General features: G+C 58.9%; 36 protein-coding genes and 2 pseudogenes. 11 read left to right on the top strand and 27 right to left on the bottom strand.

Going from position 1 to position 42,537, the window contains the following annotated elements; all coding sequences use genetic code 11:
- Nucleotides 1–420: 420 nt before the first annotated feature.
- Nucleotides 421–855, bottom strand: a pseudogene (locus tag Q1V60_RS06595) (ABC transporter permease); the annotation flags it as partial.
- A gap of 314 nt (nucleotides 856–1,169) precedes the next feature.
- Here Q1V60_RS06595 and Q1V60_RS06590 point away from each other — a divergent pair.
- Nucleotides 1,170–1,901: a TetR/AcrR family transcriptional regulator gene (locus tag Q1V60_RS06590; protein WP_300628550.1), complete on the top strand. Its 732-nt coding sequence runs from the start codon at nucleotides 1,170–1,172 to the stop codon at nucleotides 1,899–1,901.
- Nucleotides 1,902–2,330: 429 nt separating this feature from the next.
- Entirely contained in the window at nucleotides 2,331–6,047 is a 3,717-nt protein-coding gene (locus tag Q1V60_RS06585; protein ID WP_300628549.1) for a hypothetical protein, read from the top strand.
- A 101-nt stretch (nucleotides 6,048–6,148) separates the two neighbouring features.
- On the opposite strand, the gene Q1V60_RS06580 is transcribed toward Q1V60_RS06585, so the two are convergent.
- Together Q1V60_RS06580 and Q1V60_RS06575 are read right to left on the bottom strand one after the other, a co-directional pair.
- Nucleotides 6,149–7,210 carry an FUSC family protein gene (locus tag Q1V60_RS06580; protein ID WP_300628548.1) on the bottom strand — a complete coding sequence of 354 codons (1,062 nt, stop codon included), beginning with the start codon at nucleotides 7,208–7,210 and terminating at the stop codon, nucleotides 6,149–6,151.
- Between the two features lie 150 nt (nucleotides 7,211–7,360).
- Nucleotides 7,361–8,977, bottom strand: a complete 1,617-nt coding sequence (locus tag Q1V60_RS06575; protein WP_300628546.1) for an NADP-dependent glyceraldehyde-3-phosphate dehydrogenase — start codon at nucleotides 8,975–8,977, stop codon at nucleotides 7,361–7,363.
- Nucleotides 8,978–9,115: 138 nt separating this feature from the next.
- Here Q1V60_RS06575 and Q1V60_RS06570 point away from each other — a divergent pair, with 138 nt between their 5' ends.
- Nucleotides 9,116–9,991, top strand: a complete 876-nt coding sequence (locus Q1V60_RS06570; protein WP_300628543.1) for a Dyp-type peroxidase — start codon at nucleotides 9,116–9,118, stop codon at nucleotides 9,989–9,991.
- Nucleotides 9,992–10,277: 286 nt separating this feature from the next.
- Nucleotides 10,278–11,642, top strand: coding sequence for an MFS transporter (locus tag Q1V60_RS06565; RefSeq protein ID WP_300628539.1), 1,365 nt, complete (start codon nucleotides 10,278–10,280; stop codon nucleotides 11,640–11,642).
- Nucleotides 11,643–11,687: 45 nt separating this feature from the next.
- Here Q1V60_RS06565 and Q1V60_RS06560 read toward each other — a convergent pair whose 3' ends face one another.
- On the bottom strand, nucleotides 11,688–12,209 hold the full coding sequence (locus tag Q1V60_RS06560) for a DUF3087 family protein (RefSeq protein ID WP_300628537.1): 522 nt from the start codon (nucleotides 12,207–12,209) through the stop codon (nucleotides 11,688–11,690).
- 113 nt (nucleotides 12,210–12,322) lie between these two features.
- On the opposite strand from Q1V60_RS06560, the gene Q1V60_RS06555 reads away from it, so the two are divergent.
- Both Q1V60_RS06555 and Q1V60_RS06550 read left to right on the top strand, forming a co-directional pair.
- Complete coding sequence (locus Q1V60_RS06555) at nucleotides 12,323–12,508, top strand: hypothetical protein (RefSeq protein ID WP_300628534.1); 186 nt, start codon at nucleotides 12,323–12,325, stop codon at nucleotides 12,506–12,508.
- Between the two features lie 15 nt (nucleotides 12,509–12,523).
- Nucleotides 12,524–12,733, top strand: a complete 210-nt coding sequence (locus Q1V60_RS06550) for a DUF6021 family protein (protein WP_300628533.1) — start codon at nucleotides 12,524–12,526, stop codon at nucleotides 12,731–12,733.
- Nucleotides 12,734–12,763: 30 nt separating this feature from the next.
- Here Q1V60_RS06550 and Q1V60_RS06545 read toward each other — a convergent pair whose 3' ends face one another.
- On the bottom strand, nucleotides 12,764–13,000 hold the full coding sequence (locus tag Q1V60_RS06545) for a DUF6555 family protein (protein ID WP_300628532.1): 237 nt from the start codon (nucleotides 12,998–13,000) through the stop codon (nucleotides 12,764–12,766).
- Nucleotides 13,001–13,281: 281 nt separating this feature from the next.
- On the opposite strand from Q1V60_RS06545, the gene Q1V60_RS06540 reads away from it, so the two are divergent.
- Complete coding sequence (locus Q1V60_RS06540; protein WP_300628531.1) at nucleotides 13,282–14,034, top strand: outer membrane beta-barrel protein; 753 nt, start codon at nucleotides 13,282–13,284, stop codon at nucleotides 14,032–14,034.
- 213 nt (nucleotides 14,035–14,247) lie between these two features.
- Here the strand turns inward: Q1V60_RS06540 and Q1V60_RS06535 are convergent.
- From Q1V60_RS06535 to Q1V60_RS06430, 22 genes and pseudogenes are all read right to left on the bottom strand, one after another.
- Nucleotides 14,248–14,439: pseudogene (locus Q1V60_RS06535) on the bottom strand (hypothetical protein); the annotation flags it as partial.
- A gap of 54 nt (nucleotides 14,440–14,493) precedes the next feature.
- Nucleotides 14,494–15,957, bottom strand: coding sequence for an NADH-quinone oxidoreductase subunit NuoN (gene nuoN, locus Q1V60_RS06530; protein WP_300628529.1), 1,464 nt, complete (start codon nucleotides 15,955–15,957; stop codon nucleotides 14,494–14,496).
- Nucleotides 15,958–15,964: 7 nt separating this feature from the next.
- Nucleotides 15,965–17,497, bottom strand: a complete 1,533-nt coding sequence (gene nuoM / locus Q1V60_RS06525) for an NADH-quinone oxidoreductase subunit M (protein ID WP_010209575.1) — start codon at nucleotides 17,495–17,497, stop codon at nucleotides 15,965–15,967.
- Nucleotides 17,498–17,552: 55 nt separating this feature from the next.
- On the bottom strand, nucleotides 17,553–19,406 hold the full coding sequence (nuoL, locus tag Q1V60_RS06520) for an NADH-quinone oxidoreductase subunit L (RefSeq protein ID WP_073526613.1): 1,854 nt from the start codon (nucleotides 19,404–19,406) through the stop codon (nucleotides 17,553–17,555).
- Entirely contained in the window at nucleotides 19,403–19,711 is a 309-nt protein-coding gene (gene nuoK, locus Q1V60_RS06515) for an NADH-quinone oxidoreductase subunit NuoK (protein ID WP_003174727.1), read from the bottom strand. The genes nuoL and nuoK overlap by 4 nt, the downstream gene beginning before the upstream one ends.
- Nucleotides 19,712–19,713: 2 nt before the next feature.
- Nucleotides 19,714–20,217, bottom strand: a complete 504-nt coding sequence (gene nuoJ, locus Q1V60_RS06510; protein ID WP_300628521.1) for an NADH-quinone oxidoreductase subunit J — start codon at nucleotides 20,215–20,217, stop codon at nucleotides 19,714–19,716.
- A gap of 9 nt (nucleotides 20,218–20,226) precedes the next feature.
- Nucleotides 20,227–20,775, bottom strand: a complete 549-nt coding sequence (gene nuoI, locus Q1V60_RS06505) for an NADH-quinone oxidoreductase subunit NuoI (protein WP_003174725.1) — start codon at nucleotides 20,773–20,775, stop codon at nucleotides 20,227–20,229.
- An 11-nt stretch (nucleotides 20,776–20,786) separates the two neighbouring features.
- Entirely contained in the window at nucleotides 20,787–21,794 is a 1,008-nt protein-coding gene (nuoH, locus tag Q1V60_RS06500) for an NADH-quinone oxidoreductase subunit NuoH (protein WP_300628518.1), read from the bottom strand.
- Nucleotides 21,791–24,505, bottom strand: coding sequence for an NADH-quinone oxidoreductase subunit NuoG (gene nuoG, locus Q1V60_RS06495; protein WP_300628516.1), 2,715 nt, complete (start codon nucleotides 24,503–24,505; stop codon nucleotides 21,791–21,793). Before nuoG ends, nuoH begins: the two co-directional genes overlap by 4 nt.
- A gap of 135 nt (nucleotides 24,506–24,640) precedes the next feature.
- The gene (nuoF, locus tag Q1V60_RS06490; protein ID WP_186750990.1) at nucleotides 24,641–25,999 is read right to left on the bottom strand and encodes an NADH-quinone oxidoreductase subunit NuoF; all 1,359 of its coding nucleotides are present in this window, start codon (nucleotides 25,997–25,999) and stop codon (nucleotides 24,641–24,643) included.
- Nucleotides 25,996–26,493, bottom strand: a complete 498-nt coding sequence (nuoE, locus tag Q1V60_RS06485) for an NADH-quinone oxidoreductase subunit NuoE (protein WP_003232080.1) — start codon at nucleotides 26,491–26,493, stop codon at nucleotides 25,996–25,998. Before nuoE ends, nuoF begins: the two co-directional genes overlap by 4 nt.
- Before the next feature lie 2 nt (nucleotides 26,494–26,495).
- The gene (gene nuoC / locus Q1V60_RS06480; RefSeq protein ID WP_300628515.1) at nucleotides 26,496–28,280 is read right to left on the bottom strand and encodes an NADH-quinone oxidoreductase subunit C/D; all 1,785 of its coding nucleotides are present in this window, start codon (nucleotides 28,278–28,280) and stop codon (nucleotides 26,496–26,498) included.
- A gap of 71 nt (nucleotides 28,281–28,351) precedes the next feature.
- On the bottom strand, nucleotides 28,352–29,026 hold the full coding sequence (locus Q1V60_RS06475) for an NADH-quinone oxidoreductase subunit B (protein WP_003174719.1): 675 nt from the start codon (nucleotides 29,024–29,026) through the stop codon (nucleotides 28,352–28,354).
- A 10-nt stretch (nucleotides 29,027–29,036) separates the two neighbouring features.
- On the bottom strand, nucleotides 29,037–29,450 hold the full coding sequence (locus Q1V60_RS06470) for an NADH-quinone oxidoreductase subunit A (RefSeq protein ID WP_003192109.1): 414 nt from the start codon (nucleotides 29,448–29,450) through the stop codon (nucleotides 29,037–29,039).
- Nucleotides 29,451–30,106: 656 nt separating this feature from the next.
- Nucleotides 30,107–31,432: an isocitrate lyase gene (gene aceA / locus Q1V60_RS06465; protein WP_010458877.1), complete on the bottom strand. Its 1,326-nt coding sequence runs from the start codon at nucleotides 31,430–31,432 to the stop codon at nucleotides 30,107–30,109.
- A 493-nt stretch (nucleotides 31,433–31,925) separates the two neighbouring features.
- A complete protein-coding gene (locus Q1V60_RS06460; protein WP_300628513.1) occupies nucleotides 31,926–32,663 on the bottom strand; it encodes a secretin N-terminal domain-containing protein in 738 nt (245 codons plus the stop codon).
- Between the two features lie 229 nt (nucleotides 32,664–32,892).
- The gene (locus Q1V60_RS06455; RefSeq protein WP_300628511.1) at nucleotides 32,893–33,315 is read right to left on the bottom strand and encodes a GNAT family N-acetyltransferase; all 423 of its coding nucleotides are present in this window, start codon (nucleotides 33,313–33,315) and stop codon (nucleotides 32,893–32,895) included.
- Complete coding sequence (locus tag Q1V60_RS06450; RefSeq protein ID WP_300628509.1) at nucleotides 33,308–34,474, bottom strand: cupin domain-containing protein; 1,167 nt, start codon at nucleotides 34,472–34,474, stop codon at nucleotides 33,308–33,310. Before Q1V60_RS06450 ends, Q1V60_RS06455 begins: the two co-directional genes overlap by 8 nt.
- 84 nt (nucleotides 34,475–34,558) lie before the next feature.
- Nucleotides 34,559–35,929 carry an adenylosuccinate lyase gene (purB, locus tag Q1V60_RS06445; protein WP_300628508.1) on the bottom strand — a complete coding sequence of 457 codons (1,371 nt, stop codon included), beginning with the start codon at nucleotides 35,927–35,929 and terminating at the stop codon, nucleotides 34,559–34,561.
- Between the two features lie 125 nt (nucleotides 35,930–36,054).
- The gene (hflD, locus tag Q1V60_RS06440; protein WP_046068637.1) at nucleotides 36,055–36,678 is read right to left on the bottom strand and encodes a high frequency lysogenization protein HflD; all 624 of its coding nucleotides are present in this window, start codon (nucleotides 36,676–36,678) and stop codon (nucleotides 36,055–36,057) included.
- The gene (gene mnmA, locus Q1V60_RS06435; protein ID WP_300628506.1) at nucleotides 36,675–37,799 is read right to left on the bottom strand and encodes a tRNA 2-thiouridine(34) synthase MnmA; all 1,125 of its coding nucleotides are present in this window, start codon (nucleotides 37,797–37,799) and stop codon (nucleotides 36,675–36,677) included. The genes hflD and mnmA overlap by 4 nt, the downstream gene beginning before the upstream one ends.
- Before the next feature lie 59 nt (nucleotides 37,800–37,858).
- Complete coding sequence (locus Q1V60_RS06430; protein WP_300628505.1) at nucleotides 37,859–38,305, bottom strand: NUDIX hydrolase; 447 nt, start codon at nucleotides 38,303–38,305, stop codon at nucleotides 37,859–37,861.
- Between the two features lie 208 nt (nucleotides 38,306–38,513).
- Between Q1V60_RS06430 and Q1V60_RS06425 the strand changes: the two genes are divergently transcribed.
- From Q1V60_RS06425 to Q1V60_RS06410, 4 genes are all read left to right on the top strand, one after another.
- Entirely contained in the window at nucleotides 38,514–39,410 is an 897-nt protein-coding gene (locus Q1V60_RS06425; RefSeq protein ID WP_300628504.1) for a DMT family transporter, read from the top strand.
- 6 nt (nucleotides 39,411–39,416) lie between these two features.
- Nucleotides 39,417–39,875, top strand: a complete 459-nt coding sequence (locus Q1V60_RS06420) for a cupin domain-containing protein (protein WP_300628502.1) — start codon at nucleotides 39,417–39,419, stop codon at nucleotides 39,873–39,875.
- Nucleotides 39,872–41,395 carry a CoA-transferase gene (locus Q1V60_RS06415; RefSeq protein WP_300628501.1) on the top strand — a complete coding sequence of 508 codons (1,524 nt, stop codon included), beginning with the start codon at nucleotides 39,872–39,874 and terminating at the stop codon, nucleotides 41,393–41,395. Before Q1V60_RS06420 ends, Q1V60_RS06415 begins: the two co-directional genes overlap by 4 nt.
- Nucleotides 41,396–41,461: 66 nt before the next feature.
- The coding region (locus tag Q1V60_RS06410) for an FAD/NAD(P)-binding domain-containing protein (protein ID WP_300628500.1) at nucleotides 41,462–42,537 on the top strand (1,076 nt) is incomplete at its 3' end.

Below are 42,537 nucleotides of genomic sequence, written 5' to 3'. Positions count from 1 at the left end.
AGTTAAGCGCTAAAGCAGAAAAACCTGCGACCTGTGGCGAGGGAGCTTGCTCCCGTTGGGGCGCGAAGCGGCCCCAAAAATGGGAATGATACGCAGTCCAGCGGGAGCAAGCTCCCTCGCCACAGGGACCGGTTCTGTCTTAACTGACTGGCATTAGGGCAAGCCCTCGATCAGCGTAGGTATCTACACCTCTTTTGGTACGGCGCTGTACCTGTGGCGAGGGAGCTTGCTCCCGTCGGACTGCGTAGCAGTCCCATTGTTTTAAACAACGTACGGGGCCGCTTCGCGGCCCAGCGGGAGCAAGCTCCCTCGCCACGGTTAACGGCTTTGTCTTAACTGACGGGTCATCAGGGCTTGCCCCCTCCCACATGTTGATCGGGGTTTAGCTTGAGGTTTTCACAAAGCCTGGCTTGAGTCCGAATACGCGGACAGCAAACGACCCTCCCGCAGCGCCAGGCGCATGGCCAGCTGCGCATCCACGGTGCTGCCGATGAAGTTGGCATTGACGGTGCGGCCATTGAACACGATGGGGCCGCTGAACAAGCTGAGCGCGCCGATATGTGCAATGCCCCGGCACGGCCTGGCGCACCGCTTCCAGGTCGAGCTGGGTGCGCATCGGTACGTTGCGGGTACCTTTTGGCGCAAATTGGGCGATCAGCGTGTCGGTGCCCATGTCCTTGAAAATCATCGTGGCGTCCGTTGCGGCGTCATGGCCGATATTGATCAGCGCCACCACCGACGAACAGCCGATCACGATGCCCAGTAGGCCAGCACCGAGCGTTTGCACAAGGTGCGCAGACTGATCAGCGCTTCATGCAGCAGTTGGCTCAGGCGTTGCTCGACGCGCAGGCTTATAGGCGCCCGGCCTCGTGCACCACACTATTGCGCACCAGGATCTTGCGTCCCAGCCGCTCGGCGATCTGTTTGAATAGTGACCGCGTTCAACCCGCTGCGCCAGCGGCGGATGTGGAGCGGTTGGATCGATTGAACCGACGTTTCACGTGCATCGAACAGTGCCGATAAAACCGTTGGCTGCGGTTGACACGTTCTTATGCTGAGGCTTTGGCTCATATGGCACGGGGTCATTACTTGCTTTCGAACCAAGGCCCCGGTATAAAAAATCAAATTATTTTTTAAAATAAAATTTCCCACCGTGGAACCCTTATGTTATGGCCGCGAAGAAACTCAGTGCTCCAAACATTACCAAGACTCGACTGCTGGATGCGACCGAGGCGCTCTTTACCAAGTACGGATATGACGCGCTTTTATTACGGCAGATTACCGAGCGCGCCGAGGCGAACCTGGCCGCTGTGAACTACCACTTCGGGGACAAGGATTCCCTGATGAAAACCCTGCTCATGCAACGCCTCGAGCCGCTCAACGAGCAGCGCCTGGAATTGTTGGCGCGCTGCGAAGCCGAAGCCGACGGCCCGCTTAACTGCGACACATTGCTGGGCGTGCTGTTCGCCCCCGCCATGGGCCTGGAGTGCAATGACCCGGCCAGTGGGGAGGGGCGTTCATTCATCCGTTTTCTCGGCCGTGTGTACAGCGACACCTCGCCGTTTATCCAGGAATACCTCAAGGTGCATTACCAGCCGGTGTTCCAGCGGTTTTTCGAAGCCTTTGCCCTGGCGTTGCCGGATTTGCCGCGCGATGAATTGGGCGTGCGCCTGCAATTTGCGCTCAAAGCGATTTCCGGGGTGATGGCCGGCACCGAATTGCGCCTGTTGATGAACTCCAGGAGGCTGGGCCGCCCGGCCACCGACGCCGAGGTGATGGCCAAGCTGATTACCTTGGTGTCGGCGGCGATTCGCGTGCCGCAACAAAGTCTTGAAGCTGAAACGGCGTTGGCCAAAGTGCTGGATACCCAGCGGGCTATTCGTGAACAGGCCACACGCTGAATACGATCGCTTTTAGGCGCGAGCTCGCTCCTATAACCGGGGCGTTGCAATAGCTAAAAAGCAGACAAAAAAAAGCCCGCTGGGGCGGCGGGCTTGATGTGCAACGTTTGTAACGGATGAGGCTTCACCCTACGTCTTGGGATGTGAATAAATCGTGAAAAATATGTAAGAGAAACTGTGATTGGTTCTACGGCTTACGAGTATGTAGCTAGAAGGTTTGTTGCCGCTGGTCAGAACTGTCAATTCTCACAGGTGACTGATTGTGGAGCAGAAGGCTTTATTTCCCTGGCGATTTGCGCCCAGGAGAAAAACGATGCCGACCAAGCCCGTCAGTAAAAAAATAACGTTCAAGCCAAGGCCAAGAAAAAAACAACCCCCACGGATAAAGCCAAGAAAGCTAGAACACCGTCACCCCCAGTCCCTCCTGTAGTGAATCAGGATCTGGACTCCCCCTATCCTGTGCCCAATCAGGTCTTTCCGGTCTTGGGGGCGGCCTACGGGATTGGTCATCGTCATATCAAAGATGGTTTGACCTATAGCTTCGAACGTTGGACCAATTGTAACGTTGGTGACACCTATCATGTGTGGATGAACGGCATACACATGAAAGAGGGAAAAGTTACTGCTGCCAATAAAGATGAGCCGCGTTTCTCCCTAGTGATCCCCAGAACGAATCTCTTGTACCAGTTTGTCAGTAATGTTTATGGCGAAGTCATCCGGGTTGGTCCGGGAACAAAAAGCACTTCGGTACCGCAGCGCATTCTCATTCTGCACACATTGCCCGGTGGAGTAAGCAATTTCGATGGCTCCTACCATCGTGGCTTGACATTTACGCTCTCCGATACCTATGTCGATTCTGTGGTTGCGGTGCGGGGGGTGAGATGCACGATCCATAAGTGGGAAAACATGCGGGTCAATGACCTGGTGATGTTCTTCTGGGGAGTGTATCGCTATGAATTGCCGCCCCTGCGGCATGATCAAGTGGGTTTCGACCTGACGTTCACCATCGAACCTGCTTTTCTGAATGCAGCAGGCAGCGGCCATTTTGTCGTGCGCTTCTTCTTGTATGACGAAGTGCTGGATGAGTCCGGGCCTTACCAGCTATGGAGCAAGCCGATTCCTGTCAACGCTAACCTTAATCTTACGTTGCTGGAGGAACCTGATATTGTCCAGGCCGATCCGGCGACACTGCTCTTGGAAGCCGATGAGTTACATGGTGCACCTGCCACAGGCTCAGTGTTGATTCGCAGAAATGACCTGAACTTTGTCAGTGGTGATTTCCTTATCTGGAAAGTAGAAGGCATCACGCTGGATGGTGAGGCTGTTTCCTATGGCTTGCGTATTGAAGTCGTCTTGAGCAGCTACAATGAAGTCCCTATTCCCAATGCAATTATCCGTTCACTGATCCAGAGCAGCCTGAAGATTTCCTACGTTCGCGAGCGAGGTCCGCTGGAATCCAGGCCAACCGTCTATGCGGTCGCCGGCGTCCGCTATACCTTGCCTCAACCCGACGTCGTCCAGGCACACGGCCCATTTGTCGAGCCAGACTTGGCTTATATCACTGCGGCGATGCCCGATTACACCCCCCCTGGCAATTCAGGGGATGATTTGCAAGTCAATATCGTGGGTGATTATCTGGACGGCAGCGTCGAACGCGTATTCAGCAATCGGGCAGCAGGGACTCATCCCCGGTTCCGTGATTTCTTCAACGCTGACTACGCGCGATTTGAAGGGCTGCTCCGAACCCGTGTGTATTACATCGTCACGGGGCCGGTAAATATACGTGAATCCGAACGTCGATATATTCAGGTCGGGCGTCCGGGACGCACTTTGAACGCACCGCGTATTCAGGAAGCGGATTCCACCAACAATATCAATCCGGACAGCCTTGGCAGCGTTGCATCCTTTGAAGCTCGTGCAGAGTTCAGGGCTGGCGATGAAGTCATTATCAAGTTCGTGGGTTCGGTAACGGGCACAACTTTTTCTCTTCCTTATGTGCTGGTCTCGAATTCCAATCCGTTACTTATTGATGTTTCTAAACAGCTGATTGAGCACAACAAAAATGGCACGCTCACTGTCAGTTATGTGCGCAAGCGATTTGCCGTTGATGAGCTGTCCGGGGAAGTCACATACACCGTCGGTAAGCCTTTAGGCATGCTGTCGCTGCCTGAGGTTCTTGAGGCAACAACCGGGCCGGATGAACTCGATCCATGGGGGGTAGCAGATACGGGAGCTACCGTGCGGTGTCGCTATAATGAGCCCAAAGACGGCGACATTGTGGAGGTCTGCTGGCGGGGACTGGCGGGTGGCGGCACACACTTTGAAGCCAGGGATGCCCACAGCGGAGATGCTTACGTCGATGTGACCGTTCCACCCGAAGTGATTGGCTTCAGTATTCATCCATCAGGACGGGATATCGACATATCATTTACGGTGGTGCGCAATGGGTTTCCCACCGACTCACCGATCCTTACCCTGAACTTGCTGACCCTGAGTCATGCGCCTGGGGCCACGATCGACAGCATTGGCGAAAGCGCCGTTCTCGAAATACCCAAGTTGGATGACCTTGATCAGACGCGCGTGCCTCCTTGGCCTTACATTGCACTTCAACAAAAGATGTATAAAAGGTATCGCGGAACATTTAAAAATGATGAGGAATATTTTGAGGAGACATTTGGAGGTCGTAACGTATCAGACAACGATGTAAACGTCGGGCCTTCTTCCTATACGCCAGTGGGCAGATTGCGTAACTTGAAGGAATGGACGCCTTTAACCATCGAATTCGGTGTGACATTCAATCACAGCAACAATCCCGGGGATATAGTCTGGTTCGAAACTCGTCATTATATGGTCCAAACCGAATCCAATATTTTCCCCCATCCGCAGATCAAGTATTCGACTCCCCCGGAGGGGCCTGAAGTCATCATCAGCCCAATCACTGTTGAAAATAAATGCCAGGTGCTGGTGACCTATCCGAATATGAACCAGGGTGGGGAAGATCTGATTACGCTGTTCTTGATCGACTCGCAGGGGACCTCGATTGAAGTGGGTACGCTGTCTGGGCTTGACGGTGGCACAGTGACGTTCAATATCAACAATGATTTGATTGGAGCGGCCATTAACACCACGATTCAGTTTCAGTATGAGGTGGTACTGGGCCGTGGTGGGCAAGGTTCGTCAGAGGTGCAGATAGTGCATGTCCAGGCGATTGCACTGTCCAGTCTGCCAAGAGCCTTTATCAACAATATTGGAAATGGTGGCACCATAAACTCGGCTAACCTTAGCGGCAATGCCGTGCTGAGAATGGGCAAGTGGCCGTATAGTCAGGAAGGGCATATTGCCTGGTTGACCGTGGCGGCCCCCGGTGCGACCACGCAGCAACTGCTGTTCGAACACCGCGTTACCGCCAGTGAGGCCGCCAATGGTTTTGTAAACCTCACGGTGCTGCGCAATTGGCTGATGTCCGTGCCAAATAATGGCACGATTACTATTACGCCCCATGTCAACTTCAATAAGGAGGTTGACAAGCCCAAGGCGTTGGCTTTCCCGCAGACGCAATACCGGATCGTGCATACCACGGCGTTGGTATTTAACCAGGCGACGGTTTATCTGAACAAGAAAACGTATCTTATAGATGGATATCCAAATGTGCTGCCGGCTTTCGGTCCGGGTAACCAGATTCAATACACGGCATCCGGGGGAACGCTGCCATATACCTACTCAAGCTCCAATAGCAATGTCGCCAACGTCACCAGCAACTCGGGGTTGGTCACCGTGCGGGGCAATGGAACTGCCTATATCAGCGTGCGTGACTCGTCAGTCCCCGCACAGACCCGCAATTACGCTGTTGTTGTCAGTAATGTGATCCGCTGTCTTAATCTGGGTAATGGGACTATTCCCACTAACCGAGCGGCCGCTGCCAACGCAGGGAGGCGCCTTCCCAGTCTGGATGAGGCCCGAGAGATTCATGCTGCGTATGGTAGTAGATGGCCGCTAGGGGGAGGGTACTATGATTGCACGTCGACATTCTCCCATTCAGCATTGTTTAGTAATTACTACTATGTCATCAACGTCAAAAACGGTGCGGTATCAACAGAAAAAGATCACATCCTTGGTGGTTATAGCAATGCTATCGGGCTTGCCTAGGTAGAGGCTTGCGGTCATTAAAGCTTAACGGGAGAGGTTCACGGTGGAACCCCTCCCGTGTTTATCCAAGAACTGTTGGCTCGCATGCAGTCGAGTATGCTTCAGATACGCCAGCGCGCTGACGTTTTTGCCAGCCGCCCGCGCATCGCATCCACATTTGCGGCCAATTGCAGCGTTAATAACCGGTACCCATCCAGCGCACTGTAGATCGGTGCATCCAGCACAGGCGCATTGCCTGGTGGATGGCCGCTGCGCTCCAACCGCTCCGTCATCCCCGACTTCAACGCCCGCGCCATCCCCACCAACTGCACCCGAATCTGCCGATGCTCGGCCTTGAGCATTACCTGCATGCGTGCCGTGGCTTGCTCATCGCGCGGGTCCGGCCGGGTGTTGCCGAGAATCTCCAGGGTGCTGATGCACATGCGCAGGTGCCGCTGGAGTTTGTCCAGCTCGGTCATTGAAATCCGCACTTCCTTGGACACCGATGGCATCAGCGAGCGCAGTTGCAGCATTGCCGCATTCAAGCGGTTGAGCAGTTTGAGGTGTTCATCGTCGGTGACCGATTGGCCATTGATGATCCGGCCATAGATCGCCGCACAGTCGCGCAGCGCGCTGGCCAGGTTGTAACGCCACGAGTACACCGCATACAGCGGCAGGGCGAAGGAAAACGCCAGGGCCAGTGCAATGCCGATGAGGATGTCTACGGTGCGCCACAGCCCGTCCGAGATTGGGTTGTCACCGTGCCCGGCAACGATAAACACCGTGATCGCCGACAGCAGCGCGATATAACCGCCCTTGCCGATGGCGTGGTAGGAAAAGAACCCGCACATCGCTGACATCAACAAATAGGTAAGCACCGGCCAACCGAGCCAGGCGTGTTGCAGCACCACCAGCAAGCCGACGCTGGCGCCGATCAACGTGCCGTAGGCGCGCTCCACGGCTTTCTTGCCGATATTGCCGTGGTGCTGCAACCCGCCAATCACGATCAGCATGGTCACCGACGCCCACTCACCGTGGGGCAGGTTGAGGCCGGTGGTCAGCAGGATCGTCGCCAGCAAGCCGATGGACACGCGTACGGCATGGATCAGCTTGGCATGGCGATAGCGCCGGTACGGGTCGAGCAGCGGGCGCAGCAGGCGCCGGGCAAAGAGGGGCAAATTCATCGTTGGTAAAGTGGCCTCAATTGTATGAATGTGCATGATCAGATGTGGGAGCGGGCTTGCTCGCGAGCGCGGTGTGTCAGTGACAGATGTACTGGCTGACCCACTGCATTCGCGAGCAAGCCCGCTCCCACATTCTGCTCTGCGGTGTTCTTAAAAGATGTAGTCGGTGCTGATGAAGTTTGAATCACGATTGCGCAGGATGTCGCCGAGCAGCGCCTTGTTGCCCTCCTGGAATTTGGTCGCCACCAGGGTGCGGATCGAGAACACGCGCAGCGCGTCATGTACCGACAACGTACCCTCGGCCGAGTTCTTGCGCCCGTTGAAGGGGAAGGTGTCCGGCCCGCGTTGGCATTGGGCGTTGATATTGATCCGCCCGACCTGGTTGGCGAAGGTATCCACCAGCCGTCCGATCTCCACGGCGTTGGTGCCGAACAGACTCAATTGCTGGCCGAAGTCCGAGTCCAGTACGTAATCGATCACCGTCGCCAGGTCACGGTAGGGCACGATCGGCACCACCGGGCCGAATTGCTCTTCGTGGTACACGCGCATCTGCGGGTTCACCGGGTACAGCACCGCCGGGTAGAAGAATGAGCCACGGCTCGTACCGCCGTTGGCATTCACCACCTGGGCACCGTGCCGTGCGGCATCGGCCACCAGATCGTTGAGGTAATCCACCTTGCCCACTTCCGGCAACGGCGTCAGCGCCACGCCGTCGTCCCAGGGCATGCCGGGTTTCAATGTCGCCAGCCTGGCGTTGAATTTTTCAATAAAACCGTCAACCACATCCTCATGCACGAACAGGATCTTCAACGCGGTGCAGCGTTGGCCATTGAACGACAGCGAGCCGGTGAGCGCTTCGCTCACCGCGTTATCGAGGTCGACCTCGGGCAGCACGATGCCTGGGTTTTTTGCATCCAGGCCCAATGCGGCGCGCAGGCGGTGGGGTTTGGGGTGCAGTTTTTTCAGGTCGCTGGCGGCCTTGTTGGTGCCGATGAACGCAAAAATATCGATCTTGCCGCTGGCCATCAGCGCGCTGACGGTTTCGCGGCCGCTGCCGTAGATAACGTTGATCACCCCGGCCGGGAAACTGTCGCGGAACGCCTCCAGCAACGGGCGGACCAACAGCACGCCGAGCTTGGCCGGCTTGAATACCACCGTATTGCCCATGATCAGCGCCGGGATCAGCGTGGTGAAGGTCTCGTTCAGCGGATAGTTGTAAGGCCCCATGCACAGCGCCACGCCCAGAGGCACGCGGCGGATTTGGCCAAGGGTGTCCTGCTCCAGCTCGAAGCGGCTGCTGCGCCGGTCAAGTTCCTTGAGAGCGTTGACGGTGTCGGTGATGTAGTCGCAGGTACGGTCGAACTCTTTCTGTGAGTCCTTGAGGTTCTTGCCGATCTCCCACATCAGCAGCTTGACCACCGCGTCGCGCTGTTCGCGCATGCGCCGCAGGAATGCTTCCACATGCCGGATGCGGTCGGCCACGCGCATTGTCGGCCATTCACCCTGGCCACGATCATACGCGCGCACGGCGGCATCCAGAGCGGTGAGGGCGGTCTCGGCATCCAGCAATGGCGTGCTGCCGATGTGCACGCGCTCGTCGCCCAGCTGCACGGGGCTTTGCACGCGGGCCAGCGGGCCATTCCACACCCGCAACTGGCCGTCGACCAGGTAATCACGCTGTTCAATCGGCGCCGCTAAGCGAAACTGTTCGGGAATTTCTGCGGTGGAGGCGGGAAACAGCTGGGCGAGCAGGTTGCTGGTGGTCATGTCGCTACCCCTGGAATAGTTGCAAAACATGACTAGAGAGTCACCCATACGAGGGCTCTGTGGCAAGGCTTGCGCGCTTTCCTCTGCGCATTCCGGGTGCTTCGAGATAAACTGCGCGGCTTTCTTGAAGGAGTTCACATGAGTCAGTACCAGCCGGGCATTCTTGCCGCACCGGTGCCGTTGCAGGCACGCCATCTCTTTTTTGCCATCGAGTCCCTGGACGCTTTGCCCGCTGCGCTGGACGCGCTGGTGCAGTTGACCGATTCGGCGGCGGTGGTCGGTTTCGGTGAGCCGCTGGTAAACGCATTGGGCGCAGACATCGAAGGGCTGCGCAGTTTCACGGCCATCAGCGGCCCGGGCGCGCACAACCCGGCCACTCAACAGTCCCTGTGGGTATGGCTGCATGGCACGGACCGCGGTGAACTGTTGCTGCGCAGCCGCGCGTTCGAAAAAGCCCTGGCGCCGGCATTGCGCTTGGTACAAATGACCGAAGGCTTTCGCTACAAGACCGGTTTCGACCTGACCGACTACGAAGACGGCACCGAGAACCCCCACGACGACGCGGCCGTCGAAGCGGCCTTCACGAACAGCGGTGCCAGCTTCGCCGCCATCCAGCAATGGCAACACGACCTCGACGGTTTCGCTGCGCTACCCGCCCAGGAGCGCGACCACATCATCGGCCGTCGCCATGGCGACAATGAAGAACTCGACGACGCCCCCGCATTCGCCCACACCAAGCGTACCGCCCAGGAAAGCTTCACCCCGCAAGCCTTTGTGGTGCGTCGTTCGATGCCCTGGGCCGAAAACGGCCAGGCGGGGTTGATGTTTCTCGCGTTCGGGCATTCGCTGGATGCATTCGAAGCGCAACTGCGCCGCATGAGCGGGCTGGAAGACGGGATTGTCGATGGCCTGTACCGCGTCAGCACGCCGTTGACCGGTGGCTACTATTGGTGCCCGCCGTTGAGAGAAGGGCGCCTGGACCTGAGCGCGATCACACCGGCGACGCCTGCCTGAAGGTGCCTGCCTGCGCCACGCACACCCTGGAACTGACTTAAGGTCGCTGGCACATAACAGCGACCTCGGCACACTTTCAGGAGCACTCAACCATGCTGATCGCGAGCATTTGCGCCTCGCACGTCTCTGCAGGCAACCCACCGTGACCACGCTTCAAGTCAGCTATTGATCCGGGCCTGAACCGGCCTTGGCGAACATGAAAAGATTGACAGCCAACTTAATCGCCGCTGAAAAAAATCCGCACTGGCCGTAATCTAGGCGCCCTTGCCACCCGTGCGGATTGTTCATGTCTACTGTTGCCGATGGGCTGCCCCTCGATAAACGCTTGCCGGCCGTGATCGCCCTCTCCTTAGGGATCGGCATGGCGACCCTGGACACCGCTATCGTCAATACCGCCTTGCCCACGCTGGCGGACGGTATCGGCACCGACTCGGCGTCGGTGATCTGGGTGGTCAACGCCTACCAGTTGGCGATTATCGCGACGGTGCTGCCGTTTGCTTCGCTCAGCGATGTGCTGGGGCATCGTCGCGTGTATCTGGGCGGGCTGCTGCTGTTTATTGTCTCGTCGTTGTTGTGCGGGCTGGCCGATTCGCTGCTGACCCTGACTGCCGCACGGGTGGCGCAGGGCCTGGGGGCGGCGGCGCTGATGAGCGTCAACACCGCCTTGCTGCGGCATATCTACCCCGCAAAAATGCTCGGGCGAGGCCTGGGCTACAACTCGCTGGTGGTGGGGCTGGCGTTCACCCTGGGGCCCACGGCGGCATCGGCGATCCTGTCAGTAGCCAGCTGGCATTGGCTGTACCTGATCAACGTGCCATTGGGGCTGTTGGCCCTCGGCCTGGGCCTGCGCTCGTTACCCACGCTGCCGATCACCGGGCATGCCTTCGACCGGTTGGCGGCCTTGTTGTGTGCCGGGCTGTTCGCCTTGCTGGTGTTGGGTTTGGGCGCCGCCGTGCATGGCGCACAGGGCGCGTTGACCCTGGGCCTGATTGCGCTGGCGCTGGTGTTCGGCGCGTTGCTGCTGCGCCGCGAGGCCGGCCACCCGGCGCCGATGCTGGCGGTGGATTTGTTCAAGCGCCCGGTGTTTGCGTTGTCTTCGTTGACGGCGATCTGCGCCTTCAGCGCTCAGGGCCTGGCTTTTGTGGCGTTGCCGTTTCTGCTGCAGTCGGCGCTGGGCCACAGCCAAGTAGAAACCGGCTTTCTGATGACGCCTTGGCCCGCCGTGGTGGCGGTCATGGCCCTGATCGCAGGGCGCCTGGCGGATCGTGTATCACTGGGCCTGCTGTGCGGCATTGGGTTGTTGATGCTCAGCGTGGGCATGGCCACGTTGGCCACCTTGGGCGATGACGCCTCGGCCTTCGATATCGGCTGGCGCATGGCTTTGTGCGGCGCCGGCTTCGGCTTTTTCCAATCGCCTAACCTCAAAGCGTTGATGACCAGCGCGCCCTTGGCTCGCAGCGGTGGTGCCAGTGGCATCGTGGCGATCTCACGGTTGCTGGGGCAAACCCTGGGCGCATCGCTGGTAGCGTTGTGTTTTCACCTGTTTACGGACAGTGGCCCAGCCTGCGCATTGTGGCTGGGTTGCCTGTTCGCGCTGGCGGGGGCTGTCGCCAGTGGGTTGCGTTTATTGCCCTATAAGCGAACGGTTTAACGCCAGTCGCGGCGCGAAGATTTACCGCGCAAAGACACGCCGTGCTCACGGGTTTTTAAGGTGCTCCAGCCACGCCGGATCAAGGCGGGTTTGCTCGGTATCGATCCCCAGCGCCTGCATCCTGGCCTTGTGTGCGTCGACCTCACCCACCAGTTGCGCCTGGGCGCTGGAGTTGGCGTCCAATGCATGCATCTGGGTCAGCCCCAGGTGGTAGAACCGCAATACCTTGATAGCGATAGGGTCGCCGGCCTGTACCCGCTCGCTGACCTTGTGCATCACATTGGTCACGCTCATCAGGCTGCGCTTGAGCTGCCAGCCGTATACCGCCGATGCCAGCCACGACTGGCGCCAGAAGGGGCCGCGCACCAGGGCGACGGTGATCAGCACCCCGGCAAACACGCCACCGACATTGAAGCGAAAATTATCAGCGCCCGGTTCGCCGAACAGCCTCACCGCCAGGCTCGACAGCAACATGGCCAGGGCCAGGAACACGACGGCGACGATCAGCGTGCTGCGGCGGGTTTGTTGGCGGTAGAGCGCAGGGTCGCAGGGTTTGAGTTCGAACATTCGGGTCAGTCTCCAGCACGGGAGGGCATCTTCTCATGCTTCAGGCAATCAAGTTGAACGATGGCCAACGCGGGTTCCTCTAAATCCCTGAAGTCCCCATGAGGTAAGCCATCATGTCCGAACACAAGCAACCGCCGCCTGGCACGCCCGATCCCGATCGCACCCCTGGTGAAGAGGAGCGTGATAACGATGCACTGCGCCCCAACGACCCGGCGGAGCGTCAAGACAACGACAACGATGACGTGGAGCGGGTCGAACAAGACCTGGAAAACCTCCACGACAAAGCCCGCCCGCTGTAAGCAAGGAGGTCTTTTATGAGTAACCCCCCGAACGGCCCGCGTTCCGGCGAACACGCCAGCGGTAAGGATGAGTTGGGATTCGATCCCGATTCGCCCGACTTGGCCGATCCCCAGGTCGACCCCATCGGCCCGGCCATTGCGCCGCTGGACAAAGAGCGACTTGAGAAGCAAAAACAGCCGGAAAAAAAGCCGCCCTACGATCCGTTGGGCGACTTGAAGAAGTGAACCAAGCCCCGCATCAGTGCGGGGCTTTGTTTATTTTGGAGGGTTCCAGCTCACGTCAGTGATGCCATACTTTTCAGCCCAGGGCCGGGTGGTTTTTTTCACCTGCTCGTGCCCCACGCGGCCAACGCGGCTGACGTGCGCAATATCGGCATCGACGGCCGCCCAATGCCAGGCCTCGGTGCTGTTCATCACCTCGGCGCGCACTACGAAAGACTTGGGGTTACCGTGCAGCTGATAGCGGATGGTGTAGATTTTAGCGGTACTCATGTTGCCTCCCTGTCTTGTTATAGATGGATAGGCCGCCGCGCGTAAAGGTTCATTCAAAATGATAACTCGGACTGACGCACGGCCTGCTTCAGTGATTTGCCGCCGCTTCCCATTCTTTAAACAGGGTGTGGTCAGGGTAAATTGCGAAGAGTATTGATCTAGAGCCCTTGCTAAATCGTTTTTCCTCCATTTTGGTGCAAATTCGTCCGAACTTTTTGCAAAAGCCGAGGTTCGAACCGATTCCTGAATATTTTGCCCACCCAAAAATGGAGATGTAAACGATGTCCAAATTATTCGGAAAACTCTTCAAGAACGCCTCGTGGCTTGCCCTGGCGGCGGCGCCTGCCGTGGTGTTCGCTGCACCCTCCACCGACCCGATTTCCACCTTCGGCATCCTCGGTAGCTACAACGACTTCAAGCTCGAAGGCGGTAGCGAAAGCGACAAGGACCACATGCCCGAAGCTGGGCTGTTCTACAACTTCGGCAACAAGCTCACCGCCGAATCCGGCTTCATCTACCAGGCCGGTATCGAAGCCAAGTACGGTGAAAAAAGCGATAACAAACTCAAGGAAGGCCAGGCCGACCTCGACCTCGGCTGGCGCGCCGCGCTGGACGCGCGCAACTTTGTCGACGTGATCGTCGGCGGTGGCTACACCTGGACCCGCTACGAGCCGGACACCAACGGTTACGACCTGAAGCTCACCAACAAATCGCCGTTCGCCAAGGCGGCCCTGGGTTACAACCATCAGTTCGATGACATGACCCTGCGCCTTGAAGCCGGTGCCCGTCATACCATCGATGGCCGCGCCAAACTCAAGGTGGATGGCGTGGGCAGCGACAGCGTAGACCTCAAGGATCGCACCAACCCTTACGCCGAAGTCAGCCTGCTGATGAACCAGAAAGGCAACCTGCCGGTGATGGCGGGCCTGTACTACACCCGTACCGAATACAAGCTCGATGACGACTCCTATGTAGCCGACAACACCAAGCTCAAGCGTGATGAGTATGGTTTCAAGGTCGGTGTCGCGTTCTGAAGCCGTTGCACTGAAAAAACGCCCCGAACATTCGGGGCGTTTTTTTTGGGGCTGTTGCAGGTCAGCCCAGTGCGGCAAGTTGCGCCCGGTCTCGGGAAAACGCGCCACCAGCCGTATCAGCGTGACTGCCTGCGCATTTGGCTTGGCACGGTCTTGTTCCCGGTTCTCCAGAATGCGGGTGTTGGTACGCAGGTACATGGCGAATACCGACCGGGCAAGTTGCGCCACGGTCTCGGGAAAACGCGCGCCACCAGCCGTATCAACGTGACTGCCTGCGCATTTGGCTTTGGCACGGCCTTGTTCCCAGTTCTCCAGAGTGCGGGTGTTGGTACGCAGGTACATGGCGAATACCGACCGGGAAGGGTTGAGTGGCTGACGCACAGGCTCTCTGATGCCTTCCTCTGAAACGCAAAACGGCGCCCGAAGGCGCCGTTCTTTTTGCTGCATCAACCTAAGCGATCAAACGCCCAGCACCGCATGCTGCACCAGGGTGAGCAACGGTTGCGGGTACACACCCAGGAAGAACGCGAGCAGGGCGATGGCCAGCAGCATCACGCCGCCTGCCTTTTGTTCCCAATGCAGCTCGGCATCCACACGGCGCAGGTTCGGCTCGATCAGGTACAGGGTGACCATCACGCGCAGGTAGTAGAACACGCCAATGGCGCTGCCCAGTACCAGGGACGCTACCAACCACCACTCGTGAGCTTCGACGCCGGTGGCAACGATGTAGAACTTACCGATAAAGCCGGCCGTCAGCGGGATACCCGCCAGGGACAGCATCATCACGGTGAGCACGGCGGTCAGGTACGGACGGCGCCAGAACAGGCCGCGGTATTCGTACAGGGCGTCGGCGTCACGGCCTTTGTACGGCGACGACATCAGGGTGATTACGCCGAACGCGCCCAGGCTGGTGATCACGTAGGTGACCAGGTACACGCCGATCGCTTCCACGGCCAGGCCGTTGCTCGCCACCAGGGCGATCAGCAGATAGCCGAAGTGAGCGATGGAGGAGTAACCCAGCAGCCGCTTGAGGTTGTTCTGGGTCAGCGCCAGCAGGTTCCCGAACAGGATCGATGCGACGGCGATCACAGTCAGTACGTTGGTCAACACGCCGGTGTTGGCGGCAGGCGAGATCTGGAACAGACGCACCATCACTGCAAACACGGCCACTTTCGATGCAGTGGCCAGGAACGCGGCCACGGGCGCCGGGGCGCCTTCGTACACGTCCGGGGTCCACAGGTGGAACGGCACCAACGACAGCTTGAACGCCAGGCCGATCAGCATCATCGCCAGGCCCAGTTGGGCTATCGGCGCAGGGCTGTTGGTGGCGGCCAGCGCGTGACCAATACCGGTGAAGCTCAAGCTGCCGGCTTCGGCGTAGAGCAGAGCCATACCGAACAACAGGAACGCGGAACCGGCGGCCGACAGCACCATGTACTTGATGCCGGCTTCCAGGGAACGCTTGCTGAAGAAGGCATACGCCACCAGGCCGTAGGTCGGGATCGACAGCAGTTCCAGGCCGATGAACAAGCCGGCCAGGTGCTGCGCGCTGACCAGCACGATACCGCCGGCCGCAGCCAGCAGGATCAGCAGATACAGCTCTTCCTTGTTGCCCGGGTAGCCGGTGCCGCCTTCGCCAAGGTAAGCATGGGCGAGTGTGACGCAGGCCAGGGTCGCGACCAGGATCAGCGCGATGTACAGCAGCGCGAAGTCATCGACCATCATCAACGGCGTTACCGCCAATGGCGCGACCTTGAGGGCCGGGATGATCGACAGCAGGGCCAGGTTCAACCCGGCACAGGACAGCAGGAACGTTTGCGAGTGATTGCGGCGCCAGGCGATCGCCAGCATCACCACCACGATGGTGAGGCTGGTGATCAGCAGCGGCGCAAGCGCGATAAAGTGTTGGATCGTGAATTCCATAGCGCTCTTACCGGGCCGAAGCGAGTTGAGAGAAGGCGGTGCCGAACCACTGCTGCACGCCATGCATCGTTGCGGCAGAAGTGTCCAGGAACGGCTGCGGGTATACGCCGATGTAAATCAGCAGTACCGCGAGGCCGAGCACCATGATCAGTTCGCGCGCATCCATCCCTTGCAGGACGGTGTCGGACTTGGCCGGGCCGAAGTAAGCGCGGTGGATCATGATCAGCGAGTAGACCGAACCGAACACCAGGCCGGAGGTGGCAATGGCGCTGATCCATGGCGTCTGCACAAAGGCACCCATCAGGATCAGGAACTCGCCGATAAAGTTACCGGTACCCGGCAAGCCCAGGGACGCGGCGGCGAAGAACAGGCTGATCGCCGGCAGGTAGGCGATGCGCGACCACACGCCACCCATTTCACGCATGTCACGGGTGTGCAGGCGTTCGTACAGCTGACCACTCAGGATAAACAGTGCAGCGGCCGAAACACCGTGGGCCAGCATCTGGATCACCGCGCCTTGCAGCGCCAGCTGGCTGCCGGAGTAGATGCCGATCAGTACGAAACCCATGTGGGAAACGGACGAGAAGGCAATCAGACGCTTGATGTCGGTTTGTGCAAAGGCCAGGAAAGCACCGTAGAAGATCCCGATCAGACCGAGGGTCATAGCGATCGGTGCGAACTCGGCCGAAGCATTCGGGAACAGCGGCAGGGCGAAACGCAGCAGGCCGTAGGCCGCCGTCTTCAACAGGATACCGGCCAGGTCGACGGAACCGGCAGTTGGCGCCTGGGCGTGAGCATCGGGCAACCAGGAGTGAAACGGCACCACCGGCAACTTCACCGCGAAGGCGATGAAGAAGCCCAGCATCAGAATGTACTCGGTGGTCAGGGACATCTTGGTCTTCAACAGGTCGGCGTAGTTGAAGGTGATCACGCCGGTGTTGTTGAAGTTGACCAGTACCAGGCCCAGGATCGCCACCAACATGATCAGGCCGGAAGCCTGGGTGAAGATGAAGAACTTGGTCGCCGCGTAGATCCGGGTTTTCTTGCCGTCCGAAGAACTGTGACCCCAGAGCGCGATGAGGAAGTACATCGGCACCAGCATCATTTCCCAGAAGAAGAAGAACATGAACAGGTCCAGCGCCAGGAACACGCCGACAACGCCACCCAAAATCCACATCAGGTTCAGGTGGAAGAAGCCCACATGACGCTGGATTTCTTTCCAGGAGCAGAGTACCGAAAGGATACCCAGCAGGCCGGTCAACAGGATCATCAACAGCGACAGGCCGTCGAGGGCCAGGTGCACGTTGATGCCGAAGCGCTGGATCCACACGTGCTTGAATTCAAGCGCGAAAGTCGGATCGACACCCGGTGCCGGAGCAAATGAATAGTCGCCATGGGCCCACAGCCAGAGGCCGAGCGCGAGTTCCAGGGACATGGTCAGCAACGCGATCCAGCGGGGGAGGGTAGCGCCGAAGCGTTCACCCATCCAGCAGAGCAGGCCGCCGATAAAGGGGATCAGGATTAGCCAGGGCAGAATCATGACGGGCTCGTTTCCTTTCGCAAGTTCGCAAAGTTGGCAGTGCACTCAAACATAGTCAGACCGCTACCACGACGATGGCGCCGATCACCAGCACGGCACCGACTGCCATGGACGCTGCATACCAGCGCAATTGGCCGGTCTCGCTGCGGCTCAGGGCGGTGTGCCCGGCCTTGGCGGCGCGCGGGATCAAACCGATGGTCTGGTCGAGTGGGTCTTTGCGCAGCACGTGGCTGATCGCAAGGTAAGGTTTGACGAACAGTTTGTCGTAGATCCAATCGAAGCCCCAGGCGGCGAACCACCAGGCCGAGAGGAAGCGGCCAATACCACTGTTGGCCACGGCGGTCACGAAGCGACGCTTGCCGAGGAACAACAGTGCCGCCAGCAGGATACCGGCGATGGCGATGGCACCCGAGGCGATTTCCAGGCTGTGCTTGTCGGCGCCGCCGGCATGGCCGACGCTTTCTGGCAGTACACCGGCCAGTGGCGGGGTGATCATGGCGCCGATGAACGTCGACAGGATGATCAGCACCGATAATGGCAACCAGTGGGAGATGCCGTGGCCCGCGTGCGCTTCGGTCTTGGCTTCACCGTGGAACGTGATGAAGATCAGGCGGAAGGTGTACAGCGAGGTCATGAACGCACCCACCAGCCCTGCATAAAGCAGGTTCTGGTTACCGCTGGCGAAGGCTTCCCAAAGGATTTCGTCTTTCGAGTAGAAACCGGCGGTCACCAGCGGCAGGGCTGCGAGCGCGGCACCACCGACGATGAAGCTGGCGTAGGCCAACGGCAGTTTCTTCCACAGGCCACCCATCTTGAAGATGTTCTGCTCGTGGTGGCAGGCCACGATCACCGCACCGGAGGCAAGGAACAGCAGGGCCTTGAAGAAGGCGTGGGTCATCAGGTGGAAAATCGCCGCGTCCCAGGCACCAACGCCGAGGGCCAGGAACATGTAGCCGATCTGGCTCATGGTCGAGTAGGCGAGAATACGCTTGATGTCGGTCTGCACCAGCGCGGCGAAGCCGGCCAGGACCAGGGTCACGCCGCCGACGATGCCTACAAGGTGCAGGATGTCCGGCGCCAGGGTGAACAGGCCGTGGGTACGGGCGATCAGGTAGACACCGGCGGTAACCATGGTTGCCGCGTGAATCAGTGCGGAAACCGGGGTCGGGCCGGCCATCGCGTCCGCCAGCCAGGTTTGCAGCGGCAGTTGCGCGGATTTGCCCACGGCGCCGCCCAGCAGCATCAGGGTGGCCAGGGTGATCCAGAAGTCGCCGACCTGGAATTTCTGCGGTGCCAGCACCAGCAGTTCCTGGATGTTCAGCGTGCCCACCTGTTGGAACAGGATGAACAGGCCGATGGCCATGAACACGTCGCCGATGCGGGTGACGATGAACGCCTTGAGCGCCGCATTACCGTTGTTGCGGTTGCTGTAGTAGAAACCGATCAACAGGTATGAGCACAGTCCCACGCCTTCCCAGCCGAAGTACAGGAACAACAGGTTATCGCCGAGCACCAGGAACAGCATGCTGGCGATAAACAGGTTGGTGTACGAGAAGAAGCGCGAGTAGCCCGCTTCACCGCGCATGTACCAGGATGCGAACAGGTGGATCAGGAAACCTACACCCACCACCACGCCGAGCATGGTGATCGACAGGCCGTCGACGTAGAGGGCGAAGTTGGGCTTGAAGCCCTCCACCGACATCCACTGCCACAACACCAGTGTGTAGTGACCGCCTTCCGGCGGCGCGACGTTGAATTGCCAGATGACGTAGGCGGCTACGATGGCCGACAGGCCAATGGAGCCCACGCCGATCAGGGCCGAGAGGTTCTCCGACCAGCGTCCGCGAGAGAACGACAGCAGCAGGAAACCGATCAGGGGAAATACGAAAGTCAGAAAGATCATGTTCATCCGCGCATCTCACTGGCAGCGTCGATATCAAGCGTGTGGAAGCGACGATACAGTTGCAGCAGGATCGCCAGGCCGATACTGGCCTCGGCGGCTGCCAGGCTGATCACCAGGATGAACATGACTTGTCCATCCGGCTGGCCCCAACGCGCACCTGCCACGATGAACGCCAGTGCGGCGGCGTTCATCATGATTTCCAGGCTCATCAACACGAACAGAATGTTACGGCGAACCATCAGGCCGACCAGGCCAAGGCAGAACAGGATGCCGGCAACCGCCAGACCATGCTCCAAAGGGATAGCAGGCATCGTCATTGCTCCTTGGCTTCGTTGCGGCCCAAGTGGAAGGCAGTGATGGCTGCGGCGAGCAGCAGCATCGACGCCAGTTCGACCACCAACAGGTACGGGCCGAAGAGGCTGATGCCCACGGCTTTCGCGTCCACGGTGGTGTGGCCGATGGCTTCGCCGCTCTGGTGAGCGAACAGCACATACAGCAGTTCACCCAGCAGCAGGGCTGCGAGGACAACCGGGCCGAGCCAGATGCCGGGCTTGAGCCAGACGCGTTCCTGGGCGACCGAAGCCGGCCCCAGGTTGAGCATCATCACCACAAACACGAACAGCACCATGATGGCGCCGGCGTAGGCGATCACTTCCAGCACACCGGCGAACGGTGCGCCGAGGCTGAAGAAGGTCATGGCCACGGCGATCAGCGAAATGATCAGGTAGAGCAGGGCGTGCACGGGGTTGGTGTTGGTGATCACGCGAAGCGTGGACACCACTGCGATACCCGATGCGAAATAGAAAGCGAATTCCATCTTTCTTCCTTAAGGCAGCAAGCTCTTCACGTTGATCGGCTCGGCTTCGTTTTGTGCGGCGCCCTTGGGCTTACCGGCAACGGCCATACCTGCAACACGATAGAAGTTGTAATCAGGGTTTTTACCGGGACCAGAGATCAGCAGATCTTCTTTCTCGTACACCAGGTCCTGACGTTTGAACTCGGCCATTTCGAAATCCGGCGTGAGCTGGATCGCGGTGGTCGGGCAAGCTTCCTCGCAGAGGCCGCAGAAAATGCAGCGCGAGAAGTTGATGCGGAAGAAGTCCGGGTACCAGCGACCGTCTTCGGTTTCAGCTTTCTGCAGGGAAATGCAGCCCACCGGGCACGCCACGGCGCACAGGTTGCAGGCAACGCAGCGCTCTTCGCCGTCGGGGTCGCGGGTGAGCACGATGCGGCCGCGATAGCGCGGCGGCAGGTACACCGCTTCTTCCGGGTATTGCAGGGTGTCGCGTTTGCGAAAGCCGTGACCGAACACCATCACCAGGCTTCGCAACTGGGTACCGGTACCCTTAACGATGTCGCCAATATATTTGAACATGGGTCAAATCCTCACTGAACCGCGGTTGCAGGCGTGTTCAACAACACGACGGCAGCCGTCACCAGCAAATTGATCAGGGTCAGCGGCAGGCAGAATCTCCAGCTGAAATCCATCACCTGGTCATAGCGCGGGCGCGGAATCGAGGCGCGCAGCAGGATGAACAGCATGATGAAGAACGCGGTCTTCAAGAAGAACCAGAAGAAGGCCAACTGCGGCAGGATGCCGAACGGACCGTGCCAGCCGCCGAAGAACAGCGTGACCAGCAGGGCCGAGATCAAGATGATGCCGATGTACTCACCGACGAAGAACATGCCCCACTTCATGCCGGCATATTCAATGTGGTAACCGTCGGCCAGTTCCTGCTCCGCTTCCGGCTGGTCGAAGGGGTGACGGTGAGTCACGGCCACGCCGGCGATGAAGAAGGTGCAGAAGCCGAAGAACTGCGGAATGATGAACCACAGGTTCTGTGCCTGGTACTCGACGATATCGCGCATGTTGAACGAGCCAACCTGCACCACGATGCCCATCAGCGCCAGCCCCATGAACACTTCATAGGACACGGTTTGCGCGGAGGCCCGCAAGCTGCCCAGCAGGGCGAACTTGTTGTTACTGGCCCAACCGGCGAACAACACCGCGTAGACCGACAAGCCGGCCATGGCGAAGAAGAACAGCAGACCGATGTTCAGGTCCGCCACGCCCCAGGTCGGGGTGATCGGGATGATCGCGAAGGCGATCAGCAAGGCGCTCATGGCCACGACCGGTGCCAGGGTGAAGATCACCTTGTCGGCAAACGGCGGGGTCCAGTCTTCCTTGAAGAACATTTTCAGCATGTCGGCAGCGATCTGGAACATGCCGAACGGGCCAACGCGGTTCGGACCGTAACGGTCCTGCCACCAGCCCAGCAGGCGACGTTCGACGAAGCTGAGCAGAGCGCCCGCGACCACCACGGCCAGCAGGATGACGATGGCCTTGACCACCGAGATGATCACGTCGATCACTTCAGGAGTGAACCAAGTCATTGCGCTGCCTCCTGCAGACCGTCAACGGTTTGGCCGAAGATCGCTGGCGGAATGCCGGCGAGGCCTTTAGGCAGTGCAACCAGGCCGGCGCCCAACTCATCGTTGATACGCAGCGGCAGACGCAAGGTCTGGCCGGCCACGTTCAGGCTGAGCAGGGCTCCGTCGTTGACGCCCAAACGGTCGGCTTCGGATTTGGCCAGGGCTACATAGGCGGCTGGGATGCGCTCTTGAACCGGCGCGGCCTTGGAAGAGTTCTCTTCGCTGCCGAACAGGTGGAAGAACGGCACAACCTGCCAGGTACCCGGCGCCGGGTTGAACGGACGCGGTACCGCAGCGAACCAGTTCAGCGAATCACCGGCGCTTTCGATCAGGCGGGTGCCCGGGTCGCCCGCGCGGATATGCCCACCGACTTCGTCCTGGAACTTGTTCCAGGCCTGCGGCGAGTTCCAACCCGGCGACCAGGCAAACGGCACCTGCTGACGCGGTTCGGCCGAACCCGAGTAGCCTTCCATGGAGAAGGCGAACGCAGTGTCGTTATCTTGCGGGGTACGCGGTTCATGCACGCTGATGTCGGCGCGCATGGCGGTACGACCGGAGTAGCGCAGCGGCTCACGGGCCAGTTTCAGGCCCTTGATGCGGAACGAGGCGGACGGTGCGGCATCGACGATACGCGCCAGTTGTGGAGCACTTGCAGCGGTGGCGGCGGTGACGTGATCGAGCTGGGTCCAGTCGATCGGCTGGTTCAGCAGGGTCGCACGCAGGGCATGCAGCCAGCGCCAGCCCTCGTGAACCAGGATGCTGGCGTCCATGTACTTCGGATCGAACACCTGGAAGAAGCGCTGGGCGCGGCCTTCCTGGCTGACCAGAGTACCGTCGCCTTCGGCGAAGGTGGCGGCCGGCAGCACCAGGTGAGCACGCTCGCTGGTGGCGGTCTTCTGGTGGTCGGCGACGATCAGCACCTTGGCGGCGTTGAGCGCAGCGTCAACCTTGGCCGCGTCGGTGCGGGTGTACAGGTCGTTTTCCAGCACCACGATGGCGTCGGCAGTGCCGTCGGTCACCGCTTGCAGCGCCGCGTCCACGGACTCGCCACCGAGCATGGCCAGGCCAAGGCTGTTGGCTTCCGGCACCACCAGGCTGATAGAGCCGTTCTTGTCGCGCAGCTTCAGGGCCTTGGCGATGTTGGCGGCGGCTTCGATCAGCGCCTTGGAACCCAACGAGGTACCGGCAATGATCAATGGACGCTTGGCCGCGAGCAGGGCGTCGGCAATGCGCTGGGCAAGCCCCAAGGCCTCAGTGTCCAGGCCTTCAACGGCAGGCGCGCTGGCGTCGAGGGCGTGGGCCACGGCGAAACCGATGCGCGCCAGGTCGTCCGGTGCGGCGTGGACGCATTCTTCGGCGATGTCGTCGAGCTTGGTTTCAGCCAGGGATGCGATAAACAGCGGATTCAGCGCGTGCTGACCGATGTTCTTCACGGCGGCGTCGAGCCAAGGCTGTACGCGCATGGCGTCGGCCATTTCTTCGGCTTTGCCTTTGACCGACTGGCGCAGCGACAGGGCGATGCGGGCGGCGGTCTGGGTCAGGTCTTCACCGAGCACGAAGATCGCATCGTGGTCTTCGATGTCGCGCATGTTCGGCACCGGCAGCGGGCTGTCGTTCAGCACTTGCAGGACCAGGCGGATGCGCTCCAGCTCACCGGCTTCGATGCCGCTGTAGAAATGCTCGGCGCCGACCAGCTCGCGCAACGCAAAGTTGCTTTCGAGGCTGGCGCGGGGCGAACCGATACCGACGATATTGCGGCCGCGTAACAGGTCGGCGGCTTTATCCAGCGCGGCGTCCAGGCTCAGCTTGGCGCCATCGGCCAGCAGTGGCTGGCGCGGGCGGTCTTCGCGGTTGACGTAGCCATAGCCGAAGCGGCCACGGTCGCACAGGAAGTACTGGTTGACCGAACCGTTGAAGCGGTTTTCGATGCGACGCAGTTCCCCGTAGCGTTCGCCCGGCGAGATGTTGCAACCGCTGGAGCAGCCATGGCAGATGCTCGGAGCGAATTGCATGTCCCACTTGCGGTTGTAGCGCTCGGAGTGGGTTTTGTCGGTGAACACACCGGTCGGGCAGACCTCGGTGAGGTTGCCGGAGAATTCGCTCTCGAGCACGCCGTCTTCAACGCGACCGAAGTACACGTTGTCGTGGGCGCCGAACACGCCAAGGTCGGTGCCGCCGGCGTAGTCCTTATAGAAGCGCACGCAACGGTAGCAGGCGATGCAGCGGTTCATCTCGTGGGAGATGAACGGGCCGAGGTCCTGGTTCTGGTGGGTACGCTTGGTGAAGCGATAGCGGCGCTCGTTGTGGCCGGTCATCACCGTCATGTCTTGCAGGTGGCAGTGACCGCCTTCCTCACAGACCGGGCAGTCGTGGGGGTGGTTGGTCATCAGCCATTCGACGACACTGGCGCGGAACGCCTTGGATTCTTCATCTTCGATGGAAATCCAGGTGTTGTCGGTGGCTGGGGTCATGCAGGACATGACGATACGACCACGGGTGTCGTTCTCGTCGGTGTATTGCTTGACCGCACACTGGCGACAGGCACCGACGCTACCGAGCGCGGGGTGCCAGCAGAAATACGGGATGTCGAGACCGAGTGACAGACATGCCTGTAACAGGTTGTCCGCCCCATCGACTTCGAGCGCTTTGCCGTCTACGTGGATAGTGGCCATGGTTCAAAGTTCTTCGTTGGCCCGTTGTCAGCGGGCGTGGCTAATGGAATCTTGTTATTCATGTGCATCAACACAGCCATCAAGGCGTCAGCACATGAGAAAGCCGCAGGCGCAAACCCTTGGCTTTTTTAAGCTCTACGCACCGATCATGGTCGGCGATACCACCTGAGTGAGCTCGCCCGCGCGGGTTGGCGCGATGCCGGCCTCGAATTCAGGGCGGAAGTACTTGATTGCGCTGCCCAATGGCTCCACCGCACCCGGTGCGTGAGCACAGAAGGTCTTGCCTGGGCCGAGGAAACCGACCAGGCCCAGCAGGGTTTCGATATCACCCTCGCGGCCTTCGCCGTTTTCCAGGGCCATCAGCAGCTTGACGCTCCACGGCAGGCCATCGCGGCATGGGGTGCAGAAGCCGCAGGACTCACGGGCAAAGAACTGCTCCATGTTGCGCAGCAGCGAGACCATGTTCACCGTGTTGTCCACCGCCATCGCCAGGCCGGTACCCATCCGGGTGCCCACCTTGCCGATGCCACCGGCATACATTTGTGCGTCAAGGTGCTCGGGCAGCAGGAAACCGGTGCCGGCGCCGCCTGGCTGCCAGGCCTTCAAGGTATAGCCGTCGCGCATACCGCCGGCATAGTCCTCGAACAGCTCGCGTGCGGTCACGCCAAACGGCAGCTCCCACAGGCCCGGGTTCTTGACCTTGCCGGAGAAGCCCATGAGCTTGGTGCCCATGTCTTCGCTGCCTTCACGTGCCAACGATTTGTACCAGTCCACGCCGTCGGCGATGATCGCCGGCACGTTGCACAGGGTCTCGACGTTGTTCACACAGGTCGGCTTGCCCCACACGCCCACGGCGGCAGGGAAGGGCGGCTTGGAGCGCGGGTTGGCGCGGCGGCCTTCGAGGGAGTTGATCAGCGCGGTTTCTTCACCGCAGATATAACGCCCGGCGCCGGTGTGCACGAACAGCTCGAAGTCGAAACCCGAACCCAGAATGTTCTTGCCCAACAGGCCCGCCGCCTTGGCTTCGGCCACGGCACGGTTGAGGTGCTTGGCGGCGGTGGTGTATTCACCGCGCAGGAAGATGTAGCCGCGGTAGGTTTTCAGCGCGCGGGCACTGATCAGCATGCCTTCGATCAGCAGATGGGGCAGTTGCTCCATCAGCATGCGGTCTTTCCAGGTGTTGGGCTCCATTTCATCGGCGTTGCACAGCAGGTACCGAATGTTGATGGATTCGTCTTTGGGCATCAGGCCCCACTTCACGCCCGTGGGGAAGCCTGCACCGCCACGGCCTTTGAGGCCGGCGTCTTTCACGGTTTGGACGATATCGTCCTGGGCCATGTCGGCGAAGGCTTTGCGCGCGGCGGCGTAGCCGTTCTTGGTCTGGTATTCGTCGAGCCACACGGGCTCGCCATCATCACGCAGGCGCCAGGTCAGCGGGTGGGTCTCGGCCGAACGCTTGATCAGGTTGGCCGGGCCGAAGGAAGTCAGGGTCATGGGTAGCCCTCGAGCAATTGGGTCACGCCAGCAGGCTGCACGTCACCGAATGTGTCGTCGTCGATCATCAACGCCGGCGCCTTGTCGCAGTTGCCCAGGCAGCACACCGGCAGCAGCGTGAAGCGGCCGTCTGCGGTGGTCTGGCCGAGGCCGATGCCCAGTTTGGCCTGGATTTCGCTGACCACGGACTCGTGGCCACCGATGTAGCAGACCATGCTGTCGCATACGCGAATGATGTGGCGGCCCACCGGCTGACGGAAGATCTGGCTGTAGAACGTCGCCACGCCTTCAACGTCGCTGGCGGGGATGCCGAGGATCTCGCCGATGGCGTAGAGGGCGCCGTCCGGCACCCAGCCACGTTCCTTCTGGACGATCTTCAACGCTTCGATCGACGCCGCGCGCGGATCTTCATAGTGATGCAGCTCGTGCTCGATGGCCGAGCGCTCGGTTTCACTCAAGGTGAAACGGTCTGTCTGGATAAGCGTGCTATTCATGCTTAGCGGTCCACGTCGGCCATAACGAAATCGATACTACCCAGGTACGCAATCAAGTCCGCGACCATCTCGCCTTTGATCACCGAAGGGATCTGCTGCAAGTGCGGGAAGCTTGGGGTGCGAATCCGGGTGCGGTAGCTCATGGTGCCGCCATCGCTCGTTAGGTAATAACTGTTGATACCCTTGGTCGCTTCAATCATCTGGAAGGACTCGTTGGCCGGCATTACCGGGCCCCACGAGACTTGCAGGAAGTGCGTGATCAGGGTTTCGATGTGCTGCAGCGTGCGCTCTTTGGGCGGCGGCGTGGTCAGCGGGTGATCCGCCTTGTACGGGCCTGCCGGCATGTTGCGCATGCACTGCTCGATGATCTTCAGGCTCTGGCGCATTTCTTCGACGCGCACGATGCAGCGGTCGTAGGCATCGCCATTGGCCGCCAGCGGCACTTCGAACTCGAAGTTCTGGTAGCCGGAGTACGGGCGCGCCTTGCGCAGGTCGAAATCGCAGCCGGTGGAGCGCAAGCCGGCGCCGGTGACGCCCCATTCCAGGGCCTCTTTGGTGTTGTACTGCGCGACGCCGATGGTACGCCCCTTGAGGATGCTGTTATCCAGGGCGGCCTTCTGGTACTCGTCCAGACGCTTGGGCATCCAGTCGATGAATTCCTTGACCAGGCGCTCCCAGCCGTTCGGCAGGTCGTGGGCCACGCCGCCGATGCGGTACCAGGCCGGGTGCAGGCGGAAACCGGTGACGGCTTCGATGACCTTGTAGGCGCGTTGACGGTCGGTGAAGGTGAAGAACACCGGGGTCATGGCGCCGACGTCCTGGATATAAGTCCCCAGGAACAGCAAATGGCTGGTGATGCGGAAGAACTCGGCCATCATGATGCGGATGGTATCGACGCGGTCCGGTACCTTGATACCGGCCAGCTTCTCGACCGAGAGCACGTACGGCAGGTTGTTCATCACGCCGCCGAGGTAGTCGATACGGTCGGTGTACGGGATGAAGCTGTGCCACGACTGGCGCTCGGCCATCTTCTCGGCACCACGGTGGTGATAACCGATGTCAGGAACGCAGTCGACGATTTCTTCGCCGTCCAACTGCAGGATGATGCGGAATGCACCGTGAGCCGAAGGGTGGTTCGGGCCCAGGTTGAGGAACATGTAGTCCTCATTGGTGCCGGAACGCTTCATGCCCCAGTCTTCCGGACGGAAGCGCGCCGCCTCTTCTTCAAGCTGCTGCTTGGCGAGGGTCAGGCTGAACGGGTCGAATTCGGTGGCGCGGGCAGGGTAGTCCTTGCGCAGCGGGTGACCTTCCCAGGTTGGCGGCATCATGATGCGCGTCAGGTGCGGGTGGCCCGGGAAGTCGATACCGAACATGTCCCAGACTTCGCGTTCGTACCAGCTGGCGTTCGGCCAGATGCCGGTCACGGTCGGCACGCTCAGGTCGCTCTCGCTCAGCGCGACCTTGATCATCACGTCGCTATTACGCTCCAGCGACATCAGGTGATAGAACACGGTGAAATCGGCGCCGCTCGGCAGGCCCTGGCGTTTAGTGCGCAAACGCTCGTCCACGCCATGCAGGTCATAGAGCATGACGTACGGCTTGGGCAGGTTGCGCAGGAAGGTCAGGACTTCGACAAGCTTGGCACGCGCCACCCACAGCACCGGCATGCCGGTGCGTGTGGCCTGGGCGGTGAAGGCGTCAGGGCCAAAACGGTTATTGAGTTCGACGACCACATCCTGGTCGTCTGCCTTATAAGGCGGGATGCGTCGAGCACTGCCTGTAGTCATGGTTTTTTATCGCTTTCGGTCAACGTAAAGAATGAAGCCAGGTTTTCGTTCTATAAAAGAAGCGGGCTGGATCAGACTTCGTCGGGGCTACGCAGGTTGGTGACTGCGATTCGCTGTTCGCGGCGCTGTTCCTTTTGTGACGGCATCTCGGCGCGGTACACGCCTTGATCACCGACAACCCAGGAAAGCGGGCGACGCTCCTTGCCAATCGATTCCTGCAACAGCATCAAGCCTTGCAGAAATGCTTCGGGGCGGGGCGGGCAACCAGGCACGTAGACGTCCACGGGCAGGAACTTGTCCACCCCTTGAACCACGGAGTAGATGTCGTACATGCCACCGGAGTTGGCGCACGAACCCATGGAGATAACCCATTTCGGTTCGAGCATTTGCTCATAGAGACGCTGAATGATCGGCGCCATCTTGATAAAGCAGGTACCGGCGATAACCATGAAATCCGCCTGACGCGGCGATGCCCGAATGACTTCGGCACCAAAGCGCGCGATGTCGTGGGGCGCCGTGAAGGCGGTGGTCATTTCCACGTAGCAGCACGAAAGGCCGAAGTTGTACGGCCACAGGGAGTTTTTACGCCCCCAGTTGACCGCGCCACTCAGCACGTCTTCCAGCTTGCCCATGTAGATGTTTTTGTGGACTTGGTCTTCTAACGGGTCGGAAACGGTTTCCCGTTCGCCGATGGGGTACTGCTCGTTAGGAGCATCCGGGTCGATCCTGGTGAGATTGTATTGCATCGCCAAAGCCTCATTGTTTCAGCTTCGCTTGCCGCTTACGACGAGCTTCCGGAGCCCAGTCAAGGGCGCCCACTCGAAATAGGTAGACAAGGCCTGCCAACAGAATTGCTATGAAAACGAGGGCTTCGACGAATCCGGTCCAGCCGCTTTCGCGGACGGACACAGACCAGGCAAAGAGAAAGAGGGCTTCGATATCGAAGATCACGAAGAGCATCGCGACCAGATAGAATTTGGCTGAGAGCCGCAAGCGGGCGCCACCTGTAGGTAGCATGCCCGACTCGAACGGTTCGTTTTTGCTGCGGCCCCAGGCTTTTGACCCGAGGAGGCTGGAAACGCCGAGCATGAAGGCGCAAAGGCCTACAACACCGAGGAGGAAAATGGCAAAGCCCCAGTTGTGGGCCATGAGTCCTGTCGCGTCGGTCATGCTGGAAATCCTTAACAGAGAGCAAAGGTCTCTGAGCTCGAAAAAGTAACGATGCAGTGACGATATGTCGCACTGCAATCAATCGCGTTGATTTTATGGCTAAACACCGGGCAAGTAAAATTCCTGTGGCGAAATTATTCGGCGTAATAACCACATAGTGCACCTTTGTGGGGCTGCAGGCCTTGCACAGCGGGCATTAGCGGGCTTTTTATCAATTATGTTTTGTTTAGGCTGTAACGAACCTTTCGCATTCCAAATGATAATGAATATTGTTTGCGCGGGATTTAAGCGAATGTTTCTCGTATGGCGGGGGAAGTTGCCGTTACTTGCTGGTTTGCCGCTTAGTTACCGACGGGGATCTTTTAACCGTTTTTGCGAAGGTTAATACCGCTCTGGATCAATGTTTGCACAAAATCCTGAAGCTGAACGCATCCCCCCTGTGGGAGCGGGCTTGCTCGCGAATGCGGTCTGTCAGTTGAAGCTGTACCAGCTGGCCCACCGCATTCGCGAGAAGCCCGCTTCCACATTTAGCCCCGTGTGGGGTCGGAGAATTTCCTGCGCGCAAAAAAAAAGCCCCGAACCAGTCGGGGCGTGATGGTTGTGCGGCACTGCGGTTAGGTCTTCCCTGGGGCCGCAATGGCCGTGTACTCAGTCACTCAGTGGAACTGCTCTTCTTCGGTCGAACCGGTCAGCGCGGTCACGGACGAGGTGCCGCCCTGGATCACGGTGGTCATGTCGTCGAAGTAGCCGGTGCCCACTTCCTGCTGGTGCGCCACGAAGGTGTAGCCTTTGGAGGCGTCAGCAAATTCCTGCTCCTGCAGCTTCACGTAGGCGGTCATGTCGTTGCGGGCGTAGTCGTGCGCCAGGTTGAACATGCTGTGCCACATGTTGTGAATGCCGGCCAGGGTAATGAATTGGTGTTTGTAGCCCATGGCGGACAGTTCGCGCTGGAACTTGGCGATGGTCGCGTCGTCCAGGTTCTTCTTCCAGTTGAAGGAAGGCGAGCAGTTGTAGGACAGCAGTTGATCCGGGTATTCCTTTTTGATCGCTTCGGCGAAGCGGCGGGCTTCGTCCAGGTCCGGCTTGGCGGTTTCGCACCAGATCAGGTCGGCGTACGGCGCGTAGGCCAAGCCACGGGCGATGGCCTGGTCGAGACCGGCGCGTACTTTGTAGAAGCCTTCCTGGGTGCGCTCGCCAGTCACGAATGGCTGGTCGTACGGGTCGCAGTCCGAGGTCAGCAGGTCGGCCGCGTTGGCATCGGTGCGCGCCAGGATGATGGTCGGCGTACCGGCAACGTCAGCGGCCAGGCGGGCAGCGGTCAGCTTCTGTACGGCTTCCTGGGTTGGAACCAGTACTTTGCCGCCCATGTGGCCGCATTTCTTCACCGAAGCCAGTTGGTCTTCGAAGTGCACGCCGGCAGCGCCAGCCTCGATCATGCTTTTCATCAGCTCGTAGGCGTTGAGCACGCCGCCGAAACCGGCTTCGGCGTCGGCCACGATAGGTGCGAAGTAGTCGATGTAGCCTTCATCGCCCGGGCCTTTACCGGCTTTCCACTGGATCTGGTCGGCACGGCGGAACGAGTTGTTGATGCGCTTGACCACGGTTGGCACGGAGTCCACCGGGTACAGCGATTGGTCGGGGTACATGGATTCAGCGGAGTTGTTGTCCGCTGCCACTTGCCAGCCGGACAGGTAGATCGCCTGGATACCGGCTTTTACCTGTTGGACTGCCTGGCCGCCAGTGAGGGCGCCCATGCAGTTGACGAAATCTTTGTCGGGACGGAAGGACGGCTTGGCACCTTGGGTGACCAGGTTCCACAGCTTCTCGGCGCCGAGTTTTGCAAAGGTGTGCTCAGGTTGAACCGAGCCACGCAGGCGGACGACGTCAGCAGCGGAATAAGCGCGGGTCACGCCTTTCCAGCGTGGGTTTTCAGCCCAGTCTTTTTCAAGGGCTGCAATTTGCTGTTCGCGTGTCAGTGCCATGGGGAAAAACCTCGTCGCATAGGTCTAGGTGGAAAATTCCATTTGCCAGCCGCGTAATGAGTACGTGGTGATGGCTGCTCGCTGACCAGAAGCTTGGGCGGTCAAGCCGGGTTCGGCGGTGAGGGCGACGGGATGAACGATGGCTCAAGGCGGAGTTGAGCAGGTAAGGGCAAACTGCGAACGGTCTTCGGGCATCGTGGGCCTTGGTACGATCCATCAGTGTGTAGCCGGGTTACCTGGTTGGCTTCCGTCCCTCGGGACAACTTCGTTCCAGTCGCAACCTCGTCAAACACACCTTGTGGGCGGTACAGACACGAATCGGCTCAGGTGGGTAGCTTGGAGCGACGATCCGAAGGCCCTTGCCAGGGCCCCTGATTAGCGGGAGCGAGGCCATCATGCCCATGCTTTTTTGGATCGTCAAATGTTTTGTAGTGCTTTTTTTAAAGCACTACATCTTTGGTCTAACACGACTCGCCAGTCAGTTTTCGGTGCTTCAGTTCAGTGTGTCGACCTTGACCCGCACCGTCAGGTCATCACGGCCCTGAGTAGAGTAGCTGCGGGTTGTAGAGGATTTGTCGGCCTGGGTTTCGCGGTTGATGCCGGCCAGGGAGATCCATTCACCCAAGCGGCCGCTGACGCTTGTGTCGGTACTTTGAATGTTCACTACATCGGGACGTTCTTGGCTCATGCGGTCACGGTTGGTACTGATCGCGAGGTGAACGGTCTCGCCGGTAACGCTGGCAGTCACGTAAAAACCCTGTGTGACGTTGCGATACTGGGTCTGGTTCTGCAAGCGGCCGTAGCTGTCCTGCTGGGTGGTGGTGAGCGGTACGCTTTGGCCAACCTGGATCAGCGCGGGTACGCCCTCACTGGCCTGGATCTGCTGGATGCCACCGTCGCGGCTGGTGGTGCCGTAGCTGATGATGCGGGTCTGGCTGTCGCCGCTGTTCTGCTGATTGTTTTCATTGGTGTCGACGGTGATCAGCAAACGCTTGGCCGGGGTGTCGAGCTGAGCCAGCAGCGTGCGCAAGCCCTGGATCTTGGCAGGATCGGCATTAACAATGAGCTGGTTGCCGTAAGCGCTGACGGTACCGTCTTTGCCAATGAAGTTCTGCGCCACCGGCAGCAGATCGGCGCTGGTGCGGTTGCTCAGGTTGACGACTTCGGTGTCGGCCATGGCCGAAACGCTGACAGTCAGGAGAAGGGCGGTGAGCAGGGTGCGTAAGGACATGTCCGTTATCTCTGCGAGTCATTTGGCTTGATAGTGCCAGTTTGTCGGCCTGGCGGAACGCAAATTGAATCGTAGACGGCAAAATGCCCTGACATGGCAGGGCATTTGGGGTGCTGCTGAAATAGCATTCGCGAGCAAGCCCGCTTCCACATTTAACCGAGTACATTCCCTGGAATGTTTTCAGATGTGGGAGCGGGCTTGCTCGCGAACGAGACAGCGCAATTCTGGGTCAGTCCCCGCGCACCATATCGACATGCGGAATGCCGACTTCAAGAAACTCATCGCTGACGATCTTGAAACCCAGCCGCTCATAAAACGGCGCCGCATATACCTGCGCACTTAGAAACTGACGGGTCTGCCCACGTTTCTCGGCTTGGCCAATCACCGCTTCCATCAGCTTGTCGCCCACCTTCAGCCCGCGCCAGTCCTTGAGCACCGACACGCGGCCAATTTCGCCGCTGGGCAGCAAGCGAGCAGTGCCAATCGGAAAGTCGCCTTCGAATGCAAGAAAATGCATCGCGCCGGCGTCGTCCGCGTCCCACTCAAGCTCCGGTGGAACCGATTGTTCAGCGATGAATACCGCTTCACGAATGCGCCGAATCTCGTCGATATCCTTTCGCCAGTCCGCGACACTTACGTGAATCTTATTCATCCGCAAACCCCAGGCTGCCTTGCTTGACCAGTTCGCACAGCAGGTCGCGACCGTCTTCGTCCGCCAGCCACGCGCCCAGGTTTTCACTGTGCAGCGCGTCTGCCGAGCACACCAGCTTCAACAGTTCGCGCAGTTTGCCCGGCAGGTAACGGCTTTGGCCGCTGGCGAACAGCAGCACGTCGTCGTCCACTTCCGACCAGGCCAGGCGCGCGCTTGGGTTGCGCACCAGAATCGCGCCGTCTTGCAGGCTGCTGATGAAATCTTCCTCGCCCAGTTCTTCGCCCGCCACCAACTCCGGGTAGCGCGGTTCGGTCATGAACTGGCCGAACCAGGTCAGCAGCATGCGCTCGTCGCTCATGTGCTCGGCCAACAGGCTCTTGAGGCGATCCAGTGCGTCACTCTGAATCTGATGCGGGTCGCTGACCGGCTGAGCGTCGGCATCGGTGTAGCGCTCTTCGTCAGTCAGGTACTGGCTGAGGAAGTCGGTGAAGTGGGTCAGTACTTCAGCTGCGCTCGGTGCGCGGAAGCCGACCGAGTAGGTCATGCAGTCGTCTTCGGCAATGCCGAAGTGCGCCAGGCGTGGCGGCAGGTAAAGCATGTCGCCCGGCTCGAGCACCCATTCGGCGCTTTCTTCGAATTCGGCGAGGATGCGCAGGTCGGCGTGTTGCAGCAGCGGGCTTTCAGAGCTGCACATCTGGCCGATTTTCCAGTTGCGCTTGCCTTGGGCTTGCAGCAGGAACACATCGTAGTTGTCGAAATGCGGACCGACGCTGCCACCCGGCGCGGCGAAGCTGATCATCACATCGTCGATGCGCCAGCTTGGCAGGAAGCGGAAATGTTCGAGCAATTCGGCAACTTCCGGCACGAACTGGTCGACCGCCTGCACCAGCAGGGTCCACTCACGCTCGGGCAGGGTGCTGAAGGCGTCTTCGGCGAACGGGCCGCGACGCAGCTCCCACGGACGCTCGCCGTGTTCGATCACCAGGCGCGACTCGACTTCTTCTTCCAGTGCCAGGCCGGCCAGTTCGTCGGCGTCGATCGGGCTTTCGAAGTCAGGGATGGCCTGGCGGATCAGCAGCGGTTTTTTCTGCCAGTAGTCGCGCAGGAACTCCCGTGCCGTGATGCCGCCCAGAAGTTGAAGAGGGATATCAGGATTCATGTGTAACCTATTGAAAAAAAGCACTTTTAAGACAGGAATAAAAACGCCCGGCGCGGCCGGGCGTCTCAAAGGGTCGTGCGATGATCAGATGCGTTTGGCTTGCTCTACGGCGTTACCGATGTAGTTGGCCGGGGTGAACAGTTTCAGCTCGGCCTTGGCAGCGGCTGGCATGTCCAGACCGTCGATGAAAGTTTGCAGCGCGTCGGAGGTGATCCCCTTGCCGCGGGTCAACTCTTTGAGCTTTTCGTAAGGGTTTTCGATGTTATAGCGGCGCATCACGGTCTGGATCGGCTCAGCCAGGACTTCCCAGCAGGCATCCAGGTCGGCGGCGATTTTCTGCTCGTTGAGCTCCAGCTTGCTGATGCCTTTAAGGCTGGCTTCGTAAGCGATCACGCTGTGGGCAAAGCCCACGCCGAGGTTGCGCAGTACGGTGGAGTCGGTCAGGTCGCGCTGCCAGCGCGAGATCGGCAACTTGCTGGCCAGGTGCTGGAACAGGGCGTTGGCGATGCCAAGGTTGCCTTCGGAGTTTTCGAAGTCGATCGGGTTGACCTTGTGCGGCATGGTCGACGAACCGATTTCACCAGCAATGGTGCGCTGCTTGAAGTAACCCAGGGAAATGTAGCCCCAGATATCACGATCGAAGTCGATCAGGATGGTGTTGAAGCGCGCGATCGCGTCGAACAGCTCGGCTATATAGTCGTGAGGTTCGATTTGCGTGGTGTACGGGTTGAAGCCCAGGCCCAGCTCGTCTTCGATGAAGGCGCGGGCGTTGGCTTCCCAGTCGATCTCAGGGTAGGCCGACAGGTGGGCGTTGTAGTTGCCCACGGCGCCGTTGATTTTGCCCAGCAATGGCACGGCGGCAACTTGAGCGATCTGGCGCTCCAGGCGGTACACCACGTTGGCCAGCTCTTTGCCCAGGGTGGTCGGCGATGCCGGCTGGCCATGGGTGCGCGAGAGCATCGGCACGGCGGCGAAGCGGATCGCCAGTTCACGGATAGCTTCGGCGGTCTGGCGCATCAGTGGCAGCATCACGTCATTACGGCCTTCGCGCAGCATCAGGGCGTGGGACAGGTTGTTGATGTCCTCGCTGGTGCAGGCAAAGTGGATGAACTCGCTGACCTGGGCCAGTTCCGGCAGCTTGGCCGCCTGCTCTTTGAGCAGGTACTCAATGGCTTTGACGTCGTGGTTGGTGGTGCGCTCGATCTCTTTCACACGCTCGGCGTGCTCCAGGGAGAAGTTTTCCGCCAGAGTATTCAAGACAGCGTTGGCTTCGGCTGAAAACGCCGGCACTTCGCTGATGGCAGGGTGAGCGGCCAGGCGCTGGAGCCAGCGCACTTCAACCAGGACACGGGCACGGATCAGGCCGTACTCGCTGAAAATAGGGCGCAGGGCCTGGGTTTTGCCGGCGTAGCGGCCGTCAACAGGGGAAACCGCAGTGAGCGAAGAGAGCTGCATGGGGTGTTCTCGGACAGTCGGGCAACGAAATGGGGCGCGTATCATACATGAAAAAATCCGCCGGTCCGTTGCCAACTGACCGGCGTATTACGCGTAACAGTTTGAAAATAGCCTGCTGAGGCGACTTATTCGTTGCGCATCAACGGGTAAAGCTCTTTGAGCAATTTGCGTCGGCTGATCACCAGTTGCCAACGATGGCCGCCCAACTGGCGCCACAACCGCGCCGAACGGATACCCGCCAGCAGCAGGGCGCGGATTTTCGAGGCGTTGTTCGGTTGTTGCAGGTTGCGCATGTCGCCGTGCACCTGGATGCGTTGGCGCAAAGTGCTCAAGGTGTCCTGGTACAGCGCGCCACAGGCGGCGATCACGTTTTCATGGGCCGGGCCGAAGTGCTCCACCTGGGACTGGATCTGCGGCAGGCGTTTGCCGATGGTTTCGAGCATGTCGTCGCGCTTGGCCAGCTGCCGCTCCAAGCCGAGCATCGACAGGGCGTAGCGCAATGGTTCGCGCTGCAAGGTGCTGGGGTCGCGTTCCAGGGCACCTATCAATGCACGGTAACCTTCACGCAGGGCGAGGTCGTCGCCACCATAGACTTCCAGAGTGTCCTTGGGATCGCGGATCAATAGGCTGCCGAGCATGCAGGTCAGGCCTGCCTCGGTGACCTGGCCGGTCTTGGCAATCTTGTCCACCAGCACTGCGGCGAGGAAAACCCCGCCCAGCGCGGTTAACTGCTCCTGGGTCGGGCTCATGCCGGGTTGCTCCAGGCTTGCGCAACTTCAATCACACCGCCGCCCAGGCAGATTTCGCCGTCATAGAACACCACGGATTGGCCTGGGGTGACCGCGCGTTGCGGGTCATCGAAGGTGGCGCGGTAACCGTCGGCGGTTTTTTCCAGGGTGCAGGGCTGGTCGCTCTGGCGATAGCGCACTTTGGCGGTCAGGCGGCGCGGGGTGCTCAAATCGATCGGGTTGACCCAGTAGATTTCCGAAGCGAGCAGGGCGCCGGAGAACAGCAGCGGGTGTTCGTTGCCCTGACCGACGACCAGCACGTTGTTTTCCAGGTCCTTGACCAGCACGTACCACGGCTCGTCGCCTGCGTCTTTCAAACCGCCGATGCCCAGGCCCTGGCGCTGGCCGATGGTGTGGTACATCAGGCCATGGTGACGGCCGATCACTTCGCCTTCGGTCGTCTTGATCTCACCTGGTTGGGCCGGCAGGTATTGCTTGAGGAAGTCGCTGAAGCGGCGCTCGCCAATAAAGCAGATCCCGGTGGAATCCTTCTTCTTGGCAGTGGCCAGGCCGTGTTTCTCGGCGATCCTGCGCACTTCGGGTTTTTCCAGCTCGCCCACCGGGAACAGCGTCTTGGCGATCTGTTCACCGCCCACGGCGTGCAGGAAGTAGCTCTGGTCCTTGTTCGGGTCCAGGCCCTTGAGCAGTTCGGTATGGCCATCCATATCGCGGCGCCGCACGTAGTGACCAGTGGCGATCAGGTCGGCGCCGAGCATCATGGCGTAGTCGAGGAACGCCTTGAACTTGATCTCGCGGTTACACAGGATGTCCGGGTTCGGCGTGCGGCCGGCCTTGTATTCGGCCAGGAAGTGCTCGAACACGTTGTCCCAATATTCAGCGGCGAAGTTGGCGGTGTGCAGCTTGATGCCGATCTTGTCGCACACCGCCTGGGCGTCCGCGAGGTCGTCCATGGCGGTGCAATATTCCGTTCCATCGTCTTCTTCCCAGTTCTTCATGAACAGGCCTTCCACCTCATAACCCTGCTCCATGAGCAGAACGGCGGAAACGGAAGAATCCACGCCGCCGGACATGCCGACGATGACGCGCTTCTTTTGTGTGTCAGAAGGGGCTGGATCACGCATAGGGTTTCAACGGGTGTCTTGAAAAAGGACGCGATTCTAGCAGGCCTGGGCCCGCAAGGCTAAAGAGAAGGGCGGATCAATTCCAGGCTGTGACGCTGGCCGGCCAGATAATCATCGATGCAGCGGATGATCAGCTCGCTGCGCCAGTCGTCGCGCAGGGCCATCAGCTCGTCACGGGTCAGCCAGCGGGCGCGGAGGATGCCTTCGTCGAGCTGATAGTCAGGGTGATGCTTCAACGCTTTGGCAACGAAGCAGACCCGTTGGTAGGTCACGCCATTGCTCGGGGCGGTGTACAGGTAGATGCCGACGATGCCGGTGGCTTCGACGTCCCAACCGGTTTCTTCAAGGGTTTCGCGCACGGCGGCTTCGGTCAGGGTTTCGTTCGGGTCAAGGTGGCCGGCGGGCTGGTTGAGCACGGCGCGCCCGCCCTTGAGTTCTTCGACCATCAGGAAGCGGCCGTTGTCTTCGACGAGGGTGGCGACGGTGATGTGGGGGAGCCAGGTCATGGGTTGTCTCTCGATTTCAGTATGCGGCGCATTCTTGGAGCACAGTTGCAGTCAGTGTGGGAGGGGCTTTCCCCCTCTCATAGTTGAACCCGGTTCGTCAGTGGCAATGCATAAGTGATCTGCATGATGCATCTGACATTTTATGATTTTACCGATTTCAGCCCGCGGCGCAGCTTATCTCTCCAGAGCCATCAGTCCGGAGAGCACCATGAGCCCGATTGCCCACAAAAGCTACGAAGTGCGCCTTACATCGCCATTGCCCATTGCCTTCATTCTGCTGTGGAGCTCCGGCTATATCGGCGGCGCGTTCGGCGTGCGTTATGGCGAGCCTTTCACCATGACGTTTTATCGGTTTGCCCTGGCGGCCCTGGTGTTCCTGGGAGTGGCGCTCGCCATCAAGGCTGAGTGGCCCACGAGGATTAAACCTTACTTTCATGCGGCAGCCGTGGGCTTGCTCTTGCAGGCCCTGCAGTTTGGCGGCCTGTACACCGGGATAAGTCAGGGCGTCCCGGCTGGGCAAGCTGCATTGATTGTCGGGTTGATGCCCGTATTCGTCGTGATAGGCGCCTACTTCTGTTTGGGCGAACAATTGAGCTGGCGCGACTTGCCAGGCTCGATTCTGGGCGTGGGCGGGGTGGTCATTGTGGTTGGCGGCAGCTTTTTTGGCGCAGGGGCGTCCATCGGTGGTTATGGCGCGGTGGGACTGGCGCTACTGGGCATCACCCTTGGAACGCTTTATCAGAAGCGTTTTCTCGGCGGCGTCAACCTGTGGGTGGGCTGCTTCATTCAGATGGTCACCGCATCGTTGGTCATGTGGGTATTGGCCTATACCACCGAAACCATGCAAGTGACGCAGTGGGTGCCCTTTGCTGCTTCGGTGGCGTGGATAACCTTGATGAACTCGGTCGGCGCATTGACCCTGCTCTACTTGATGATTCGACGGGGTGAGGCGAGTAAGGCGACCAATTTGTTTCATGTCATTCCGGCTGTTACGCAGATTATGGCGTCGTTGGTACTGGGGGAAGTGCCCAGTGTGATGGCGATTGTGGGTTTTATCGTCTCGGGGGTGGGGGTTTATCTGATGAATCATTCGCGGGCGAAGTAGCTGTGGATGAAAGAACGTTTTGTTATCAGGAGAATAATGATGTTTAAAAACAACGTTACTGATAAAGAAAAGTTTAGCGATGACACAGGTCTGAAGGGTAGCGCGTTGCACGTTGATGATATTGAACATCTCAAGTTCGAAACTTATGACATCGATGGGCGTAAGGGCGTTTCAATCTTTTATCTTTATGATGCGCGGCGTGATGCGCGCGGCGCAGTTGCTGCGTTGGTTCGTTATGCGCGCGGCGCCCTGACGCCCAGGCACACGCATCTAGGGTGGGAGTTAGTGCTGGTTCTGAAGGGTGAGCTTGTAGATGACAGAGGCCAACATTCCGCAGGTGCGCTACAAGTGTATCCACCTGGCTCCACTCACCAACTTTCGTCTCCTTCAGGTTGTACATTTCTAGTTGTTTGGGAACAACCAGTTAAGCCTGTCGAGTTTCAGGATGAAGGGGCTGCGGTATGAAAATTATCAGCCAGCATCAGGCGGCAGAGTTGATTGAGGATGAGTGGACAATTATCCCCGGAGGGTTTGGTAGCTGCGGACATCCTGATGGGCTTACGCGAGCGATCAGTGATCGTTTCAAGCGAGAGGGACGTCCGCGTAAGCTGGGCCTGCTGTTCGCTTCTGCTTCTGGAGATCTTGGCGAGAGGGGTGTGGACGTTTTGGCCCAGAGTGGTTTGGTGGCTAGGGCGATTGGAGGATTCTGGGGGCTCGTACCTCGATTGGGAGCCATGGCGCGCCAGGGAGAGATAGAAGCGCATAACTGGCCTCAGGGGGTTATCAGTCAACTATTTCGAGCAATTGCGGCGAAGAAGCCCGGGGTGATCTCGAAGGTTGGACTCAACACTTTTGTTGATCCTGATCACGAAGGCGGATGTTTGAATCAGCAGGGCGCAAGCACCCTTGTTCAGAAAATCATTGTTAATGGGGAGCCAACGCTTTTCTACCCTGTCCTCAATGTTAATTGTGCGTTGTTAAGAGGAACGTTTTGTGACCCGTCGGGCAATATTTCGATGGAGCGGGAAGTCTCTGACAGCGATGTACTTGCGCAAGCAATGGCAGTCAAGAACTGTGGTGGAATAGTGATTGTGCAGGTTGAAAGTCTAATAGGGTTGTATGGCATTGAGCCACGTGAAGTGAAAATACCCGGGCTCTTGGTTGACTACGTGATAGTGTCGCGCCCTGATGAACATCCTCAAACTTACGGTGTGGCTCAGGATTCGGCGTTTACACGTCCGGGCGTCCTTGCGTCTGAACTAAGTTCGATTTCATGGGCAGAAAGGATAATCGCTAGAAGAGCGCTGCAGGAGATTCGACAGGATAACGCACGTGTTATCAATCTTGGTATTGGTATACCTGTCGCCATTGCCCAAGTGGCTGAAGAGTCGGGTTGTGCAGAGCTGATGAGCTTTACTGTTGAGTCCGGCGTTATAGGTGGTAGGCCGGCAACTGGACAGTCATTTGGGGCAAGCTATCGTCCAGTCAGTATCATTGAGCCGGCAGCATTGTTTGATTTTTATGAAGGTGGTGGGATTGACGTGGCTTGCTTGGGGTTTGCTGAAATGGACAGCCTGGGCAATGTCAACGTTTCGCGGTTCGGTAGTAAGTTGCAAGGCGCAGGTGGCTTCATAAATATTTCTCAGTCGGCTCAATGCGTTATCTTCTGTGGGACGTTTACAGCTGCTGGTTTAGTGATAGATGTAAGTGAAGGGGGAGTGCGTATAGTCCGAGAAGGTGACTTAAATAAATTTGTCCGCAATGTCTCCCATTTGACCTTCAATGGTGGTTATTCTCGCGTATTGGGTCAAAAGGTTATGTTTGTTACCGAGCGTGCTGTCTTTTCATTAAGAGATGGGGTTGTTTATCTGGATGAAGTGGCTCCCGGTATAAGTATCGAGCAAGATATTATGCCATTCATAGAGGGCGCATTCGCAGTGTCTGGTAACTGCACAAGCATGGCGGATGAACTTTTCTTGTTGTAAAGGGTTGATGCTGTTGAGTAAAAATATATTGTACGCCAATAGGTATAAGCTCTGCGGGAGGTGTGTATGTCCGGCGATGTGATTACAGTGATCGGCGGTGGCGCTTCAAGCGTCTCTTTTATTTACTCGATCTTGAATGGTTTAGGGAGGTATGGATGCCGTTCGAATGTGTCATTGTTTCTGATAGAAAAGCAGTCTCAATGCGGTCCTGGGCTTGCCTATTCTGAAGACTGCAATACCAATATTTTAAATACGCGAGCGGAATTTATCTCGCCTTTCTCTGATCAGCCTGGACATTTCTACAGATGGTTGGTGGCTAATCGTGACGTGTGGGAGGATGACTTCTGTGATATCGAGTTGTGTCCGCAGGCATTCCTGCCTCGGCCATTGTTTGGGTTATACCTTGCACACATGGTTCGGTTCTTGGTCAAAAAAGCTGTCGGGCTCGGTTGCCAATTAATTCCTTTGCACGATGAGGTCGTCAACTTGAGCTTCTCGCCCGACGGGAGGGTGGTGGTTTCAACTAAGGGAAATCTCTCCTTGCCCAGTGATCATGTAGTTTTGAGCTGTGGTAATGCACGTAGTCTGGAGCACCGACACCTTGCAGGTGTGCACGGTTTTTTCTCAAGCCCTTATCCTATCAAGCGCACATGCCGGCTGATTCATAAGCACGCGAGTGTTGCGATTGTTGGATCAAGACTGAGTGCTATCGATGCGGTAATCGGACTTACTGCTAACGGCCATGAAGGGCCCATTACGTTACATTCGCGTACGGGAGCGTTACCAAGTGTTCGAGGGACGCAGGGCCGCTATAAGCCAACGATACTGACGCCGGAAACTGTTAAGTCTTGTATTTCTAGAACGGGCACAGTGCGACTTGAAGACGTCCTTCGCTGGACGTCTCAGGAGCTGGCGTTGGAAGGTAAGCCAATTTGCATGTCTGACTGGCCGGAAAAGTGCTCTCAAAGGCAGGCAACTGAATTTCTTGAGACGGAAATAGCTGCTGCTCATCACCCGCGGTTTTGGCAATCCGTTCTCTACGCCACCAATGCAGTATTTGACTTGATCTGGCCTTCAATGCCGAACGAGGACAAGAAAAGCTTTTTAGAATACTCAAGCTGGTGGATGGCGTATCGCGTATC

Source organism: Pseudomonas sp. (assembly GCF_030147005.1).
GTDB lineage: Bacteria > Pseudomonadota > Gammaproteobacteria > Pseudomonadales > Pseudomonadaceae > Aquipseudomonas.
Note: the sequence above shows the minus strand (reverse complement) of the source record. Positions and strands in the feature narration are given on the sequence as shown.

Excerpts from the sequence above, each read along its gene's own strand:
- Q1V60_RS06590 (WP_300628550.1), top strand. The coding sequence starts at position 1,170 with ATGGCCGCGAAGAAACTCAGTGCTCCAAACATTACCAAGACTCGACTG.
- Q1V60_RS06580 (WP_300628548.1), bottom strand. The coding sequence starts at position 7,210 with ATGAATTTGCCCCTCTTTGCCCGGCGCCTGCTGCGCCCGCTGCTCGAC.
- Q1V60_RS06575 (WP_300628546.1), bottom strand. The coding sequence starts at position 8,977 with ATGACCACCAGCAACCTGCTCGCCCAGCTGTTTCCCGCCTCCACCGCA.
- Q1V60_RS06570 (WP_300628543.1), top strand. The coding sequence starts at position 9,116 with ATGAGTCAGTACCAGCCGGGCATTCTTGCCGCACCGGTGCCGTTGCAG.
- Q1V60_RS06565 (WP_300628539.1), top strand. The coding sequence starts at position 10,278 with ATGTCTACTGTTGCCGATGGGCTGCCCCTCGATAAACGCTTGCCGGCC.
- Q1V60_RS06560 (WP_300628537.1), bottom strand. The coding sequence starts at position 12,209 with ATGTTCGAACTCAAACCCTGCGACCCTGCGCTCTACCGCCAACAAACC.
- Q1V60_RS06555 (WP_300628534.1), top strand. The coding sequence starts at position 12,323 with ATGTCCGAACACAAGCAACCGCCGCCTGGCACGCCCGATCCCGATCGC.
- Q1V60_RS06550 (WP_300628533.1), top strand. The coding sequence starts at position 12,524 with ATGAGTAACCCCCCGAACGGCCCGCGTTCCGGCGAACACGCCAGCGGT.
- Q1V60_RS06545 (WP_300628532.1), bottom strand. The coding sequence starts at position 13,000 with ATGAGTACCGCTAAAATCTACACCATCCGCTATCAGCTGCACGGTAAC.
- Q1V60_RS06540 (WP_300628531.1), top strand. The coding sequence starts at position 13,282 with ATGTCCAAATTATTCGGAAAACTCTTCAAGAACGCCTCGTGGCTTGCC.
- nuoN (WP_300628529.1), bottom strand. The coding sequence starts at position 15,957 with ATGGAATTCACGATCCAACACTTTATCGCGCTTGCGCCGCTGCTGATC.
- nuoM (WP_010209575.1), bottom strand. The coding sequence starts at position 17,497 with ATGATTCTGCCCTGGCTAATCCTGATCCCCTTTATCGGCGGCCTGCTC.
- nuoL (WP_073526613.1), bottom strand. The coding sequence starts at position 19,406 with ATGAACATGATCTTTCTGACTTTCGTATTTCCCCTGATCGGTTTCCTG.
- nuoK (WP_003174727.1), bottom strand. The coding sequence starts at position 19,711 with ATGCCTGCTATCCCTTTGGAGCATGGTCTGGCGGTTGCCGGCATCCTG.
- nuoJ (WP_300628521.1), bottom strand. The coding sequence starts at position 20,217 with ATGGAATTCGCTTTCTATTTCGCATCGGGTATCGCAGTGGTGTCCACG.
- nuoI (WP_003174725.1), bottom strand. The coding sequence starts at position 20,775 with ATGTTCAAATATATTGGCGACATCGTTAAGGGTACCGGTACCCAGTTG.
- nuoH (WP_300628518.1), bottom strand. The coding sequence starts at position 21,794 with ATGACTTGGTTCACTCCTGAAGTGATCGACGTGATCATCTCGGTGGTC.
- nuoG (WP_300628516.1), bottom strand. The coding sequence starts at position 24,505 with ATGGCCACTATCCACGTAGACGGCAAAGCGCTCGAAGTCGATGGGGCG.
- nuoF (WP_186750990.1), bottom strand. The coding sequence starts at position 25,999 with ATGACCCTGACTTCCTTCGGCCCGGCCAACCTGATCAAGCGTTCGGCC.
- nuoE (WP_003232080.1), bottom strand. The coding sequence starts at position 26,493 with ATGAATAGCACGCTTATCCAGACAGACCGTTTCACCTTGAGTGAAACC.
- nuoC (WP_300628515.1), bottom strand. The coding sequence starts at position 28,280 with ATGACTACAGGCAGTGCTCGACGCATCCCGCCTTATAAGGCAGACGAC.
- Q1V60_RS06475 (WP_003174719.1), bottom strand. The coding sequence starts at position 29,026 with ATGCAATACAATCTCACCAGGATCGACCCGGATGCTCCTAACGAGCAG.
- Q1V60_RS06470 (WP_003192109.1), bottom strand. The coding sequence starts at position 29,450 with ATGACCGACGCGACAGGACTCATGGCCCACAACTGGGGCTTTGCCATT.
- aceA (WP_010458877.1), bottom strand. The coding sequence starts at position 31,432 with ATGGCACTGACACGCGAACAGCAAATTGCAGCCCTTGAAAAAGACTGG.
- Q1V60_RS06460 (WP_300628513.1), bottom strand. The coding sequence starts at position 32,663 with ATGTCCTTACGCACCCTGCTCACCGCCCTTCTCCTGACTGTCAGCGTT.
- Q1V60_RS06455 (WP_300628511.1), bottom strand. The coding sequence starts at position 33,315 with ATGAATAAGATTCACGTAAGTGTCGCGGACTGGCGAAAGGATATCGAC.
- Q1V60_RS06450 (WP_300628509.1), bottom strand. The coding sequence starts at position 34,474 with ATGAATCCTGATATCCCTCTTCAACTTCTGGGCGGCATCACGGCACGG.
- purB (WP_300628508.1), bottom strand. The coding sequence starts at position 35,929 with ATGCAGCTCTCTTCGCTCACTGCGGTTTCCCCTGTTGACGGCCGCTAC.
- hflD (WP_046068637.1), bottom strand. The coding sequence starts at position 36,678 with ATGAGCCCGACCCAGGAGCAGTTAACCGCGCTGGGCGGGGTTTTCCTC.
- mnmA (WP_300628506.1), bottom strand. The coding sequence starts at position 37,799 with ATGCGTGATCCAGCCCCTTCTGACACACAAAAGAAGCGCGTCATCGTC.
- Q1V60_RS06430 (WP_300628505.1), bottom strand. The coding sequence starts at position 38,305 with ATGACCTGGCTCCCCCACATCACCGTCGCCACCCTCGTCGAAGACAAC.
- Q1V60_RS06425 (WP_300628504.1), top strand. The coding sequence starts at position 38,514 with ATGAGCCCGATTGCCCACAAAAGCTACGAAGTGCGCCTTACATCGCCA.
- Q1V60_RS06420 (WP_300628502.1), top strand. The coding sequence starts at position 39,417 with ATGAAAGAACGTTTTGTTATCAGGAGAATAATGATGTTTAAAAACAAC.
- Q1V60_RS06415 (WP_300628501.1), top strand. The coding sequence starts at position 39,872 with ATGAAAATTATCAGCCAGCATCAGGCGGCAGAGTTGATTGAGGATGAG.